Source organism: Salmonella sp. 741265073_HBA (assembly GCF_046569105.1).
In the GTDB taxonomy this organism is placed as follows: Bacteria; Pseudomonadota; Gammaproteobacteria; order Enterobacterales; family Enterobacteriaceae; genus Salmonella; species Salmonella enterica.
This window is the reverse complement of record NZ_JBKFRY010000011.1, coordinates 56512-112609: the sequence shown is the minus strand read 5'-3', so window position 1 is coordinate 112609 and position 56098 is coordinate 56512. Positions and strand designations below refer to the sequence as shown.

The window sequence follows — 56098 nt, the reverse complement described above, 5'->3', positions numbered from 1 at the left end:
ATTGGTTGATTTTGTCGCTAATAGAGATGAAGAGGTATGTTCAGGATAAGGGGAAAAGCGATTGCAGGGCAGTGACGTATCCGGGAGGTTATTCGCCTTATGGGCCGTTGCTGACGCAACGTTATCCTTCTGATGCCAGCGGTGATTACCGCTATCTTATCTGCATCTTCATCGCTGAAAGTACGGAGAATATGGTGCATCCGGGAGGATTCGAACCTCCGACCGCTCGGTTCGTAGCCGAGTACTCTATCCAGCTGAGCTACGGATGCATTGGAAAACTTGCTTTACTGCCGATATTGACACCGCGGTGAAAGCCGTATCAAGTAAGAGATGGTGCATCCGGGAGGATTACTCGCCTTACGGCTCGCCCTTTGGGCCGTTGCTGACGCAACGTTATCCTTCCTGGTGCCAGCGGTGATTACCGCTATCTTATCCGTATCTTCATCACTGAAAGTACGGAGAATATGGTGCATCCGGGAGGATTCGAACCTCCGACCGCTCGGTTCGTAGCCGAGTACTCTATCCAGCTGAGCTACGGATGCATCGGAAAACTTGCTTTACTGCCGATATTGATACCGCGGTGAAAGCCGTATCAAGTAAGAGATGGTGCATCCGGGAGGATTCGAACCTCCGACCGCTCGGTTCGTAGCCGAGTACTCTATCCAGCTGAGCTACGGATGCATCGGAAAACTTGCTTTACTGCCGATATTGATACCGCGGTGAAAGCCGTATCAAGTAAGAGATGGTGCATCCGGGAGGATTCGAACCTCCGACCGCTCGGTTCGTAGCCGAGTACTCTATCCAGCTGAGCTACGGATGCAAATGGCGGTGAGGCGGGGATTCGAACCCCGGATGCAGCTTTTGACCGCATACTCCCTTAGCAGGGGAGCGCCTTCAGCCTCTCGGCCACCTCACCACACGCCTCTTACGAGTGCTTCGAAGAACTTGTTCTGCTCATCGTCGCTGCGTGGCGCACATATTACTTTCTGGGACTTATAAGTCAAACAATTTTTCCAGAGCTTTTATCGTTTGCACACTTCACGCTCAATTAGTCTGTAAAAAAGCCAAAAAGAGTGTTTTATCAACAGATAATTTGATGACACGCTGGCCGCCAAAAGCGCACCATATCAACAGTGAGGTTGAAAAAAGTCATGAAGGGACAACGCGGGCGAGCGAGAAGAGAGGCTGCGTCTCACCCAAAAAGTGAGACGCGAAAACCTTAGTAACTGGACTGCTGGGATTTTTCAGCCTGGATACGCTGGTAGATCTCTTCACGATGGACAGAAACTTCTTTCGGGGCGTTCACGCCAATACGCACCTGGTTGCCCTTCACCCCTAAAACTGTCACGGTGACCTCATCGCCAATCATGAGGGTCTCACCAACTCGACGAGTCAGAATCAGCATTCTTTGCTCCTTGAAAGATTAAAAGAGTCGGGTCTCTCTGTATCCCGGCATTATCCATCATATAACGCCAAAAAGTAAGCGATGACAAACACCTTAGGTGTAAGCAGTCATGGCATTACATTCTGTTAAACCTAAGTTTAGCCGATATACAAAACTTCAACCTGACTTTATCGTTGTCGATAGCGTTGACGTAAACGCCGCAGCACGGGCTGCGGCGCCAACGAACGCTTATAATTATTGCAATTTTGCGCTGACCCAGCCTTGTACACTGGCTAACGCTGCAGGCAGAGCTGCCGCATCCGTACCACCGGCTTGCGCCATGTCCGGACGACCGCCACCCTTACCGCCCACCTGCTGAGCGACCATACCAATCAATTCCCCTGCTTTAACCCGGTCGGTCACATCCTTCGACACGCCAGCAATCAGAGAAACCTTACCTTCAACAACCGTTGCCAGTACGATAACGGTAGACCCCAGTTGATTTTTCAGATCATCAACCATGGTTCGCAGCATTTTCGGCTCAATACCAGCAAGCTCGCTGACCAGGAGCTTCACGCCGTTGAGATCGACCGCTTTACTGGAAAGATTTGCACTCTCCTGCGCTGCGGCCTGGTCCTTCAACTGCTGCAACTCTTTTTCCAGCTGACGTGTACGTTCCAGCACGGCACGCACTTTGTCGCCCAGATTCTGGCTGTCGCCCTTCAGCAGATGCGCAATATCGTTTAAGCGATCGCTTTGCGCATGAACGGTGGCCATAGCGCCTTCACCGGTTACCGCCTCAATACGACGAATGCCCGCTGCGGTGCCGGACTCAGAGATAATACGGAATAGACCGATATCACCGGTACGACTGGCGTGAGTACCGCCGCACAGTTCGGTAGAGAAATCGCCCATGCTCAGAACGCGTACACGTTCGTCATATTTCTCGCCAAACAGCGCCATGGCGCCTTTCGCCTTCGCCGCGTCGAGATCCATGATGTTCGTTTCAATCGGCAGGTTGCGGCGAATTTGCGCATTCACCAAATCTTCAACCTGACGAATCTCCGACGGCTTCATCGCTTCATTGTGCGAGAAGTCGAAGCGCAGCACTTTATCGCTAACCAGCGAACCTTTCTGCGCAACGTGTGTCCCAAGCACCTGGCGCAACGCCGCGTGCATCAGGTGCGTGGCGGAGTGGTTCAGACGGATACGTGCGCGGCGCGCTTCATCTACGTCAGCCTGTACCGCATCGCCCACTTTCAGAGCGCCCGCAGACAATTTGCCGAGGTGACCAATCGCCTGACCATATTTTTGCGTGTCGTCCACAGCGAAAGTAAATCCAGCGCCTTTCAGCTCGCCTTTATCGCCAACCTGACCGCCTGATTCCGCATAGAATGGGGTCTGATCCAGCACGACAACCGCTTCCTGTCCCGCGTTAATCGCTTCAACCGCTTTACCATCGACAAACAGCGCAGTCACTTTGCCGTTCAGTTCCAGATGGTCATAACCTTTAAATTCAGAAGCGCTATCAACGCGGATCATCGCGTTGTAGTCCGCGCCAAAACCGCTAGCTTCGCGCGCACGACGGCGTTGCTCTTCCATAGCGGCTTCAAAACCGGCTTCGTCGACTTTTATGTTGCGCTCACGGCAGACGTCCGCCGTTAGATCGACCGGGAAACCATAAGTATCATACAGACGGAAAGCAGTTTCGCCGTCCAGGGTGTCGCCCTGCAATTTCGCCAGTTCTTCATCCAGCAGCGCCAGACCGCGCTCCAGCGTACGGGCGAACTGCTCTTCTTCCGTTTTCAGAACCTGCTCGACCTGCGCCTGCTGACGTTTCAACTCTTCGCCTGCGGAGCCCATTACCTCAATCAGCGGCCCAACCAGCTTGTAGAAGAAGGTCTCTTTCGCGCCCAGCATGTTGCCGTGACGAACCGCGCGACGAATAATGCGACGCAGCACATAGCCACGGTTTTCATTCGACGGCAGCACGCCATCGGCAACCAGGAATGCGCAGGAACGGATGTGGTCGGCGATAACGCGCAGCGATTTATTACCCAGATCGGTGGCGCCGGTGACTTTCGCTACCGCTTCAATCAACGTGCGGAACAGGTCGATATCATAGTTAGAGTTAACGTGTTGCAGTACCGCGGCAATACGCTCCAGCCCCATACCGGTATCTACAGACGGTTTCGGCAATGGTTCCATAGTCCCGTCAGCCTGACGGTTGAACTGCATAAAGACGATGTTCCAGATCTCAATATAGCGATCGCCGTCTTCTTCCGGGCTTCCCGGAGGGCCGCCCCAGATGTGGTCGCCATGATCGTAGAAGATTTCGGTGCACGGACCGCAGGGACCGGTATCACCCATCTGCCAGAAATTATCCGATGCGTATGGCGCGCCTTTATTGTCGCCGATACGGATGATACGCTCGCGCGGGATGCCGACTTCTTTTTCCCAGATCTCATAGGCTTCGTCGTCGGTTTCATAAACGGTGACCCATAAACGCTCTTTTGGCAGAGCAAACCAGTTTTCACCGGTCAGTAATTCCCATGCGAACTGAATGGCGTCGTGTTTGAAGTAATCGCCGAAGCTGAAGTTGCCCAGCATTTCGAAGAAAGTATGGTGACGTGCAGTGTATCCGACGTTTTCCAGATCGTTGTGTTTACCCCCCGCGCGTACGCAACGCTGGGAAGTGGTTGCACGGGAATAATTACGTTTATCGAGCCCAAGGAAAACATCCTTGAACTGGTTCATCCCGGCATTGGTAAACAACAGAGTGGGGTCATTGTTAGGCACCAGGGAACTGCTGGCAACTACCTGATGCCCTTTACTATGGAAAAAGTCGAGAAACGCCTGACGGATCTCAGCGGTGCTCTTGCTCATAATTATCCTGAAATCAAGCTACACTTCATCCTTCAGGCCGCCTCTGCGTTGGCTGCGAGTTTCCCGGTCACGCGTTCCCGAGGCTCACTTGCCGCTTTGATGCGGCTTGAATGATTTTGTGTATTTAAGGAATATTCGTCGCAGACGCTGTTCGCCGTTAAGCAACCCGCGTCCAGACGGAAAAAGTGGGAATAAGATAAGTTTTCTTTACCGGGAAGTAAAATCCCGTATGCGCTCAATCTGCAAAATTTCGCCATATTTGCTGGATATCGTCCATCAGATACCCGCGATAGAGCAAAAAGCGCTGTACCTTAACCTTTTCTGAAAAGTTTGAAGGGAGCGGCTCACCATATTTGCGAACGGCCTGTTCACGTGCCATTTCACTCCAGTCAATTTCACATTCTCGCATCGCTTTTTCAGTCGATTCACGGGAAATGCCTTTCTGATTCAACTCCTGGCGAATACGCGCCGGGCCATAGCCTTTACGGCTACGACTGGCGATAAAGCGCATCACGAAGCGCTCGTCATCAAGATAGTGATGTTCGTGGCACCAGGCGATCACGCGTTCATAATCGTCTGCCGTCGCATCAATCTCTTCCGGCCCATTTTTGCCCATCACCGGCGCGGAGAGTTTACGCCGTAATTCCTGCTCGCTGTGATCGCGGACAGCAAGAATACGTACCGCACGATCAAGGAGACGAGCATAAGCGGGACGGCGCGATGTGGGTTCACTCATAAAAAACCTTAACAGGGAGAAATGCCAAAAGGGCCGCATAAATGCAGCCCTTGATGGTAATTTAACGTTTTGCTGAATGGCGGCTTCGTTTTGTCCGACCCACCATCACCTGATGATTAAAAATCTTCGTTGGTTTCTGCAACGCCTTCGCTATCGTCAACGGCGAAATCGGGCGTGGCATTCTGATTACTCAACAGTAATTCACGAACCCTTTTCTCGATCTCTTTCGCTGTCGCCGGGTTCTCTTTCAGCCAGGTAGTCGCGTTCGCTTTACCCTGGCCAATCTTCTCGCCGTTGTAGCTGTACCATGCGCCCGCTTTCTCGATCAGCTTCTCTTTCACGCCCAGGTCAACCAGTTCGCCATAGAAGTTGATGCCTTCGCCGTAGAGGATCTGGAACTCGGCCTGCTTAAACGGCGCGGCGATTTTGTTTTTCACCACTTTTACCCGCGTTTCGCTACCCACGACATTATCGCCCTCTTTCACCGCGCCAATACGACGGATATCAAGACGAACAGAGGCGTAGAATTTCAGCGCGTTACCGCCGGTGGTGGTTTCCGGGTTACCGAACATCACGCCAATCTTCATACGGATCTGGTTGATGAAAATCAACAGCGTGTTGGACTGTTTCAGGTTCCCCGCCAGCTTACGCATCGCCTGGCTCATCATACGCGCCGCGAGGCCCATGTGAGAGTCGCCGATTTCGCCTTCGATTTCCGCTTTCGGCGTTAGCGCCGCTACGGAATCGACCACAATGACGTCCACCGCGCCTGAACGCGCCAGCGCGTCACAGATTTCCAGCGCCTGCTCGCCGGTATCCGGCTGAGAGCAGAGCAGGTTATCGATATCGACGCCCAGCTTGCGTGCGTAAACAGGGTCAAGCGCGTGTTCCGCATCGATAAACGCACAGGTTTTACCTTCACGCTGCGCAGCGGCAATCACCTGCAGCGTCAGGGTCGTTTTACCGGAAGATTCCGGCCCGTAAATTTCGACGATACGCCCCATCGGCAGACCGCCCGCACCGAGTGCGATATCCAGTGAAAGCGAACCGGTGGAGATAGTTTCCACATCCATAGAACGGTCTTCACCCAGACGCATGATGGAGCCTTTACCAAATTGCTTTTCAATTTGGCCCAGTGCTGCCGCCAACGCTTTCTGTTTGTTTTCGTCGATAGCCATTATTACTCCTGTCATGCAACTTGGTATTGAACCGGATAGTGAATTCGTACTGTTGAAGCAATTATACTGTATGCTCATACAGTATCAAGTGTTTTGTAGAAATTGTTGCCACAGGGTTTGTAGCGCGTACGTCGTCGCCTGTCGACGCACCGATTCACGGTCGCCGCTGAAGCATTCCCGACGCGTAATCCCTTCTCCACTGACGCTGGCGAAAGCAAACCACACCGTACCAACCGGCTTTTCTTCACTGCCGCCATCCGGCCCGGCAATTCCGCTAATAGCGACAGCAAAATCGGCGCGAGCGGCCTTCAACGCCCCGATCGCCATTTCGACCACTACGGGTTCGCTGACCGCGCCATGCTGCGCCAGAGTCTCTTCACGCACGCCAATCATCTGCGCTTTGGCTTCATTACTATAGGTGACAAAGCCGCGTTCAAACCAGGCGGAGCTTCCGGCGATGTCGGTAATGGCTTTCGCCAGCCAGCCGCCGGTACAGGACTCTGCTGTCGTTACGGTCGCCCTGCGCGCTTTTAACGCCAGCCCAACCTGCTCGCTAAGCCGCATCAGTTCACTGTCAGTCATCATGACCTCTGTCAGTTAGAAATCCTGCCGCACAAGATAGCACTTTCTCACCAGAGATGGGGACGAGCAGTCGATTTTACGAGTCGGATTCCGAAAAAATGCCAGCAGGTTATTTATGCAGAATGAAAGAGGTAGCACATGACTAAATAGCAGTACCATGTTGCTAAATTTACACGCACAGAGAGAAAGCAAGGATGTCACTCAAAAAAACGGAAAGTACACAGCACAAACTGAAACAAACCTGTCAACTCCGGCTGTGGTTAATTGTGGGTGGAGTATGTTCATTAGGAATGGGAGTACTGAATATATTGTCGTCAGGCTATTTTGAAACGTATGATGGCGGTCAAATTATCTTAGGCCTGGGATGTCTGGGATATAGTCTGGCACTATCAAAGAAGATATCCCACTTGCAGGCAGAGAATCAGCCCAAAAAGCCATAATAATAGCGGAGGGGGTGCTCCCCTCCCTAAGCGTAAATTAGCGCACCCGCGCCAGCGCTACCGCCTGGCCCAGTTGCCAAACCGCCATCGCATAATGCGTGCTGTGGTTATATCGGGTAATGGTGTAGAAGTTCGGCAGGCCGTACCAGTACTGGTAGCCCGTACCGATATCCAGACGCAGCAGGCTGGCTTCCTGATGATTGCCCAACGATTGCTGCGGCGTTAAGCCTGCGGCGGCAAGCTGAGAGAGGCTATATTTTGTTTTGAAACCATTCGCCAGCCCAGGCGCCTGACCATTCGCCGGCACCGCAACCGTATCGCCTTTCACCCAACCATGCGCCTTGAAGTAGTTCGCCACGCTGCCGATGGCATCAACCGGGTCCCAAAGGTTGATGTGATTGTCGCCATTGAAATCGACCGCATATTCTTTATAGGAAGACGGCATAAACTGGCCGTAGCCCATCGCGCCCGCAAAGGAACCTTTCAGATTGAGCGGATCGTCTTGCTCATCGCGCGCCATGAGCAGGAAGGTTTCCAGCTCGCCGGAGAAATATTCCGCCCGACGCGGATAGTTAAATGACAGCGTCGCCAGCGCGTCCAGAATCCGCGTTTTCCCCATGATACGTCCCCAGCGGGTTTCCACGCCGATAATCCCCACGATGATTTCCGGCGGTACGCCGTATACCTGCCAGGCGCGGTTCAGCGCGTCTTCATACTGATTCCAGAACACGACGCCGTTTTGCACGTTATCCGGCGTAATAAATTGTTTGCGGTAGCGCAGCCAGGCGCCATTTGGTCCGGCGGGCGGCTGAGTGGTCGGCGCTTGTCTGTCCATCAGACGCAGAACGTAATCCAGTCTTTTAGACTGCGAGAGGATCTCCTGCAGTTGCTGACGGTCAAAACCGTGTTTACTGACCATTTTATCAATGAACTGCTGCGCATTAGGGTTGTTGGCGAAGTCGCCGCCCATTTGCATGACGTTATGCTGCGGCTCAAGCAGGAAGCCGCCGGAAGGCGTGCCCGTCGTCGCTTGAGTCTCGGAAGATTTTGGCTTGCTGCTACAGGCAGCAAGCAATACGCAAAGTGGAAGTAACGCTACATAACGACGCTTGAACATGAGACATCCATTAAACAAATTCATCCAGGGAGAAGTATGGTAAAGCATCCCTCGCCGCACAAGGAAGCGGCACAAGAGAATAAATCACCTTTCTCCTCTTTTCAGTTTGTATCTGCTCCCCCACCCCACAAACTTTCAACTTAAAATATTTTTCTTTTATTTTGCGATCACAATAACACTTTTGAATCTTTCAACATGATTAAAATGAACAGGAAATTAGCAAGAAAACTAAAAACCCTACAGGAGAGAACAATGATCGAAACCATTACACATGGTGCGGAGTGGTTCATCGGGTTATTCCAGAAAGGCGGAGAGGTGTTTACCGGTATGGTGACAGGTATTCTTCCGCTACTGATAAGCCTGCTGGTTATCATGAATGCGCTCATCAATTTTATCGGCCAGCAGCGTATTGAGCGTTTTGCCCAACGTTGCGCCGGAAATCCGCTATCTCGTTACCTGCTTTTACCGTGTATCGGGACATTTGTTTTTTGTAATCCGATGACCCTGAGTCTGGGACGCTTTATGCCGGAGAAGTACAAGCCGAGCTATTACGCGGCGGCCTCCTATAGCTGTCACTCCATGAACGGTCTGTTTCCGCATATCAATCCCGGCGAACTGTTTGTTTATCTGGGTATTGCCAGCGGACTCACCACGTTAGGGCTTCCTCTCGGCCCGCTCGCGGTGAGCTATCTGCTGGTAGGTCTGGTGACGAACTTCTTCCGCGGTTGGGTAACCGATCTCACCACCGCTATTTTTGAGAAAAAAATGGGGATTCAACTTGAGCAGAAAGTTCATCTGACAGGAGCGGTATCATGACACGGGTTCGTATTGAGAAAGGCGCCGGCGGCTGGGGCGGCCCGCTTGAACTGGACGTTACGCCAGGCAAAAAGATCGTCTATATCACAGCCGGTACGCGCCCGGCGATCGTCGACAAACTGGCGCAACTAACAGGCTGGCAAGCGGTGGACGGCTTTAAAGAAGGCGAACCGCCGGAAGCGGAGATCGGCGCGGCCATTATCGACTGTGGCGGTACGCTGCGCTGCGGTATCTATCCGAAACGCCGGATTCCAACCATTAATATTCACTCGACGGGTAAGTCCGGACCATTGGCGCAGTATATTGTTGAGGATATTTATGTCTCCGGCGTAAAGGAAGAAAACATTACTCTTGTCGGCGAAACGCCTGCCAGTCCCCAGCCTGCCAAAACGACATTAGGACGTGACTACGACACCAGCAAAAAAATCACCGAGCAGAGCGACGGGCTGCTGGCAAAAGTTGGTATGGGAATGGGCTCCGCCGTGGCGGTACTGTTCCAGTCCGGTCGCGACACCATTGATACGGTTCTGAAAACAATCCTGCCGTTTATGGCATTCGTTTCGGCGCTGATCGGCATCATTATGGCCTCAGGTCTTGGCGACTGGATCGCCCACGGCCTGGCGCCATTAGCCAGCCATCCACTGGGGCTGGTGACGCTGGCATTGATCTGCTCTTTCCCGCTGCTGTCGCCCTTTCTCGGCCCTGGCGCGGTTATCGCTCAGGTCATTGGCGTCCTGATTGGCGTTCAGATAGGCCTCGGCAATATCCCCCCGCATCTGGCGCTTCCTGCCCTGTTCGCGATTAACGCGCAGGCGGCCTGCGACTTTATCCCGGTCGGCCTGTCGCTGGCGGAAGCGAAGCAAGACACCGTTCGCGTCGGCGTACCTTCCGTGCTGGTCGGACGCTTCCTGACTGGCGCGCCCACGGTACTTATCGCCTGGTTTGTTTCCGGCTTTATCTATCAATAAGAGGTTCAGACATGAGCGTGATTTATCAAACCACTATCACCCGTATCGGCCAGAGCGCGATGGAGGCGCTCGGCGAACAGATGCTGATTACGTTTCGGGAAGGCGCGCCGGCGGATATCGAAGAATTTTGCTTCATCCATTGTCATGGCGAACTGACCGGCGCGCTGCAGCCTGGCGCGCGGTGTGAATTGGGCCAACATTGCTATCCGGTCACGGCGGTCGGCAGCGTAGCCGAGCAAAACCTGCGTGAACTGGGGCATATCACTTTGCGCTTCGATGGTCTGCGCGAAGCAGAATTTCCCGGCACCGTACACGTTGCGGGGCCTGTACCGGACGATATCGCGCCGGGCTGTATTTTGACGTTTGTCGCTTAAGGAGAAAAAACATGAATCAAGTTGCCGTTGTCATTGGCGGAGGCCAGACCCTGGGGGCATTCCTTTGCCGTGGGCTTGCAGAAGAAGGATACCGCGTGGCGGTCGTTGATATTCAAAGCGATAAAGCCGCGAATGTCGCCCAGGAAATTAACGCCGATTTTGGCGAAGGTATGGCGTACGGTTTTGGCGCTGACGCTACCAGCGAGCAGAGCGTGCTGGCGCTGTCCCGCGGCGTAGACGAGATTTTCGGGCGCGTCGATCTGCTGGTTTACAGCGCGGGTATCGCCAAAGCGGCGTTTATCAGCGATTTCCAGTTGGGCGATTTTGACCGCTCGCTACAGGTGAATCTGGTGGGCTATTTCCTCTGCGCCCGGGAGTTTTCCCGCCTGATGATCCGCGACGGCATTCAGGGGCGCATTATTCAGATTAACTCTAAATCCGGCAAAGTGGGCAGTAAACACAACTCCGGCTACAGCGCGGCGAAATTCGGCGGCGTGGGGTTAACCCAGTCTCTGGCGCTGGATCTGGCGGAATACGGCATTACCGTACACTCGTTGATGCTCGGCAACCTGTTGAAATCGCCAATGTTCCAGTCACTGCTGCCGCAATACGCTACTAAACTGGGCATTAAGCCCGACGAGGTGGAGCAGTATTACATTGATAAGGTACCACTCAAACGCGGGTGTGATTATCAGGATGTGCTGAACATGCTGTTATTTTATGCCAGCCCGAAAGCGTCTTATTGCACCGGGCAGTCGATCAACGTAACCGGCGGTCAAGTGATGTTCTGACCGTGAATTGCCGGATGGCGCCGTAGGCCGGATAAGACGGTTACGCCGCCATCAGGCAAAACAACAGGAGCACATTATGGTTTCCACTCTGATTACCGTCGCCGTTATCGCCTGGTGTGCGCAACTGGCGCTGGGCGGCTGGCAGATTTCCCGCTTTAATCGGGCCTTCGATAAACTTAGCCAGCAGGGACGGGTCGGCGTCGGGCGCTCCGGCGGGCGTTTTAAGCCCCGGGTGGTGGTTGCCGTGGCGCTGGACGAACAGCAGCGGGTGGCGGACACTTTATTGATGAAAGGCCTTACGGTATTCGCCAGACCGGTTAAAATTGCCGCAATGCAAGGAAAACATTTGCATGAATTACAGCCTGATGTGATCTTTCCCCATGATTCGCTCGCGCAGAATGCACTATCATTGGCGCTTAAACTGAAACATGGGTAATTTCGTTGTGAATGCGTATAGCTTGCGAAATTATCATTTTGCAACCAATACCCTAAATAATTCGAGTTGCAGGAAGGCGGCGACGCAGTGAATCCCAGGAGCGTACATCAGTACGTGACCGGGGTAAGCGAGGAAAGCCAACGCACATGCAGCGTGAAGTATGACGGGTAAATACATAAGTCAGGGTAATCACGCCTATGAAACCTCGTCAGCGTCAGGCCGCGATTCTGGAGCACCTGCAAAAACAGGGAAAATGCTCGGTTGAAGAACTGGCCCAGTACTTTGACACGACAGGCACCACTATCCGTAAAGATCTGGTCATTCTGGAAAATGCCGGAACCGTCATCCGCACCTATGGCGGCGTGGTGTTGAATAAAGAAGAGTCCGATCCGCCTATTGATCACAAAACGCTTATCAACACCCACAAAAAAGCGCTGATAGCCGCAGCCGCTGTGAAATATATCCATGATGGCGATTCCATTATTCTGGACGCCGGAAGTACCGTGTTACAGATGGTGCCGTTGCTTTCGCGTTTTAGCAACATCACGGTGATGACCAACAGCCTCCATATTGTTAACGCGCTATCGGAACTGGACAACGAACAAACTATCCTGATGCCCGGCGGCACCTTCCGTAAAAAATCGGCGTCGTTTCACGGTCAACTGGCGGAAAACGCCTTTGAGCAATTCAGTTTTGATAAACTTTTCATGGGAACTGACGGTATTGACCTGAACGTCGGTGTGACCACGTTCAATGAGGTTTACACCGTCAGTAACGCAATGTGTAATGCAGCACGCGAGGTGATTCTGATGGCGGACTCCTCAAAATTTGGTCGTAAAAGCCCCAATGTGGTGTGCAGTCTGGAAACCGTCGACAAACTGATCACGGACGCGGGGATCGATCCGGCATTTCGTCAGGCGCTGGAAGCAAAAGGGATTGAAGTAATCATAACCGGAGAAAGCAATGAGTGATGCACTACTAAACGCGGGCCGTCAGACCTTAATGCTGGAGCTACAGGAAGCCAGCCGTCTGCCGGAGCGTCTGGGCGATGATTTTGTCCGCGCCGCCAATATCATTATTCACTGTGAAGGCAAAGTGATCGTTTCCGGCATTGGTAAGTCAGGCCATATTGGTAAAAAAATCGCCGCGACGCTTGCCAGTACCGGTACTCCCGCTTTTTTTGTTCATCCGGCGGAAGCACTGCATGGCGATCTGGGGATGATTGAAAGCCGCGACGTGATGTTATTTATCTCCTATTCCGGCGGCGCAAAAGAACTCGACCTCATCATCCCGCGTCTGGAAGATAAATCCGTCGCGCTGCTGGCGATGACCGGTAAACCTCACTCTCCGCTGGGGCGAGCGGCAAAAGCCGTTCTGGATATTTCCGTCGAGCGTGAAGCCTGTCCGATGCATCTGGCGCCGACGTCCAGTACCGTCAATACGCTAATGATGGGCGATGCGCTGGCGATGGCGGTCATGCAGGCGCGCGGTTTTAACGAAGAAGATTTCGCCCGTTCGCATCCGGCTGGCGCACTGGGCGCGCGTTTGCTCAATAATGTGCATCACCTGATGCGCCAGGGCGATGCAATACCGCAGGTGATGCTTGCCACCAGCGTGATGGATGCCATGCTGGAACTTAGCCGTACCGGGCTGGGGCTGGTGGCGGTTTGCGATGAGCAACATGTTGTGAAAGGCGTCTTTACCGACGGCGACCTGCGTCGCTGGCTGGTGGGCGGCGGCGCGCTCACCACGCCGGTAAGCGAAGCCATGACGCCCAACGGTATTACGCTCCAGGCGCAAAGCCGCGCCATTGACGCCAAAGAGATCCTGATGAAACGCAAAATTACCGCCGCGCCAGTGGTCGATGAAAACGGCAAACTCACCGGCGCCATTAACCTGCAGGATTTCTACCAGGCAGGGATTATCTAATCCTTCAGTCCCAGACGCTTCGCCAGCCGATGCAGGTTGGCGACGTCGGTTTCCAGCGCCCGCGCGCTGGCCGCCCAGTTATGATTATTTTGCGCCAGCGCCTGGCGAATCATCTCTCGCTGGAAGTTCTCCGTCGATTCGCGCAAATTGCGGCAGGTTGGCAGCGCCAGAAAGCTTTCCGCAGGCGGCGCGGGTAAAACGTCCTCTGACAAGGCAAAATGCTGCGCCTCCAGTATCACCTCATCCCCTGCCCGAGTCGCTCTCGCCAGCACAACCGCACGGTGAATGGCATGTTCCAGCTCCCGGACGTTGCCCGGCCAGCCATAGTTGAGCAAATGGCGGCGCGCGTCGGGACTCAGCACCACGCGGGACAGCCCCAGCCGCAGTCGGCACTGCTCGCAAAAATAGCCCGCCAGCAGCACCACATCATCGCCACGCTCGCGCAGCGGCGGCACAAAGAGCGGAAAAACGCTCAGGCGATGGAACAGATCGGCGCGAAAACGCCCCGCCAGCACCTCTTCACGCAGGTCACGGTTGGTCGCCGCCAACACCCGCACATCCACGCGCAGGCTACGATCGTCGCCGACGCGCTGAATATCGCCATACTGCAACACGCGAAGTAGCTTGGCCTGTAGCGCCAGCGACAGTTCGCCAATCTCATCCAGAAACAGCGTACCGTTATCTGCCATTTCGAACTTACCGCTACGATTACTGATAGCCCCGGTAAAAGCCCCTTTTACATGACCAAACAACTCGCTCTCCGCCACGCTTTCCGGCAGCGCGGCGCAGTTGAGATAGACCAGCGGATTGACCGCTCTGGGGGAGCCCTGGTGAATAGCTTTCGCCACCAGCTCTTTACCGGTCCCCGTTTCACCGCCGATCAGCACGTTAAGATCGGAGCCCGCCACAATCTCGATCTCTTTTTTCAACTGCGTCATCGCCGGCGACAGGCCGATCATGTGCGTCTCTTTTATCGGTTCAAACACGCCTGACGACCCCGGCAGCATGTTCTGGCTTTCCAGTTGTTCAATTAACAGCGCATTACTCAATGCCCCGGCGGCCAGCGCGGCGACAAGCCGTAGCTCTTCATCGCTAAATACCTCGAACTGCTCCGGCGTCATAGCATCAAGGGTCAGCGCACCGATGAGGTTCTGTCCGGCAAACAGCGGCAGACCAACACAGGCGTGGACTTTCAGACTTTCCTGTCCGGGAATTAACCCGTCATACGGATCGGGTAAATCGCTATCAGCCGGAAAACGCACCACGTCCCCCGCGCGGGCGATGGCTTCCAGGCGCGGATGCCCTTCCAGGGTAAAACGTCTGCCGAGAACGTCCTGCGCCAGGCCATCAATCGCCAGTGGAATAAATTGTCGTGATTCATAGCGCAGCAGCGCCGAGGCGTCGCACGCCAGCACCTGACGCAGCGTAGTAATCAGCCGCTGAAAACGATCCTGATGCCCAATGCCGCGTTGTAACTCAATGGCGATGCCCGCCAATACCTCCACGGAAAAACTCATGGTTACCTCATTGTCATTTTGACAATCTATAGTGTCATATTGACAGCATCATTTATAGTCTTTTTGACTATACCAAAAATACAAAATTATTATAATTTCACATAAATCAATAAGATGTAAAGTTGGCACACTACCTGCAATAAGCAAAACAACTTTTTGCAAACGTTGAATGAATTGAGGTGGTTATGTCTATCCTGGTTAAAAATAATATTCATTGGGTTGGCCAGCGCGACTGGGAAGTACGTGATTTTCACGGCACTGAATACAAAACTCTGCGTGGCAGCAGCTATAACAGCTATCTCATTCGTGAAGAAAAGAATGTGCTGATCGATACCGTCGATCATAAGTTTAGCCGTGAGTTTGTGCAAAATCTGCGCAGTGAAATCGACCTCGCGGATATCGACTACATCATCATTAACCATGCCGAAGAAGACCATGCAGGCGCGCTGACCGAACTGATGGCGCAGATCCCGGACACGCCTATCTACTGTACCGCCAACGCCATTGACTCTATCAACGGCCATCACCATCACCCGGAATGGAATTTTAAGGTGGTGAAAACCGGCGATACGCTGGATATCGGCAACGGCAAGCAGTTGATCTTCGTGGAAACGCCGATGCTGCACTGGCCGGACAGCATGATGACCTATATGACCGGCGACGCGGTGTTATTCAGCAACGACGCCTTTGGTCAGCACTACTGCGACGAGCGCCTGTTCAATGATGAAGTGGACCAAACTGAACTGTTTGAACAATGCCAGCGCTACTACGCCAATATCCTGACGCCGTTCAGCCGTCTGGTAACGCCAAAAATTACCGAAATCCTCGGCTTCAACCTGCCGGTGGATATGATTGCCACCTCACACGGCGTGGTATGGCGCGACAACCCAACGCAAATCGTGGAACTGTATCTGAAATGGGCGGCAGATTATCAGGAAGATCGTATCACTATTTTCTACGATACCATGTCGAACAATACTCGCATGATGGCGGATGCCATCGCGCAGGGTATCAACGAAGTGGACCCCAACGTGGCGGTCAAAATCTTTAACGTCGCCCGCAGCGATAAAAATGAAATATTGACCAACGTCTTCCGTTCGAAAGGCGTTCTGGTCGGCACTTCTACCATGAACAACGTGATGATGCCGAAAATCGCTGGTCTGGTGGAAGAGATGACCGGCCTGCGCTTTCGCAACAAGCGCGCCAGCGCCTTCGGTTCTCATGGCTGGAGCGGCGGCGCGGTGGATCGACTGTCCACGCGCTTACAGGATGCCGGTTTTGAAATGTCCCTGAGCCTGAAAGCGAAATGGCGTCCGGATCTGGATGCGCTGGAGTTGTGCCGTCAGCACGGTCGCGACATCGCGCGTCAGTGGGCGCTTGCTCCGCTGCCGGAAACCATACAGAAAACCGCGCCAGTCGAAGAAACCACAACCTGCGCCGCCGCAGACCTCGGCCCCAAAATGCAATGCAGCGTATGCCAGTGGATTTACGACCCTGCGCTGGGCGAGCCGTTGCAGGATGTCGCGCCGGGTACGCCGTGGAACGACGTGCCGGATAACTTCCTGTGCCCGGAATGTTCATTAGGTAAAGACGTGTTCGACGTACTGGCGACGGAGGCAAAATGAGTCGGGGGATCATCATTATTGGGTCGGGCTTCGCCGCCCGCCAGCTCGTCAAAAATATCCGTAAACAAGATGCGCATGTGCCGTTAACCCTGATTGCGGCGGACAGTATGGATGAGTACAACAAGCCCGATCTCAGCCACGTTATCAGCCAGTCGCAGCGCGCCGATGATCTCACCCGCCAGTTAGCGGGGGAATTTGCTGAACAGTTTAATCTGCGACTGTTCCCGCATACCTGGGTTGCTGACATTGATGCCGATGCCCATGTGGTGAAAAGTCAGGATAAGCAGTGGCAGTACGACAAGCTGGTACTGGCGACCGGGGCGACAGCCTTTGTACCGCCGATTACAGGACGTGAGTTAATGCTTACTTTGAATAGCCAGCAGGAGTACCGCGCCTGTGAGACACAACTGCGCGACGCGCAGCGAGTGCTGATTGTCGGCGGCGGTCTCATTGGCAGTGAATTAGCAATGGATTTCTGCCGCGCCGGGAAAACGGTAACGTTGATGGATAACGCCGCCAGCCTTCTCGCCTCACTGATGCCACCAGAAGTGAGCAGTCGCTTACAGCATCACCTGACCGATATGGGGGTGCATCTGCTGCTGAAATCGCAGTTGCAAAAACTGGAGAAAACCGAAGCCGGTATCCGCGCTACGCTGGTAAGCCAGCATAGTATTGAGGTCGATGCGGTGATTGCCGCCACCGGCTTACGCCCGGAAACCGCTCTGGCGCGCCGCGCCGGGGTAGCCGTCAACCGCGGCGTCTGCGTGGATAGCTATCTACAGACCAGTCACCCGGATATTTATGCGATCGGCGACTGCGCGGAGATCAACGGTCAGGTGCTGCCCTTCCTGCAACCGATCCAGTTAAGTGCGATGTACCTGGCGAAAAATCTGCTCGGCGGCAACGCGCCGCTGAAGCTACCGGCGATGCTGGTCAAAGTCAAAACGCCGGAACTGCCGCTGCATCTGGCGGGAGAAACTCAGCGCCGCGATTTGAGCTGGCAGATTACCGCAGAATCTGACGGTATGATTGCCAAAGGCATGAGTGGAGAAGGCCAACTACGCGCCTTTGTGGCGAGTGAAGACCGCATGAAAGAGGCCTTTGCACTGCTGAAAACGTTGTCCGTATAAGCCTGTGATGCCGGATGGCGCCGCTTCGCGTCTTATCCGGCCTACGAGTGAGCATCTGTTTACAGGCCGAATAAGGCGCAGCCGCCATCTGGCACCCTACACTTCCCTTAATGCTCGCGCTGCGGCAATCACGCCCTGTCCAAACGACAGCCCGCCGTCGCCCGCTGGTAACCGCTGCGGAAATAACAATTTAAAATCAGAAAGATAAAAGGCAAGACGCGCGCGCAGTAAGCGGTTGTGTATCACCCCGCCGCTGAAGACCAGAGTGGTTATCCCCCGCGCCGTAGCCTGCTGGCGCATTAGCGTGGCAAACCCGCACGCCAGCGCATCATGAAAAGCCCAGGCGCGTTGCGCGGGCGTGGCCTGCCAGTTCAACCATTGCCGCCAGAAAACAGCGACGTCCAGTTGAGCGCCGTTAAGCGGCATCGTTACCGGATGCTCAACGTTAGCGCATTGAGAGGCCAGCGCCTCCAGCGCGCAGGCGGCCTCGCCCTCATAGCTAAGCGATGCTGGCGCGCAGCGAAGCGCGGCAGCCACCGCGTCAAACAACCTCCCGCAGGAAGAGGCCAACGGGGCATTGACGCCGCGCTCAATGGCGCGCGCCAGGACACTCCAGTTTTGCTGTTGCAGCCCCGCTGTCTCCGGGTAATCCTGCCAGTCCGGCACAAAGCGCAGGCACTGCGCCAACAGATTACGCCACGGCTGTTTGGCAGCCAGATCGCCTCCCGGCAGCGCCACGGCGGGTAAACCACCTAAATGTTCGCATTCGCGATAATTGACCCGCAAACATTCTCCGCCCCATAGCGCGCCATTCTTACCCATGCCGATACCGTCTACCGTCAGGGCAATCACCTCTCCACCGTCCAGCGGCCAACCATGCTCGGCCAGGCAAGCCGCCGCATGGGCATGATGGTGTAACACCGTCTCTGTCGGTAGACGCATCTCACTGGCCCACTGACTGGAAACATAGCCCGGATGCGCATCACAGACGATACGCTCTGGGGTAAAATCGTAGATTGACTGGATCAGACGCAATGCCTCGCGCCACTGCGCCTGGATACCGTCATCGCTGAGATCGCCCAAATGCTGGCTGACAACCGCCTGTTCGCCGCGTACCAGACAGAACGTGTTTTTCAGATCCGCGCCCAGACAAAGTATCGGCGGCACATCGCGAAATCCGGGCGGCAACGCAATCGCGTCCGGCACGTATCCCCGCGAACGACGCAGCATTTCGCCGCTGTCGCGCACAACAGAGTCGTCCATGCGCTGTACAATGTCGCGATTGTGCAACAGAAAACCATCGGCAATATCGTGTAAATCGTCCAGCGCCTGTTCGTTGGTGATGGCGGGCGGTCTGCCGCTCAGGTTGCCGGATGTCATCACCAGCGGGTAATTGAGCGCCTGCAACAAGAGATGTTGCAATGGGTTGGCTGGCAGCATCACGCCCACTTCCGTAAGCCCTGGCGCGATGCCCTCACTCAGCGAAGGTACATACTGCTTATCCACCAGTACAATCGGGGCCGCTGGCGTGGTCAGCAGCGAACGCGCCGCGCTCGGCAGCGTTTGCGCCGTGGGCAACATCACCGCCAATGGTTTCGCCGGGCGATGTTTACGCGCCCGCAGCATCGCCACTGCGTTATCGTTGCGCGCATCGCAGGCCAGATGAAAACCACCCAGCCCTTTAACGGCAATAATGCCTCCGGCGTTCAGTTGGGCGACCGCCGCCTGCAAAGCCTCCTCTTTTTCCGCTCGTTCATGTTGGCTCCGCCACTCAAGATGCGGCCCGCATGACGGACAGGCAACAGGCTGGGCATGAAAACGGCGATCGTACGGATCGCGGTATTCGCTGTCGCATTCCGGACACAAGGGAAACGCCGCCATCACCGTAAATGGCCGGTCATAGGGCATAGCGCGAATAATGGTGAAGCGTGGTCCGCAGTGGGTGCAATTGATGAAAGGATAACGGTAGCGCCGCTCGCCCGGGGTATTCATCTCGGCAAGACATGCGGGGCAGGTCGCCGCATCCGGCACGATTTGCGTGTTCATCGCACCGCCTGCGCTCTGACGAATAGCGAAATCCGTCGGTGCGCGCTCCCATATCAACGACGCGTGTTCAACGCTGTCAATGCGTGCCAGCGGCGGGCAATCCTGATAGAGCGCGGCAATAAATTGCGACGGCTCTTCCAGCAGCCGAACGACGACGCCGTCGCCGTCATTACACACGTCGCCGTGTAATCGCAACTGCTGCGCCAGCTGCCAGACAAAAGGACGAAAACCGACGCCCTGTACTTTGCCCCGAATGCGTAGCTGTACGCCGGAAGGTGTGTCTATCGCCATCTTATTTTCCCGCCATCATCGAACCCGGATGCCTGATGGCGCGACGCTTATCAGGCCTACAACCGCACGGACCGTAGACCGGAGAAGGCATTGATGCCGCCATCCGGCAATGCTTTGTGGCGTATTCTACGCGCAATCGCAGAAATCAGAAAAGCAGCGATGCCGTTGAATCCAGCGCCGCACGACGGCGTTTTTCCGCGCTCAGCTGTTCAAGCTTATTGCGGTCAACGCAGATGAGGGCGTGCGTTGGGCAAGCGGCCATACAGGCCGGACCGGCTTCACGATGGTGACACAGATCGCACTTGTTGGCTTCGGCTTTTTCGGCACGCACGTTCAGCCCCGCGCCGCTATTGCGAACCACCGGACGTACCACCACTTCCATGGCGCCATAAGGACATGCCACTACGCAAGTTTTACAGCCAATGCAGCGTTCCTGCATCACATGAACAAAACCTTTGTCACGGCTGATGGCGCCATTCGGGCAAACGTTGGCGCACGGCGCGTCTTCACACTGGCGACACAGCGTTGCCGTGGAAACATTCACGCCTTTGATGACATGGATACGAGGTAAAAAGGTTTCAGGGGTCAGCGATGCGCAATCCTGATTTTCCTGATGGGATACGACGCAAGCCACTTCACAGGTACGGCAACCAATGCACTTACTCGCGTCTGCAATGATGAAACGGTTCATCAAATTCTCCAGCAATAACAGATGATGTGCCGATATATACACGAATCGTGCCAATTTTTATTTCATTGTTATTTAAGAATATTATTTCTATTTTCGTGAGCATTTACGTGTCATCGTCACAAGTGTCGATGACACGTAATGTCGCCAGTGGTGGTCAAAATTTGCAGTGATAGCCAGCCAACTCTGCACCGCAACTGGCATCAATCCTGATTAACGCCTGGCAATACGTTACCGCGTATTAAACAGCGCTGCGTAAGGGAAAGATCGTCCGTTTGCGGATTCCTTCCGGCAATAGGTTTGATAATTAATTTACGGCCAGGATAGTGATTAAAACGGGTCAGCGCCGGATAACTCAACCGGCCAAACCAGCCGTGTACGCGCTGCCAGCGGGCGTCCTTCACCTGATATAAATTGGTTATCCAGTAGCCTGAGTCAAACTGCATATCCAACAGTTGCGTGCGCCCATTGCCCTGTAAATCAAGCAAATCATCGACGCCAGTATCGGTGGCGGTATAAAACCCCCACGGTTCAAAGACGCAGGGGCGGCCATTATTGAGAAAGGTGAAAATGATGTATTGCGCGCTCGGCGCCAGGCCCAACCCAGGATTGCCCAACCAGATAACCAGATCCTGAATGCCGTTACGATCGAGGTCAGCGCGATAAAATTGCGCATTACCCGCCAAATTAATCAGCATTCCCACCGGGACAACCCACGAATTACCGGCGCTGTCTTTTCCGCTAATCCGCCGTTCGTTATCTTTTTTCGGCTCCGGCAGTAGCGTCACACCACTGACTCCAACCTGGCGAAAATGCCAGGTCTGGTCGGGCGATACAGAATAAGGCAGGGTCAACAGCGGCTTCAGCGCACGCTTTTGCGCATATTCACCGTCGCTCATCGGCAGGTAACCGACAAAATCGGTGGCCAGCGCGCGCACGGCGAGGCAGAGAAATAGCAGTCCGCTCCATACGATAATCTTCACGTCCTTCTTACAACCGTTGCCGGGTAACTCAAATTCTCCCTAAATATGTGCGCATTTTACGCCTCCGGCGCTTCCAGCGCGGCAAATCCGCCGTTTCCCTGCCAGCCGTCCAGGCGCTGATAGACGATATTTACCGCGTCCTTAATCGGTTGAGTCATTGGATAATAAAACCCGACGATATCCGGCTGGATACCAACAAAAATCACCTCGCCGACATCCTCTTTCAGCTGATCGATAAGGTAGTTGAGCGGCATATTGTGGGTGGTCATCATAAACATTTCGGCGATATCATCCGGATCGATAATGCGGATCTCGCCCGGATTAAGTCCCATGTCGGTGGCGTCGACAATCAACAGACGCTGCGGGCGCAGTTCGCGAATCGCCACAATGTCGTTTTCCGGCGCGCTGCCGCCGTCGATGACAACCCAGTTGCCCTTCGGCTGCGCTGCGCACATTTCCGCCAGTAACGGGCCTGCGCCGTCGTCGCCCATCATGCTGTTGCCGACACAGAGTAAAACGTCAGTCACTAAGCCTCCTCACCATCAGGTAGATGGCGCTTTCCTGATGAATGTCATGCAGCATACTGAGCATCAGTTTGCTCCATTCTTGCTGCTGCGGGGTCTGCGCGGCGCGTGCATCATCAAACGCGCGCGCCAGCATTTGCACATGGTTGAAATCGATGACGATCTCGCCATACTTCGGCACGCCTTCCATTTTACGCCGGGCATCGCTACCGGCTTCCAGGGTGGCGATCCACGCCAGATACTCATCCCATGGGCAGGTGAGCGCGGCCTCCAGACAATCGATGACCCCCAGGTGGTGACCAATCGCCAGGCTGTAATAGACAACCTGCTGCGCCTCGGCAGGCGTCGCATCGTTCTCATCAATAAACTTACGGCTCAGTTGACTGAACACCACCTGTTCGCTCATCGGATACGCGCCTCTTCAACAACATGATTGAGATGGGTGACAATTTCGGTTAAACGCGGATCGTTTTCCGCTTCCAGCCAGCGCGCCACTTGCTGCTCGCCCTGCCCCAACTGTGTCAGGTAATCATCGGCGATCTGACGACCATAGCGATACCCCGCCAGCCGGCGCGCCGCGCGATCCACCTTCACGCGCAGCGGCTGCACCATATCCGGATGCAGGATCTCTGCGGGCTGATCGTCCAGCTCACCCGGCGCGCGGGCGTGGATTTTCTGCTCCAGCAGGCCAAGCGCCATCGCAAAGCCATACAGCGTCGCCGCAGGCGTTGGCGGGCAGCCTGGAATATACACATCCACCGGGACGATTTTGTCGGTACCGCCCCACACGCAGTAGAGATCGTGGAAGATGCCGCCGCTGTTGCCGCAGGCCCCGTAAGAGATACAAATTTTCGGGTCCGGCGCCGACAGCCAGGCGCGCAGCGCCGGAGAGCGCATGGCGCGGGTCACCGCGCCGGTAAACAGCAGAATATCGGCATGACGCGGCGACGGTACCACTTTGATGCCAAAACGCTCGGCATCAAACAGCGGCGACAGCGTCGCAAAGATTTCGATTTCACAACCGTTACAGCCGCCGCAGTCCACGCGGTAAACGTATGCCGAACGCTTAATATTTTTCAGTAGAGACGCCTTCATGCTGGCGATGGATTCATCCACCGTCATCGGTACCGGAATGCCGTTGGCGTCACGCGGGCCTAATAAATTGCTCATTAGCTGACCTCTTTCATATGGCGAGTCAGTTCAATACGGTCGGACGGCACCAGGCATTTCTGACGCTTACAGTCCGGGCAGGTCTCAAAGCTTTCGCGGTGGTTTTCCGCGCGGCTGTCGCCGTTGTGCGCAAGCAGCGCAATGGCGTAGTCAATCTCTTTCTGTACCGCGAAAGGACGATTGCACACGCGGCAGTTGCACAGCGCAAAGCGGGACTGTTGCAGGAAATCTTCTTTCTTCCACACCGCCAGTTCGTATTCTTGCGACAGTTTAATCGCCGCCGTCGGGCACACCTCTTCGCAGCGACCGCAGAAGATACAACGGCCAAGATTGAACTGCCACGCCAGCTCATTGGTCGCAAGATCGGTTTCCACCGTCAGCGCGTTCGACGGGCAGGCATTAACGCAGGCGGCGCAGCCGATGCACTGCTGCGGATTATGTTCCGGCTTGCCGCGGAAGTTTTTATCAACCGCAATCGGCTCCAGCGGATAAGACGAGGTCGCCGTGCCGGTTTTGATAACTTTTTTGATAAAGGTAAACATGGCGATTCCTTATTTCAGCGGCGAGTTTTTACGCTCAATGCTGTAGCGCTCAAGTTCTTTGTACGGCACGACTTTGCTCTTCTTCTTACGCACATCGACCACGGTCATCCGGTCGGTACAGGAGTAGCACGGGTCGAGACTGCCGATAATCAGCGGCGCATCGGAGACGGTGTTGCCGCGCAGCATATAGCGCAGCGTCGGCCAGTTGGCGTAGGTCGCCGCACGGCAGCGCCAGCGGTACAGCTTCTGGTTGTCGCCGGTCATGCTCCAGTGGATATCGTCACCACGCGGCGCTTCAGCGAAGCCGAGCGCAAAACGGTGCGGAATATAGGTAAAGCCTTCCACCATCAGCGGGCCGCCCGGTAGATTATCCAGACCGAAATCGATCATGTTCAGCGCGGTATAAACTTCGTTGATACGGACTTTCAGACGAGAAATCACATCGCAGCCCTGCTCGCTATGTACTTCCATCGGCAGCAGACCGTAGCCGACAAACGGGTGGTCGGCGCGGGTGTCGCGGGCGTGACCGCTGGCACGCACCATCGGGCCGACATTGCTGAAGTCGCGGGCAATTTCCGGGTCCAGACGACCGATACCCACGGTACGCTGTTCCATATTCGGCGTGCTCAGCAGCATGTCCACCAGCTCCTGCACGTCACGACGCATCTGCTGCGCCAGTTGACGGGTCTGGATCATGTCCTCTTTGAGCAGATCGCGGCGAATCCCGCCGATCAGGTTCAGGCCGTAGGTTTTACGCGCCCCGGTCAGTATCTCTGCCATTTTCATGGAGGTTTCACGCACGCGGAAGAACTGCATAAAGCCGGAGTCAAAGCCGGTAAAGTGGCAGGCCAGGCCGAGGTTGAGCAGATGCGAGTGCAGGCGCTCCACTTCCAGCAGAATAGCGCGGATCATCTGCGCACGTTCCGGCACCTGAATGCCCATCGCGTTTTCCACGGAAGTGGTGTAGGCGGTGCTGTGGGCGAAGCCGCAGATACCACACACGCGATCCGACAGGAAGGTGACTTCGTTATAACCCATGCGGGTTTCCGCCAGTTTTTCCATACCACGGTGGACGTAGAACAGGCGGTAGTCGGCGTCGATAATGTTTTCGCCATCGACGAACAGACGGAAGTGGCCCGGTTCATCGGAAGTGACATGCAGCGGGCCAATCGGCACCACATTATTTTTCTTGTCACCCAGCTCGTTAATGAACTCGTAGGTTTCCGCATCGGTGGTCGGCGCCGGGCGCTGACGATAATCCATGCTGTCTTTACGCAGCGGATAGAGTTCGTCCGGCCAGTCGTCCGGCAGCACCAGACGGCGTTCATCCGGCAAACCGACTGGGATTAAACCGTACATGTCGCGTACTTCGCGCTCACCCCACACGGCAGCCGGCACGCGCGGCGTAACGGATGGGAATTCCAGCTTATTGGCATCTACTTCAACGCGAACGGTAATCCAGCACTTCGTGCCCTGCTCCATCGACAGCACGTAATAAACGGCATAGTGGCCGCACAGCTGACGTTCGTCATTACCGAACAGCACCGACAGCCACCCACCCTGCTGGTAGTAAAGAAACTCCACCACTTCCGGCAGATAGTTCACTTTTACCGTAATAGTCAGCTGATCTTTGGTCTGCCAGGCTTCGTCCAGCACGACGCCCGGAAACGCCTGGTGCAGCGCCGCAAGGTATTGTTGACCTAATTTTTCTTCAGACATGCTCAAACTCTCTTAAATCACGCCGCCAGCAAGGAGACGAAGGCTAAAAACGCAAACCCAAAACCGGCCCAGGTCACGCGTGAAGTGGCGCAAAAACGCAGTCGCGCCATGCTGTTTTCAAACAGGGCGATCACCAGTACGCCGACAATCAGCTTGACGATGGCAATCACCAGCGCCAGCAACAGTCCGCCTGCGCTGAAGGTTTCCATCTGTCCCCACGGCAGAAACACGCCGACGAACATTTGCAGCACCACCAGTTGCTTAAGGCTGATGCCCCATTTCAGCACCGCAAAGCCGCTACCGCTGTATTCGGTCAACGGCCCTTCCTGCAACTCCTGCTCCGCTTCCGCCAGGTCGAACGGCAGCTTGCCCATTTCGATAAAGGTGGCGAAGGCGCAGGCGCACAGCGCCAGAATCAGCGGAATACTGCGCGCGACAGGCCAGTGATAAATGGTATCGGCGATATTGCTGATATGAGTTGAACCCGCCACCTGCGCGGCGACCCACAGACCCAGCAGCAGAATCGGCTCCACCAGCACGCCGAGCATCGCTTCACGGCTGGCGCCGATCGCGGTGAACGGGCTGCCGGTATCCAGGCCTGCAATAGAGAAGAAGAAGCGCGCAATCGCGAACAGGTAAATCAGGGTGATTAAATCACCCAGTTGCGGCAACGGAGATCCAACGGTGACGACCGGCAGCGCGGTGGCGATAGTCAGCATCACGCCGACCATCACAAACGGCGTCAGGCGAAAAACCCAGCCAGAATCAGCGGGCGCAATACTCTGACGACCGAGCAGTTTGATAATGTCGCGGTACTCCTGCAACACGCCCGGCCCTCGGCGATTGTGTAGACGGGCGCGCGCCACGCGAGTAATACCGGACAGCAATGGCGCAACGGCAAATAGCACCAGCGCCTGAATTAACGGATAAAACACACTCATTTTCAGGCTCCTCGTGAAACCACAATCACCACCAGCACCGCCAGCTCAATCAGCGCCAGACGACGGAACAGCACCGCGGCCGCCGCGTTCTGCCAGCCCGGCACCAGCGATACCGGGTTAAGCCATTTACGCAGTTTAAGTACCGGGGCAAAGGCCTCTTTCACCGGCATGGCGAAACCGTGCGCGGTAATCACCATCGACTGCTCATGGTCGTAGCCGCACACCCAGGCCGCGCCGCGAGAACGCGACGGCAGACGGTTGCCTTTGAACATCGCCATAATGATGAACGGCAGTAGCGGACAGGCGACCAACAGCAGCGTGATCATCGGCTGCGATACGGTGGTGTGCGCGGTTTCCAGCGGCAACGGTACCGCAGTGGAAATCATCGGCAGTAGCCACGGCGCGGCAACCCCGCCCAGTACGCAGCAAATCGCCAATGCCACCACGCTGACGCCCATCAGGATCGGCGCGCAGCTGGCATTTTCAGCTTCCTTCGTGCGCGGCGCGCCAAGGAACGTCACGCCGTAAACTTTCGCCATACACATCACCGCCAGCGCGCCGGTAATCGCCAGGCCAACCGCCAGCAGCGGTCCTAACAGACGACCAACAAACGCGCCGCTGTTGCCCAGTTTGAAGAAGGACTGGTAAATCACCCACTCGCCGGCAAAGCCGTTCAGCGGCGGCAGCGCCGCCATCGCCATCAGACCGACCAGCATGGCGATAGAAATAACCGGCATCCGTTTACCAATACCGCCCAGTTTTTCGATATCGCGATGACCGGTACGGAACCAGATGCTGCCCGCGCCCAGAAACAGCACGCTTTTGAACAGGCTATGGTTCAGCAGGTGATAGAGCCCGCCGGTCAGACCCAGCGCGATCAGTACCGGCTGATTGAGAGCAATCCCGGTAACGCCTGCGCCCAGACCGAGCAAAATGATGCCGATATTTTCCAGCGTGTGATAGGCCAGCAGGCGCTGAATGTTATGCTCCATCAGCGCGTACAGACCGCCGACAAAGGCGGTGATCATCCCAAGCACCAACAGCGCCACGCCCCACCACAGCGGCGCATTGCCGCCAAGCAGAGATAGCGTGAGAATGCCCAGCAGCCCGATTTTCATCACCACGGTCGAGAACAGCGCGGCGGCGGGAGCGCTGGCGTTGGCGTGCGCCTGCGGCACCCAACCGTGTAGCGGGATAATCCCGGCCAGCAGACCAAAGCCGATAACGCCGAGCAGCCAGATATCGGAGCCCAGCGGCAGTTGCTGAGCGCGTTGATCAAGCAGCCCCAGATCCAGCGTGCCGTAGCGCTGCCACACCAGCCAGCAGGCGATTGCCAGCAGCAGCGTACCGAGACGGCCCAGCGCAAACCACAGTTTGCCCTCTTTGCTACCGCCGGTGAGGAACACGGCGCAGAGCGCCATGATTTCCGCCATCACCACCATCGTCCCCAGGTTACTGGCGACCACGGCGCAGACGGCTGCCGCCATCAGCAGGTTGATCAACAGTCCGTTGGCTTTTACCTGTGGATGGCGATGCCAGTCGATATTGAACAGGCTGACGAACAGGCCGCACAGCCCCAGCGTAATCAGCCAGATAGCATTCAGCGGCGTAATTTGCAGCATGTGACCGGTAAACGGCATCACGCCGCTCACCGTAACGGCGCTGGTCAGCGCGGTGAACCCCGCGCCTGCCGTACACAGGCTGCCGACCGCGCCGCCGATACCGGCAATCCAGCCGCTCAGCGCTTTATGAAACGAAAACAGAAAAGCCAGAACGGCGGCGGCGGCAAACCACGCGACGCCGCTAGTAATCAGTGAAAGTGAACTCATTATGCATCCCCACTCTGAGCCTGCTGAAACAAGGTGAGATCGCCAAAATCGGTATTAAACGTCAGCTCACGTTTACGTTTGCTGGCGCGGGCGATATCCGTGTTATCCACCAGGTGTAGCGCTTTAGTCGGGCACATCCGCACACAGGCCGGGCCTTGCTCGTCAAAGCTGCACAGGTCGCATTTCACCGCGATAGCGCGTACGCCCGGCACCCAGTCGAGCAACGTACTGACGCGCGCAGGCGCTGGCGGCGCGGGCGGCGCTTTCGGCGTATTGGCGTTCGCCGGAATATGCAGCGGACGGCTGCCGGAAAACTCAATAGCGCCAAACGGACAGGCAATACCGCACAGTTTGCAGCTCACGCACAGGCTTTCATTAAGCTGGACAGCGCCGTCAACGCGATTAATCGCGTTAACCGGGCATACCGTGGCGCATGGCGCATCTTCACAGTGGTGACAAAGCTGCGGCGCAGATTCTTTTTCATTCAGCATCACTTTCAGGCGCGGCATTGACTGCAGGCCATGCTGGCGATGCGTCTCTGAACAGGCGGCCTCACAGGTGTGGCAGCCGATACAGAGAGTGGAGTCAGCAATTACAAAACGATTCACCAGGCATTCCTCAGGTGATTGTCATTTTTGACGAAAACATGCCGTTGAAATGTCATTTTCGACACTTATCGACACGCCCATCCCCAAAACATTCATGACGTGGCGCAACGCCACATCGCGAATCAAAGCGGGCAACGCCTCAGGCTTATACCGCCGGGCTGTGACCCTTTACCAATTGACGCAAATTAACCGGCGAGTTGGTTTCTACAGCGGTATAGAGGCTGTCGTAAACGCTGGCGATTTTTTCCAGATAGTGCTCCAGCACCTGCTCGCGATCGCGGTTGTTAACCCGTTCATCAACCTTGCCGTCGATATCGAGCTGCGCCTGTGCAATCAATTGCTTATCTTCGCCATCTTTGGTTTCAACGTAGTACTCAATGGTGTGGCTGTTAAAACCATCCGCCAACGCGACGTAAATACGAAAGTGCTCAAACAGGACAAAGCAAAGATCCCTTTCCGGCGCGCAGCTCATTGCGTGATGCAGGCGCGCTTTCGAGAGGGTGATCCCCTGAACCAGCGAGTTGCAGTAAATATGCCACTGGTCCTGTAGGCGACGATGCCGTTGCGCGATGTAATCGGCCTTTTCGCTTATTTCCCAAATAGTCATGTCAGGTTACCCGTTTAACAGAGATGCCTGCGTTAAGCATTTTCCATGCCAATTTTTAACTTATTGTTTTTAATGGCAGAAGCACACAGTAACTGCCGTTTCGACGCGGTGACGACATGTCATTTCGTCATCGTCGACATTAAACTGCCAGGGGATAAAAATATTGGCATAAATATTGCTTTACAGGGGCAACCACTACGGGAGGCGATATGCACGAAATCACCCTCTGCCAACGGGCACTGGAATTGATTGAACAACAGGCTTCAGCATACGGTGCAAAACGTGTGACAGCCGTCTGGATCAAAATTGGCGCATTTTCTTGCGTGGAAACCAGCGCTCTTTCCTTTTGTTTTGATCTGGTATGCCGCGGCACGATAGCAGAAGGTTGTAAACTGCACCTCGAAGAACAGGAAGCCGAATGCTGGTGTGAGCATTGTCAACAATATGTCACGTTGTTAACCCACCGTGTACGTCGTTGTCCGCAATGTCATAGCGATACGCTGCGAATTGTGGCCGATGACGGCTTACAAATTCGGCGCATAGAGATTGATGAAACTGAAGATTAATGCCGGATAGACGCTCGCGTCGCCATCCGGCAGAAAGCCTGTAACAAGAAAAAGATCAGGAGTAAGCGATGTGTACGACTTGCGGTTGCGCTGAAGGCAACCTTTATATAGAAGGCGATGAACATAATCCGCACTCAGCGTTTCGTAGCGCGCCCTTTGCCCCAGCGGCTCGCCCGGCGCTGAATATTACCGGCATTAAAAAGCCTGACTTTGCCCCAAGTCAGACCGCAGAAGGCGATCTGCATTACGGCCACGGCGAAGCCGGAACCCACGCGCCTGGTATGAGTCAGCGGCGGATGCTGGAGGTTGAAATCGACGTGCTGGACAAAAATAATCGTCTGGCTGAGCGCAACCGCGCCCGTTTCGCCGCCCGCCAGCAACTGGTGCTCAACCTGGTGTCCAGCCCCGGGTCCGGTAAAACCACCCTGCTGACCGAAACGCTGATGAAATTGAAAGACCGTGTACCGTGCGCGGTGATTGAAGGCGACCAGCAGACAGTGAACGACGCCGCCCGCATCCGTGCTACCGGCACGCCCGCCATTCAGGTCAACACCGGTAAAGGCTGCCATCTTGACGCGCAAATGATCGCCGACGCCGCGCCGCGCCTGCCGCTGGATGACCGCGGTATTCTGTTTATCGAAAACGTCGGTAATCTTGTCTGCCCGGCCAGCTTCGATCTGGGCGAAAAGCATAAAGTCGCAGTGCTTTCCGTAACCGAAGGTGAAGATAAACCGCTGAAATATCCCCATATGTTTGCCGCTGCGTCGCTCATGCTGCTCAATAAAGTCGATCTGCTGCCCTACCTCAATTTTGACGTTGAGAAGTGCATCGCCAGCGCGCGTGAAGTGAACCCGGAGATTGAAATTATCCTGATTTCCGCCACCAGCGGCGAAGGCATGGATCAGTGGCTGGCCTGGCTGGAGGCGCAGCGATGTGCATAGGCGTGCCGGGTCAAATCCGCGCCATTGACGGCAATCAGGCAAAAGTTGACGTCTGCGGTATTCAGCGCGACGTCGATCTCACATTAGTCGGCAGTTGTGATGAAAACGGTCAGCCGCGTCTGGGTCAGTGGGTGCTGGTTCATGTCGGATTCGCCATGAGCGTCATTAACGAAGCGGAAGCGCGCGACACGCTCGACGCGCTACAAAATATGTTTGATGTTGAGCCGGACGTCGGCGCACTGCTGTATGGTGAGGAGAGATAATGCGTTTTGTTGACGAGTACCGTGCGCCGGAACAGGTGATGCAGCTCATTGAACACCTGCGTGAACGCGCCGCCCTTCTTCCTTACACTGCCGAACGTCCGTTGCGCATTATGGAAGTCTGCGGGGGTCATACCCACGCAATTTTTAAATTTGGTCTCGATCAGTTACTGCCCGAAAACGTGGAGTTTATTCACGGCCCCGGTTGTCCGGTCTGCGTGCTGCCGATGGGACGCATCGACAGTTGCGTGGAAATCGCCAGCCATCCGGAGGTGATTTTCTGCACCTTTGGCGATGCCATGCGCGTGCCGGGGAAACAGGGTTCTCTGTTGCAGGCTAAAGCGCGCGGCGCGGATGTCCGTATTGTTTATTCTCCGATGGACGCGCTGAAGCTGGCGCAGGATAACCCGACCCGCAAAGTGGTATTTTTCGGGCTGGGCTTTGAAACCACCATGCCGACCACCGCCATCACGCTACAGCAGGCAAAACAGCGTGACGTGCGAAACTTCTACTTTTTCTGCCAGCACATTACGCTGATCCCGACGCTGCGTAGCCTACTGGAGCAGCCGGACAACGGCATTGACGCCTTTCTTGCGCCAGGCCACGTCAGCATGGTCATCGGCACCGAGGCGTACCAGTTTATCGCCGCCGATTTTAATCGCCCGCTGGTGGTGGCTGGATTCGAACCGCTTGATCTACTGCAAGGCGTGGTCATGCTGGTTGAGCAGAAAATAGCGGCCCTAAGCCAGGTTGAAAACCAATACCGTCGCGTGGTGCCGGATGCCGGAAACATGCTGGCGCAGCAGGCCATCGCCGATGTGTTCTGCGTTAATGGCGACAGCGAGTGGCGCGGTCTGGGCGTAATTGAATCCTCCGGCGTCCACCTGACGCCAGAGTATCAGCGCTTTGACGCCGAAGCGCATTTCCGCCCAGCGCCGCAGCAGGTCTATGACGATCCGCGCGCCCGCTGCGGCGAAGTGCTGACCGGCAGATGCAAGCCGCATCAGTGCCCGCTATTTGGTAAAACATGTAATCCAGAGACCGCGTTCGGCGCGCTGATGGTCTCTTCCGAAGGCGCATGCGCCGCCTGGTATCAGTATCGTCAGCAGGAGTGTGAAGTTTGAACAATATACAACTCGCCCACGGCAGCGGCGGCCAGGCTATGCAACAGTTGATTAATAGCCTGTTTATGGAGGCCTTTGCCAACCCGTGGCTGGCGGAACAAGAAGATCAGGCGCGTCTGGAGCTGGCGCAACTGACGGCGGAGGGCGACCGTCTGGCGTTTTCTACCGATAGCTATGTGATCGATCCGCTCTTTTTCCCCGGCGGCAATATCGGCAAACTGGCGATTTGCGGTACGGCGAACGACGTAGCGGTGAGCGGCGCGATCCCCCGCTATCTCTCCTGCGGCTTTATCCTTGAAGAAGGGCTGCCGATGGAGACGTTAAAAAGCGTGGTCAATAGCATGGCGGCGACCGCGCGGGAAGCGGGTATCGCCATTGTAACCGGCGACACCAAAGTTGTGCAGCGCGGCGCGGCGGACAAATTATTTATCAACACTGCCGGCATGGGGGCGATTCCCGCCGATATTCGCTGGGGCGCGCAAACGCTGAGCGTTGGCGATGTGCTGTTAGTCAGCGGTACGCTTGGCGATCACGGCGCCACTATCCTCAACCTGCGTGAGCAACTGGGACTGGATGGCGAGCTGGCGAGCGACTGCGCAGTATTAACGCCGCTTATTCAGACGCTGCGTCATATTGACGGAGTGAAGGCATTGCGTGACGCCACGCGCGGCGGCGTGAATGCGGTCGCCCATGAGTTTGCGGCGTCCTGCGGTTACGGTATTGAATTGTCCGAATCCGCACTGCCGCTCAAACCTGCCGTGCGCGGCGTCTGCGAGCTGTTGGGGCTGGATGCCCTGAACTTTGCCAACGAAGGAAAACTGGTGATTGCCGTTGAACGGCAGGCCGCAGATCGGGCGTTGGCGGCATTACGCGCGCATCCGCTGGGACGTGATGCGGCGCTGATTGGCGAAGTCGTGGAACGCAAAGGCGTTCGCTTAGCCGGACTCTATGGCGTGAAGCGAACCCTTGATTTGCCACACGCCGAACCATTACCTCGTATATGCTAGCAGCCTGTTGGCAGCATACTGTAGGCCGGATAAGACGCATTTGCGTCGACATCCGGCATTAACGCTGCATTAACGCCTGATGGCGCTTTGCTTATCAGGCCTACGGAGTGTGTGACCAGCGAGTTTGCGGTCAGCCATCCGGCAATAACTTACGACTTATACCTATAATTCATTTACCGTTTTCGCACCGTTTTGCGGTATTTTCCTGGAAAAGCAACATGTCGTATACACCCATGAGCGATCTTGGACAGCAAGGCTTGTTCGATATCACTCGTACCTTATTGCAGCAGCCCGATTTGGCGTCGCTCAGTGAAGCGCTTTCGCAACTGGTAAAGCGTTCAGCGCTCGCCGACAGCGCCGGCATTGTGCTATGGCAGGCGCAGTCGCAACGCGCACAATATTATGCGACGCGAGAAAATGGCCGTCCTGTTGAATATGAAGATGAAACCGTACTGGCGCACGGCCCGGTACGTCGCATCCTTTCTCGCCCCGATGCATTGCACTGTAATTTCCATGAGTTTACCGAAACCTGGCCGCAGCTTGCCGCGAGCGGCCTCTACCCTGAATTTGGTCATTACTGTCTGCTTCCTTTAGCCGCGGAGGGCCGTATTTTCGGCGGCTGCGAATTCATCCGTCAGGAAGATCGTCCCTGGAGTGAAAAGGAATATGACCGTCTGCATACGTTTACCCAAATTGTCGGCGTGGTCGCCGAGCAAATTCAAAACCGGGTAAACAATAATGTCGATTATGATCTGTTGTGCCGCGAACGCGATAACTTCCGTATTCTGGTTGCGATTACTAACGCCGTCCTGTCGCGTCTGGATATTGATGAACTGGTAAGCGAAGTCGCAAAAGAGATCCACCACTATTTCAATATCGACGCAATCAGCATCGTGTTGCGCAGCCATCGCAAAAATAAGCTGAATATCTACTCCACCCACTACCTTGATGAGCATCATCCGGCGCACGAACAGAGCGAAGTCGACGAAGCCGGCACGCTCACGGAGCGCGTCTTTAAAAGTAAAGAGATGCTGCTTATCAACCTCAACGAACGCGATCCGCTTGCCCCCTACGAACGCATGCTGTTCGATACCTGGGGCAATCAGATCCAGACGCTTTGCCTGCTGCCGTTGATGTCCGGCAAGACGATGCTTGGCGTGCTCAAACTGGCCCAGTGCGAAGAAAAAGTGTTTACCACCGCCAACCTCAAGCTGCTGCGTCAGATTGCCGAACGGGTAGCCATTGCCGTGGATAATGCGCTGGCCTATCAGGAAATCCACCGCCTGAAGGAACGCCTGGTCGACGAAAATCTGGCGCTCACGGAGCAGCTTAATAACGTCGACAGCGAGTTTGGCGAGATCATCGGGCGCAGCGAAGCGATGTACAACGTGCTAAAGCAGGTTGAGATGGTGGCGCAGAGCGACAGTACCGTGCTGATTCTGGGTGAAACGGGAACCGGTAAAGAGTTGATTGCCCGCGCCATTCACAACCTGAGCGGACGTAGCGGGCGCAGGATGGTAAAGATGAACTGCGCCGCGATGCCGGCGGGGCTGCTGGAAAGCGATTTGTTTGGTCATGAGCGCGGCGCGTTTACCGGCGCCAGCGCGCAGCGGATTGGCCGTTTCGAGCTGGCGGATAAAAGCTCGCTGTTTCTGGATGAAGTGGGCGACATGCCGCTGGAGCTACAGCCTAAGCTGCTGCGCGTCCTTCAGGAGCAAGAGTTTGAACGTCTCGGCAGCAATAAACTGATCCAGACCGACGTGCGGCTGATCGCCGCGACTAACCGCGATCTGAAAAAAATGGTCGCCGATCGCGAATTCCGTAACGATCTCTACTATCGGCTGAATGTTTTTCCGATCCAGCTTCCTCCGTTACGCGAACGTCCGGAAGATATTCCACTACTGGTCAAAGCGTTCACCTTCAAAATCGCCCGCCGAATGGGGCGTAATATCGACAGCATTCCCGCCGAAACGCTGCGCACGCTCAGCAGCATGGAATGGCCGGGGAACGTTCGTGAGCTGGAGAATGTCGTCGAGCGCGCCGTGCTGCTGACGCGCGGCAATGTGCTACAACTGTCGCTGCCGGATATTACCGCCGTAACGCCCGATACCTCGCCTGTTGCGACTGAAAGCGCCAAAGAAGGCGAAGATGAATATCAGCTTATTATACGTGTGCTGAAAGAGACCAATGGCGTAGTGGCTGGACCAAAAGGCGCGGCGCAGCGTCTGGGGCTTAAACGAACCACCCTGCTGTCGCGTATGAAGCGATTGGGTATTGATAAAGACGCGTTAGCGTAACGGGTTGCCGGATCTGATCCGGCCTGGAGATGATGCGCGCCGTAGGCCTGGCGCTTCCCCTTCACTTCTTGCGCTGATATTTTTCCGGCAATTCCGGAACGGGGCGCTTATCGTCGATAAGGTGCCGCACGGTCAGGACAGGGTGTCGCCAAAGCATTCGCGGACCTGCCCAACGCATAATCTGCTTCATCTCCTCGCGTTTAGCCGGCTGATAGCAGTGCACCGGGCACTGCTTACAGGCGGGTTTTTCCTCGCCAAATACACATTTATCAAGACGTTTTTGCGCGTAGGCGAACAGCGCGTCGTAATGCCCCTGCCCCGCTGACGCCTGTGGACACTGGCTTTCATACAGCGCGATCATTTTTTTGATCGTCAGTTTTTCACGAGCGATACGTTTACCAGGCATCGTGCTCTCTCCGAACATTAAGATGTATTTATTTTACACTTTATCCCTCTTTAGCACTATCACTGCATATCGTCGCCATTACGCAAATAAGAATTATTTTCATTTATTCATGCCTTGTGCTATATAACATAGCAAAGGCTATATTCGATGATTAATTAACCACATTGTTGCGAGGGATACTATGACGAATCTACATCGTCTGAAAACACTCCTGATTGCCGGTATTGTTGCGATACTCGCGCTATCGCCAGCCTATGCAAAAGAGAAATTTAAAGTCATCACCACGTTTACCGTTATTGCCGACATGGCGAAAAACGTGGCGGGCGACGCAGCGGAAGTCAGCTCAATTACCAAGCCCGGCGCTGAAATCCATGAGTATCAGCCAACGCCCGGCGATATTAAACGAGCGCAGGGGGCACAGCTTATCCTCGCGAATGGTCTGAACCTGGAGCGATGGTTCGCCCGCTTTTATCAGCACCTTTCCGGCGTGCCGGAAGTCGTCGTCTCCACCGGTGTCAAACCGATGGGCATTACCGAAGGCCCGTATAACGGTAAACCGAACCCGCACGCCTGGATGTCGGCAGAAAACGCGCTGATTTATGTCGATAACATTCGCGACGCCCTGGTGAAGTACGATCCGGATAATGCGCAGATCTATAAGCAAAACGCCGAACGCTATAAAGCGAAAATTCGCCAGATGGCCGATCCGTTGCGTGCCGAACTGGAAAAAATTCCCGCCGATCAGCGCTGGCTGGTCACCAGTGAAGGCGCGTTCTCTTACCTGGCGCGCGATAACGACATGAAAGAGCTTTATCTCTGGCCAATTAACGCCGATCAACAGGGGACGCCAAAACAGGTGCGTAAAGTGATTGATACCATTAAAAAGCACCATATTCCCGCCATCTTTAGCGAGAGTACGGTTTCCGATAAACCGGCCCGCCAGGTCGCGCGTGAATCCGGCGCGCATTATGGCGGCGTGCTGTATGTCGATTCTCTGAGCGCCGCTGACGGCCCTGTGCCAACCTATCTGGATCTGCTGCGCGTCACGACCGAAACCATCGTCAACGGCATTAACGACGGACTGAGGAGTCAACAATGAGTCAATCTGCGATTACCGTTGATCAGGTCACGGTGACGTATCGCAACGGTCATACCGCCCTACGGGACGCCACTTTTCAGGTGCCTGGCGGTTCAATCGCCGCGCTGGTAGGCGTAAATGGTTCCGGTAAGTCTACGTTATTTAAAGCGTTAATGGGCTTTGTGCATCTTGCGCAGGGCGATATCACTATCCTGCAACAGTCAGTCAACAAGGCGCTGAAAAAAAACCTCATTGCTTATGTTCCACAATCGGAAGAAGTGGACTGGTCATTTCCGGTGCTGGTAGAAGATGTGGTGATGATGGGACGCTACGGCCATATGGGCTGGCTACGCCGTCCCACTGCGCATGATCACGCCTGTGTTGACGCCGCGCTGGCGCGGGTGGATATGCAGGAATATCGTCACCGGCAGATTGGCGAGCTGTCCGGCGGGCAGAAAAAACGTGTGTTTCTTGCCAGGGCCATCGCTCAGGATGGACAGGTAATCCTGCTGGATGAACCTTTTACCGGCGTGGATGTAAAAACCGAAGCGCGAATCATCGATCTACTGCGGGAACTGCGCGATGAAGGCCGCACGATGCTGGTCTCAACGCATAATCTCGGCTCCGTCACCGAGTTTTGCGACTATACGGTAATGATTAAAGGAACCGTACTGGCCAGCGGCCCTACCGAAACCACATTTACCGCCGCGAATCTGGAACAGGCGTTTAGCGGCGTTCTACGTCATATCGCGCTAAGCGGAGGCGAAGAGCACATCATTACCGATGACGAGCGCCCCTTTATTTCCCGGCGCGTGGCCAGCGGAGGAAAATCGTCATGAACTGGCTTGTTGAGCCGTTTGGCTACCAGTATATGCTCAACGCGATGTGGGTCTCCGCGATGGTGGGCGGTCTGTGCGCGTTTCTCTCCTGTTATTTGATGCTCAAAGGCTGGTCGCTCATTGGCGATGCGCTATCTCACTCTATTGTGCCTGGCGTTGCTGGCGCCTGGATGTTAGGGCTGCCCTTCTCGCTCGGCGCGTTTCTTTCCGGCGGACTGGCGGCAGGCAGTATGCTCTTTCTTAACCAACGCTCACGCCTGAAAGAAGACGCGATTATCGGGCTTATCTTCTCCTCTTTTTTTGGCGTCGGCCTTTTTATGGTGTCGCTCAATCCGATGTCGGTGAATATCCAGACGATTATTCTCGGCAACGTGCTGGCGATCGCGCCAGCGGATATTGCGCAACTGGCGATTATCGGCGCGGTCTCGCTGACTATTCTGCTGTTAAAGTGGAAAGATCTGATGGTCGTCTTTTTCGATGAGACCCATGCGCGTTCTATCGGGCTTAATCCGGGTCGACTAAAGCTGTTGTTTTTCACTCTATTGTCCGTCTCTACCGTGGCGGCCCTGCAAACCGTTGGGGCGTTCCTGGTGATCTGTCTCGTCGTCACGCCGGGCGCGACGGCCTGGTTACTCACCGACCGTTTTCCACGTCTGCTCATGATTGCCGTCGTGATTGGTAGCCTGACCAGTTTTCTGGGCGCATGGCTTAGCTACTGGCTGGATGGCGCCACGGGTGGAATTATTGTCGTCATGCAAACCTTACTGTTCATCACAGCCTTTATTTTCGCCCCGAAACACGGTCTGTTAGCCAACCGTCGACGCGCCCGCCTGCAGAAGGAGCCGACATGTTCTTAACAACGTTACTGGAACCCTTTCAATTTGATTTTATGGTGAACGCCCTTATGGTTTCGGTCATTGTGGCGATTCCCTGCGCCTTACTGTCCGTGTTTTTAGTGTTAAAAGGCTGGGCGTTAATGGGCGATGCAATGAGTCATGCGGTATTCCCCGGGGTCGTGCTGGCATATATTGTGGGGATCCCCCTGGCGATTGGCGCTTTCATTGCCGGATTATTTTGCGCTATCGCGACCGGTTATCTGGACGATAACAGCCGCATCAAACGTGATACGGTGATGGGCATCGTCTTTTCCGGGATGTTTGGCGCAGGTCTGGTGCTCTATGTTTCTATTCAATCGGAAGTGCATCTGGATCACATCCTGTTTGGGGATATGCTGGGCATATCGCTGGGGGATATCGTACAAACGTCGGTTATTGCACTGGGTATTGCGTTAATCATAGGGCTGAAATGGAAAGATCTCCTGCTACACGCTTTTGACCCGCACCAGGCGAAAGCCAGCGGGCTGAATACCACGCTACTGCATTATGGCCTGCTATGTATGATTGCGCTGACTATCGTCGCCACGCTGAAATCGGTGGGCATTATTCTGTCAATCTCACTGCTTATCGCCCCCGGCGCAATTGCCATTTTGCTGACGCGACGCTTTGCGCGCGCGCTGGGATTAGCGGTGAGTCTGTCAGTTATTACCGCTTTTGCGGGCGTCTATCTGTCTTTTTATCTTGATAGCGCGCCAGCGCCGACCATCGTGGTATTATTTGCCATCGTGTTTATTGCGGCATTTATTTACGCAACATGGCGCGACAGGCGTAATGAAATCGTACCAGAGGCGCAAGGTTAACACTTTATTGCCTGCTATTCAGGAAACATACGGTCATAATATAGAGTAGTTTTATGGCGCTGGAAGGATTTCCTCTGGCAGGCGACCTCATAATTTCATTACGGTTTAAGCAAAGACTTATATTCAGCTATCCTTTTTTTATGAGCGGATATAGAGAGTTTTTTATCGTTTAGCATAACGGCATTGTTATCGAATCGCTCATAAAGCGTTTCATTCTTTTTGTTTACTATACTGCTTCCCGCCGCCGGATTGGCCTGCACATATTCATTTAATCGTTGTACGCCTTGAGTATGTTTGTAAAAACTCACCGGCAGATAACGGTCTGCTTTATCAGACGGGAGAAAAGGTTCTTCACCACACAGACATTCACAAATATTATCTTCATGAATTTTTACTAAGTTCATAAATTCAAGCTGAAGTTTTTTGGCGAGCGCCAGGCTAAAAATACCACATTCAGAAGAGCTTCGTTGAATGTCCAGCTCGACCATAGCAAAATAACAATCAGGCAGTTGTTCACGTTCAAGAGCTGCTTTGGTCCTCAACGCCAGTAAAGCAGGTCCAAAAGCGCTACACGCTGCTGGTTCGAACAAAATCACCGATGTCTTTCCGTCCATAACTCTAAAATCGACGACTGAAATATGGATACCTGAACTTCCCATATTTACGAGAAATCGGGCAGATTCAACGCCTTCCATTCTGGTCTCCTTTATAGAGGAAACAAGCTCATGGACTGACATAACAAATTTAAGATTTAACTCTGGATACTTCTTATTGGCCTGTGCAACAAGAAAAGGCATCATTTCGAGATCGGTTTCCTCGTAACTGATATGAATCCAGCTGCCATCTATAATTTCACTTTCCAGACGCTCAACAATACAGGTCAATGCTTCGGTGTTTAGCTCCCCGCTGACGTCAGGCTGAGGCGATAAACTCGCCCCCATATTACGAGCCGTAGGACTTAGCATACTTTTCCCTCCACATGATAGCTCCTGCACCGAAAATATCATCTTTAACTTTTCAGATTCAATATATTGCCCGCAAAAATATGCCTCAATGATTGAGCCAGGCAACCAATCACCTCCAGATGATTATATATAAGAATTACTACTCAAAAAATCTTTTTTATAATAAAAGCTCAACACATGGTCATAAATGATAAAAAATATTTTAATTCATTCCTACCGCAATCGGTAACGCGCAATTATCGTCAAGTACACCAGGGTTATGTGCAAAAGCAGTGCGCTGTAAATGCGCGTCTAGTTTCAGTCCCCGGAACAGCGATAGCGGTGAAGAGTCCATCCCCAAACGATACATAACCTTCTTACGATAAATACTGACGGTTTTTGTTCCCAGACCAAATTTTTTCGCCAGTTCAATTGCTGGATGTCCGGAGGATAATAATATCAGCAGCGCATATTTCGCCTGAGTGACGCCGGGAGGTAGATTCCACCAGGCGTATTGATTGATATTAAACAATACCTCTTCCGGCGTCTCGCCGACATTAAAAGCATACGTAGCAGCCACGGTTTTCTTTTGTGGCCTGTGGCAGAAACGCAGCCAGGCTTCCGGAAGACGGAGCTTCTCTCGATCCGAGCGGATAGCGCAGGATAGTTCGTCTTTTAAAACATAATCCATAACGCCAAAATATTGCAGCACACAGCGATCGATATAATACAAGCGATCTGCCACTACCAAAACTTTACGGTTCTGCAACCGCGCCTGCAACGCATGAAAAAGATAAACATGCTCATGCGGGTTCAAAGCTAAAATCAGCCCGGCGTCCGGCATATCGGATAGAGAATGCAAAAGTGCGGTTAATGAGTTACACGTTTTAACGCACTTTTCCGGATATTTTTGCTTAAAAATAGACTGAAGGGCATAACAATTAGTCCAGTTAATACCGTATATAATTACATTTCTCATTTATTTATCCTTTTTTGAAAACTGACTACAGCTTCGGTAATAATTTTTCTTCCTGGGCGACTACTGCGCAAGTAGATAACGCCTTCTTACTACAAAGGTAATAAGACCAGATACGTTATTACATGCGCAATGTCGTTACCGAAATGAATTCCTTTTACAAATCTGATAATGATTAAATTTGCTGTTTTACTTTACTGTAATCTCTTAGAGTACAACGATTGCCCGACGCCTGGTGGCCATGTATGTCTGACAATGAACGCTTTCGATTCCCTTTCATTAACTATATATCACTGGTGTAGCGATACTGAAATATACACTACGATTAAAAAAATATTTGGTATCTGTAACGCAAACAGATAGTAACGTTTAAAATAATTTCACAAATCAATGGTTCATCGTACGCATAAAGCTAAGCGGTGTAATCTTAAAATGCCGTTTAAAAATAGCGATAAAATAAGAAGGCGTATCATAGCCACACATCGTCGCGACTTGTGAAATATTTCCAGCCCCCATACGTAATAATTTTATAGCCTGATTCATACGAGCATCCAGGTATATTTTGCTAAAACTCACCTCTTCAGCGGCCAGTTTTCGCTTCAGACTTGATACGCTCATAAACAGCTTTCCTGCCACCTCAGCCTGTGACCATTTGCGGGTGAGATCGCTGATAATAATGTTATAAACTTTCTCTTTTGTCGTAATTTTTATTGCTCGCTCAAGGAAATCAAACCCACCGGGCTTACGTACAAATGCCGATATAAGATACATCAATGAGAAATATGAATAATCATGATCATCAATACTCACATTACTACAAACCCGTGGACATGCCACACCATGCAAAATAGAGTCAAAAGTATCACTCATCCCTGGCAACAAGTCCGCATGAAAAAAATACTTTGGTTTCGTTTTTAATGATAGCTCTCGATCATTGTAGTTTCTTGTACTGTAAAAAACTTTGTAGAATTTTTGCATTAAGTCATAGGAAACTTCCAGTGAAGAAAAATCAATATGCCCTTCTATTTCGCTCATACTAAGCGTGATTGTTTGATCTTTTTCCAATAAAAATAAACACGGCGCAGATTGTTCGATGAACTCCCCAAATTCGTTTTCAATTCGCAAACTGCCTTTATTAAGTTTAAACAATAAGCAGTTTGCGACATAATAGTCTCTTACGTCAGCTAATCCATTTATTAATGGAAATTTGTTCGGCTGTTGAAGGTGATTATTGCTAATGGCCTCAACTGATTTATTCATTGAAGGCAATACCATATTTTATCCTGTGTGCTATAAGGAACTCAAAATCGTTATATTCTTATAAACAAATAATTAAAACTCACAGTGATGATTTAAATCCGATTTTTTTATTATTATAGCCAATAATTACATTCCAACGCGCGTTCATTTTGTCACAAAAAGATACTCTTACAAACTTTATGCACAATTTTGTAATGGAAGCTTACAATATTAATATAATCCTTTCAGAATAAAACGCCTGGCAGAGACCTTAATAATCCATATACATCAATAAGATAGATACACTGGCATGGTGCATTACTTGCTGATATATACACCATACCTTATCACAAATCGCCAGCAATGGGGGTTCACCAGTCAATTGCCTCTTTGTTTTCCCCGCCCGATAAAATAATCTCCTGCATCCAGGAGGTCATTTGTGACTGTGCATTCATTGTACCAACTAATACCCCGTTTAAAGCCTCATATAAATGGGTGCCCGGTTCAACTTTTGCTAACATGTTTTGTAGCATAGCCGTTTGCTGCTCAAAAGAAACAAAAGCCGAATCACCACTTTTAGGATCTTTGAAGGCATTCATCTCTTGATAAATGCTATCTTTAAGCGTTTCAGAAGAGGCTGACTCAGGGAGCGCCAAAAGTCGTTGGTAGAATGCATCATAAAGATCAACGTCGCCGCCATTGCTTAAAGGCGCGCTATCCACATTATTCAGCATAGCGGCCCTGGCACTCAACGAAACCACACCCGTCGCTTCAGTGTCCGCTGTCGGGACCAAATAAGAAGTCGGAATCGTACCCGGTATCACCTTATAACCTCCATTTTACAATGCTTGCGTTTTTGTCTTCCATTCATCAATAAGTGCGTTAATGGCGTTATCAGAAATCGTCCGGCAGTCTTGTGGAAGTTCATCAAGATGATGCTTAATGACGCCTACTGCCGTTTCAACAAATTGTTCAGGTGAAAATTCTGCGATCTGATCGCCGCAACTCATGATAAAGCGCTGTTCCTGATGATATTTAAGATTAAAAGTGCCAGGCCAGTTCTCCATAAGCAACACCATCAGTTTTTGGTGATCTTTTTTCGCATTAACTGGTAGTGTTAAAAAAAGTTGCCCCTCAGGCTTATCGAAATCCCTCAGCCACTCATCCAGGACGGTTAAAAGCGTTTCGGGATGGTCGACTGCAGCTGAAAATAACTCGCGGGCATAAATCTGTATTTTTTCCATCCACTTCCAGGCCATTGTCTGATTATCAGTAAGATAAGCGGCGACCTGCTGTAACGCGTCTATCATTCCCTGCTCGTAACCTTCCTGATAGGCGTACATCCGCAAGGTCTTTGCCTCTTCTTCCGCCTCTCGCAAAATACGCTTAGCCCGTTGATGCGCCTGCTGTTCTAATCTTTCAATAGAGAAATAACGTTCCAGCGTTTTACGCTTTATCAGTATCCCCTCAACAGGCGAAAGCGGGGACGGAATTGGGATATTTTTGAGCATATTGTAAGGCCAGTAGCAAAATTGACATTTCTACAGCATCCTGCTTCGATGCCTCCTCAATAAATGGAGGAAAAAGCAAAGGAAAACGCTGTGCTAAAGATTCAGGTAAAAATTCATTCAGGGCATTTAACTGTGCATACCCGACGCTAAGTAAAAACCGGTGATTCGGCGCCTTATTGCAGACAGATAAACTTGTTCCCTGATGCATTGCCAAAAATGCTTGCGCCCAATCCGGCAGGCCAAGCAAGGCTCCCTGCCTTGCCAGATCGGCTCTCAGTTTATGGCAACCGAGTAAATACGCTACTTGCGGCAGTCGGCGCCACTGACGCAGCCACAGCTGCGTCAGTGAGTTTTGAATACACTCCTTTTCTCCGTTCTTAAGCCGCCATGCCGCCAGTATTAACTCATTTGCCGCCGCCCTGGCGGCGGGTCTGACAATCATTTCCGGCGCTATCTGCAACCGCTGAGGATGGATATACGATAACGGATCAAAAATGATTCTTTGCCAGATAATGGGTAATGGCTGCCTATTCATTTGACGATTTCGCCTTATCATCAGCCGTTATGCCTTTCTTATTGCGGGCATAATGGTTTTTGTAATACCAGACGCCAAAGCCTGCTGACATCACGGATAACAAAATAATCAACACAATCCAACTGGTTGCAAAAGAATTACGTTTTACTGGTGTGCCGGGAGCCTGTAATTGGGCATCAGAACGTTCTGACAACACAACAGAAATGTTGTCATAATCCACATCGGCAAAACTATTCTTTAAGAAACGCTTGATATCGCTGATCTGATGCGCAAGCGGCGAACCTCGTTCATATACGGCTAATGCCGACAGATGAACAGGTTTTGGCGGACGGCCATTTTCACCAGCATCAATATCATAACTAATATGGACCCTGGCGGAGAGCACGCCCTCCATCGTCTGTAATGACTGTTCCAGTCGCTGTTCAATAGCCGAATATAACCTGGCCTTTTCAGCTCGCGGAGAGGATACCAGCGAATCCGCCGGGAACATCTGCGCTATTTCCACCCGTGGCCGGGGAGGAAGCTGATAAGTTTTAATCCAGTACACCGCAGCGGTAAAATCAGGCTCAGCAACGGTAATGCTATAGCCCAATTTTCCGCTATCAATTTTATTCGCCTCTATATTGTGCATTTGCAGAACGGCAATGACCTCATTAGCCTGTTCCTGGTCCAGTCCTTTTAAAAGATCCTTATCCTTACAGCCGGCAAGGGTCATTACCAGCAGAAAGGTATATAGATATCGACGAATCATGAGCGTAATAGCGTTTCAACAGCCCCGACTCCTTTACGAGTAAGGGTACTTACCATAGAAACATACAGGTTATAATCTGAAATCATCTCTTGCGAAATAGCCAGCTCTTTAGGATCCGTCACCAGATTAGGGTCCTCAATCCTGTTGGTAATCGTCTGTTTATCCACAGCCGTGGCAATCGCCGAACCAGAAAAAGCCTGGAGTAGCCGGTCATCCAGCGAGACAATGTCCGTCTCCATAGACCTGATATTGACCGCCTGCCCTATAACGGCATTCTCTGGGACAATAGTTGCAATCGACATAATCCACCTTATAACTGATTAACGGAAGTTCTGAATAATGGCAGCATCAATATCCTTAAAGACTTTTACCGTGTTCGATTGCGCGTTACGGTACAAGTTATATTCCGAGAGCTTACTCTGATACGCCGCCAGTAGCGCCGGATCGGAGGGTTTTGCTGCTAATTTATCCAGCGCCTCTGTTACCTGCGTTTGTAGATCATCAACGCCCTTATCAAATTTTGCTGAAACTTCATCCAGATAGCCTGACCAAGATGTTGGCATAATGACTTCCTTATTTGCGTTAAATTAAAGTGGGCTTGGGAAATACCAATGGCCTGGACTCATTTTGATATAACCTTCCGCCCCGTACTGAAATGAGCGCCCCTTGAGCCAGTCATCTTTTAATTCGATCGCAAACTGCACATAGCGTCCTCCCCATGTGCGGTAATAGCTATCGACAAATTGACGGGCTCTGAGTATTTCTACATCATCGAGCGCCCCCTGAATAACAAACGTTACGCCCCCCTTATGATTCCTGCGGGAATAAGGTAACGCCTGCTGTTTTAGCCCCGCTTCCGCCTGGCCTGCTGCGGTAACATCGTCCATCAACGTGATGTTGACCGAATCCGCGTAGGGCATTAGCGCTCTCAGCTTTTGACTTAACACCTCGAGCTCTTTCTTGCTCATCGTGTTTCGCTGGCGGCTTAGCCAGAAAACGGGTTTACGCGGCTCATCGAAATGAAGCCGATAATAAGCCAGCTGCGGATAATAGGTATCCAGCCAGGTAGAGATACGCTTATTTTCTTCGTTTTCGTTAATCACTCGCGCATTTTTATCATAATCGCCCCTCGCTAAAACCTGACGAGCCCACAGCGTATCTCTTTCATTTTGCGCAGCGACATAGAGCATTTTGTCCCGTCCTGGCAACACCTGAAAGCGCTCCTTCTCCTGCCCCAATAACGAATCGAGCTCTGCGGCCTGCCGCTGCGGCGAGTTAAGTATCCACAACGTCCCTACCGTCCCAATCCCTAATATAAAAAACCCGGCCAGTGCGGCTACAATTCCGTTTTTAAAACGCGGCTCGTTCTTTTTTGCAGACGTTTCTAACTTCTCAGGCTGCTCGGGCACCCACGGCTCGCTTTCCGGGCGAATCAGGATAAGCAATTCACCGACCTGTATTGGTGTATTTAATTGCACCGAACGAGATTCAGAATTTCCTTCTTTCAGCTCATGGAGTATAATTTCGGTCGCATCCGTATCCACCTGGATTTCAAAATTTACTCCGCCATGGTCCAGCGGGATAAAAAAGCTATCGGCAGGTATATCAGGGAGTTGGCCTGAAGCAGTGAGCGCATCACTCTGACCTACCACAAAGAGTGTTCGGCCTGTCAGCAATGGAAACTCACAGCCGTTCAGTGAGCTGTTAAGTAATCGAACTATGTATGGCCCTGGGCTTGTTATCGTCTTCTCTTTTGATGTTTCCATATATACTGTTAGCGATGTCTGTCGTTCTCGATAGCAGCAGAGTACCGCACAGGACACAGGGATTCCTGATGAAAATAGAATGAAAAGTGAGAAATAAAATCAATTTATTCTGTATAATGCGTCTCAACACATATTAAAAGAACCATCGTCCCCATTGGGGCTTAAACTACTGTAGATAAATTACCCAAATTTGGGTTCTTTTGGTGTAACAATCAGACCATTGCTAACACACGCTAATAAAGAGCATTTACAACTCAGATTTTTTCAGTAGGATACCAGTAAGGAACATTAAAATAACATCAACAAAGGGATAATATGGAAAATGTAACCTTTGTAAGTAATAGTCATCAGCGTCCTGCCGCAGATAACTTACAGAAATTAAAATCACTTTTGACAAATACCCAGCAGCAAATTAAAAGTCAGGCTCAGCAGGTCAGCATCAAAAATCTTTATGTAAGCAGTTTCACTTTAGTTTGCTTTCGGAGCGGTAAACTGACGATTAGCAATAATCACGATACGATTTACTGTGACGAACCAGGGATGTTGGTGCTCAAAAAAGAGCAGGTAGTTAGCGTGACGCTTGAAGAAGTCAATGGCCATATGGATTTCGATATACTCGAGATACCGACGCAACGACTTGGCGCTCTCTATGCACTTATCCCAAACGAGCAGCAAACCAAAATGGCGGCACCCACAGAGAAAGCGCAGAAAATCTTCTATACGCCTGACTTTCCTGCCAGAAGAGAGGTATTTGAACATCTGAAAACGGCGTTCTCCTGTACGAAGGATACAAGCAAAGGTTGCAGTAACTGTAACAACAAAAGTTGTATTGAAAATGAAGAGTTAATTCCTTATTTTCTGCTGTTCCTGCTTACTGCTTTTCTCCGACTCCCGGAGAGTTATGAGATCATCCTTAGCTCAGCTCAGATAACGTTAAAGGAGCGCGTTTACAACATTATATCTTCGTCACCCAGTAGACAGTGGAAGCTTACGGATGTTGCCGATCATATATTTATGAGTACGTCAACGCTCAAACGGAAACTTGCAGAAGAAGGTACCAGCTTTAGCGACATCTACTTATCGGCAAGAATGAATCAGGCAGCAAAACTTTTACGCATAGGCAACCATAATGTTAATGCTGTAGCATTAAAATGTGGTTATGACAGCACGTCCTATTTCATTCAATGTTTCAAAAAATATTTTAAAACTACGCCATCGACATTCATAAAAATGGCGAACCATTAACATTTTTTGTATCTGTCACTCAAGTAAAGATTTTTATTAAAATTGTAATAATTTAAAATTCAGACTGCGCATTAACACGCTATATCAGGATGGGAGGCTATTCAATATCATTGTTCTGTCAGGAAGACAGCTTATACTGATATCTCTGGTAATTTAAAGTAAGGCTGATTATATAACACGATTTTTGTGAACTTGTCATCGCTATGATGACTGGTAAATCGATATTGCCTTATTCACAGCGTAACAATCCATCCAGATGACACTATCTCCTTCCGGCTTTAACCCTGTGGATTAAGGCCGGCATTTTATTCATATTTATACATCATCCGTTCCCTCTGGGAACTATTTGCCTGAACGGTCTACACCGAAACAGTCACGCTTGTTAGCTTCTGCCTGGCATACCTCTTCTCTTCCTCCTGATATCGATATAATGCCTGGGGGCCAGCCTGAGGATGATACTGCTCATAACCCCCTGCCTTTTTGACGCTATAGCTGAAGGGTGTAAAGAAAAGACGATATCATTATTTTGCAAAAAAATATAAAAATAAGCGCACCATTAAAAACAGTCTTTCATTTATATTTTGGAACCTAAGACAAATTACACTCTTAAACTTTCAACGAATGGTCATTTAGTGGAAATCTTCGAGAAAAATGGTTCTGATGGTGTAATTATCAGACCATTAACCATGAAGATATAATAAGCAGCATTTACACCCCCAAAAAATGCAGTAAGATAGCTACAAAACTAATATCTATTGCAATGAGGCCAAGTTAAATATGTAAATATTTAGATGCCCGGCGCTGACTCTCTGCACCAGGATATACGACAGCGTCCATTCGATAATCACGGTTAGTTATAACAATATTATTACCAACATGTCAGTTATTTAAAGCACAGGCATAAGCTAAATAATCAAATGTTAAAAACATATAAACCCGAGCCCGTAGAATATGACATTAAGCTCATAATAAAAGCTCAACCTGACCGTTAGTACTAACAGCAGAATTACTGAAACAGTAGATTCTATCCTAACGACTTGTATTAGCTATTATAACTTTTCACCCTGTAAGAGAATACACTATTATCATGCCACATTTTAATCCTGTTCCTGTATCGAATAAAAAATTCGTCTTTGATGATTTCATACTCAACATGGACGGCTCCCTGCTACGCTCAGAAAAGAAAGTCAATATTCCGCCAAAAGAATATGCCGTTCTGGTCATCCTGCTCGAAGCCGCCGGCGAGATTGTGAGTAAAAACACCTTACTGGACCAGGTATGGGGCGACGCGGAAGTTAACGAAGAATCTCTTACCCGCTGTATTTATGCCTTACGACGTATTCTGTCGGAAGATAAAGAGCATCGTTACATTGAAACACTGTACGGACAGGGCTATCGGTTTAATCGTCCGGTCGTAGTGGTGTCTCCGCCAGCGCCGCAACCTACGACTCATACATTGGCGATACTTCCTTTTCAGATGCAGGATCAGGTTCAATCCGAGAGTCTGCATTACTCTATCGTGAAGGGATTATCGCAGTATGCGCCCTTTGGCCTGAGCGTGCTACCGGTGACCATTACGAAGAACTGTCGCAGTGTTAAAGATATTCTTGAGCTCATGGATCAATTACGCCCCGATTATTATATCTCCGGGCAGATGATACCCGATGGCAATGATAATATTGTACAGATCGAGATAGTTCGGGTTAAAGGTTATCACCTGCTGCACCAGGAAAGCATTAAGTTGATAGAACACCAACCCGCTTCTCTCTTGCAAAACAAAATTGCTAATCTTTTGCTCAGATGTATTCCCGGGCTTCGCTGGGACACAAAGCAGATTAGCGAGCTAAATTCGATTGACAGTACGATGGTTTACTTACGCGGTAAGCATGAGTTAAATCAATATACCCCCTATAGCTTACAGCAAGCGCTTAAATTGCTGACTCAATGCGTTAACATGTCGCCAAACAGCATTGCGCCTTACTGTGCGCTGGCAGAATGCTACCTCAGCATGGCGCAAATGGGGATTTTTGATAAACAAAACGCCATGATCAAAGCTAAAGAACATGCGATTAAGGCAACAGAGCTGGACCACAATAATCCACAAGCTTTAGGATTACTGGGGCTAATTAATACGATTCATTCAGAATACATCGTCGGGAGTTTGCTATTCAAACAAGCTAACTTACTTTCGCCCATTTCTGCAGATATTAAATATTATTATGGCTGGAATCTCTTCATGGCTGGTCAGTTGGAGGAGGCCTTACAAACGATTAACGAGTGTTTAAAATTGGACCCAACGCGCGCAGCCGCAGGGATCACTAAGCTATGGATTACCTATTATCATACCGGTATTGATGATGCTATACGTTTAGGCGATGAATTACGCTCACAACACCTGCAGGATAATCCAATATTATTAAGTATGCAGGTTATGTTCCTTTCGCTTAAAGGTAAACATGAACTGGCACGAAAATTAACTAAAGAAATATCCACGCAGGAAATAACAGGGCTTATTGCTGTTAATCTTCTTTATGCTGAATACTGTCAGAATAGTGAGCGTGCCTTACCGACGATAAGAGAATTTCTGGAAAGTGAACAGCGTATTGATAATAATCCGGGATTATTACCGTTAGTGCTGGTAGCCCACGGCGAAGCTATTGCCGAGAAAATGTGGAATAAATTTAAAAACGAAGACAATATTTGGTTCAAAAGATGGAAACAGGATCCCCGCTTGATTAAATTACGGTAAAATCTGAGAGAGGAGATATGCATTATTTTTTTATCATCGTAATCTGGTTGCTTAGCATAAATACGGCATGGGCTGATTGCTGGCTTCAGGCTGAAAAAATGTTCAATATTGAATCCGAACTACTTTACGCTATCGCCCAGCAGGAATCAGCCATGAAACCTGGCGCCATTGGTCATAACCGAGATGGTTCAACCGATCTTGGCCTGATGCAAATTAACAGCTTCCATATGAAAAGGCTGAAAAAAATGGGGATTAGTGAAAAACAGTTGTTACAGGACCCCTGCATTTCTGTCATTGTGGGCGCATCCATTTTATCAGATATGATGAAAATCTACGGTTATAGCTGGGAGGCCGTTGGCGCTTATAATGCCGGGACGTCACCGAAACGATCGGATATAAGGAAACGTTATGCTAAAAAAATTTGGGAGAATTACAGAAAATTAAAAGGGATGTCAGCAGAAGAGAAAAACAAAAGACTTTCTATCGCGGTAAACAAATAATTATACAGAAATAGCTTACTTTCAGATAGTTTTAAAAGTAAGCTATATTTTTATCAGCTTGCCGTCGTCATAAGCAACTGGGCTTGCATTGCTTTTAGTTGTACAAACTGTGAGGCGTCTTCCAGCATTCTATTGTTCCGTGAATCCCGGAAATCTGCACGTACCTGCTCCAGATTACTATGAGGATTATCCTTAAGTACAAGAGCCGCCGCCATCGTTCCGGTTCTCCCCACTCCACCCAGACAATGAATCATCGGTAAATGCTTATCTGATGAACTACGCCCCGGCGCGCCATTTTGGTTACTATTTTTCACCCTATCCGCCAGGTATTCTAACTGATCAGTAGACGGTAACGGCTGGTGATCTGGCCAATTTTTCACATGCAATACCGGGATTGTATACTGCTTTTCCCCGCAGGACAGGTGCATATTGTATTGGTCTATCGCTCCTCCCTGACTGGCTGAGCTCACTTTTTGGCTGTTGGTATGCACCTCGCCAAAGGTGTAGCTCCCTCTGAAATAGGCTGGTAATTGTTTTGCCTGCATCTGATCTTCCGACGTTAACACCACCAGGCACGAGCATTCTTTTTCAAGAAGCATTTTCATATGCGCTTCCAGCGCGTCCGGCGTATTTTTTGGGTACGAACCGGCTAATGCCACAGGCTTACCGTCAAAAGTTAACGTATTCACTGGCACAGGCATTCCATCGCTCAGTTTCACCTGGGTTTGCTGATTAATTGGAATGCTGCTGACCGCAAACCGTGCCAGGCCCAGTGTCGGTCCGCTCATCGTCTGTGGCATTGACGCGCCGGCTTCTATTTTCTCAAGTTCAGCTGTAACGTTTTTCAGTTCTTTAGCAATAACGTGAATTTTTTTTACAGCCTGGGTTAATTCATGAGTAGAGGCTTTATCAATCCACCTCTCAACCTCTCCTCCACAGGTTCCCCATTGTGAGAACCGGGCTACACCGACCTGAATATTTGTTAACGTTGTAACATAATCATTAAGTTGTTTAGCCTCTGGAATTTTATTTAAATTCTGTAAATTGGTCATTAATGAACGCAGCGGGCCGTTACCTGAAGCCATCTCCTGGAAGTTTTCTCGCAGGCTATTTCCATCCATTTGTTCCAGTTGCGGTAATGTTCTTTTAAGTCCCTTTAGCGCGATATCAAGTAAAGGTTGCTTACTTTCTGCTCCAACATCGTTATTTTTTTCTGCCACTTTTGTATCGCCGCCTTTTATGACTAAAGCGGCATTCCTGACACCAACATTATCCTTGCTCTTAATAAGGTTTATAAACCCTTCGTCAGCAGCTTTTACACACTCCGTGATCTGCACTGCTAAACGTTGGGTAAGGGGTTTGTTCATATTTATACGGGACATTAACAGTGCGTCATTAACCGCTGTTTCCCCATATTTTTCCGTTAGTGCATGGAGAAATGTCTGTAAAATCTTTTGGTCCTGTACTCTGATATTTTCCGTATGTTTTTGCACCACTTCAGTGTTTTTAAATAACGGCATTTTTCCAAGCCAGGTTAATACTTTTGACGAAAATTTTTCAGGCGCAACATATGCCTTATCAGTATTTTCCTTAGCAATATAAAGTCGGGCATCATTCGACACACCAACTTTTGAAAACGAAGACAACGTTAAATTATTCAATTTTCTCTCCTCATACTTTAGCATATTCCTGCAGTATGTTTTTGAGCGCTTCCTGCTGATTCACAAATGACTCAAGCTGCGATATAATATGGTAAGTATTTGTCAGATCGGTAATTGCATGTATAAGCAACAACGTCTCTGCGGCATCAATATACGCTAACGTACCTTCATTATTCGCAGCCAGTTCACCATTAATCACCATAATCTGCCGCCAGATAGAATCGCCACAAACAGGCGATAACGGTATAATCATACCGTTCAATAACCAGATATCATCTTTAGCTTCAATAGACGTAAAAATATCGCTATCGAGTAGTAATAAGCACTGATTGTTGTCGTCAAAAGTGAGCGGTAAACCCAATTTCTCACCAATATTAGCGATAATATCCTGGTGTGCTTGCAATTTACTTTCCTCTTGAATTATCTCTTTTATAAGATTGCTTCTTCAAATTTAATCTGGTTACACAATGTCTTGATACTTTTTCGCGCCCATCGCCGGGCGCAATATTTCTCTCCTTTAATCCAGTAGAATAGCCATTCACTACGCATCGGAACACATATCAGCAGCTCCTTCGGATCATTTTCAACATGACGTAACTTGCCTTTAATAACAAAGCGCGAACTGTCAGCAATATCATCATATATTGCAGCCATACCTGAACCGGGTACTACATGTGTGATGATTTTCATAACAATTAATCTTATTCAATTGTTGTCAAGCGAGAGAAAAATACTACACCCTGGACTCAAGACTTTTTTTAACAACACGGCATATATCCGCAAAGGTCGTCATATCAGGAAGATCGTTTTCATTGCAACTAATGTCAAACTCCTCACTAAGACCAAATACAATATCAATTAAATCCAATGAGTCAGCGTAAAGATCCTCAACCAGATGGGTCTGACCATTGATACTATCAACATCAACGGCAATACAGGAGGTGATCACTTTTTTGACTCTTGCTTCAATATCCATATTCATCGCATCTTTCCCGGTTAATTAACGCTGCATGTGCAAGCCATCAACGGTAGTAATAACCCGATCCACGCCAGGTTTATTCAGGTATGACTCGTAAGCCGGGCCAGCTCGCCAGCTACCGTCTCCGATAAGGCCGTCCAGCACATTACTTAACACATAGTCAGTTTCCCCTTTTAGCCTGGTCAGCCCCGCCTCTCTGGCAAACTGCAGTGCAATCTCAGCCAGTTTTTCTTTTTGTGGATGATGAGTAATGACCTCTTTAAGCGTATCCATTTTCGCTTTCAATTCTGGGTGCTTGTCAATATCGCTACATTGCGCTTTCAACGCTGCACTCTTTATCGTGTCATTGGGTAATATTTCCGCACGCAAGCCGTCAAACGCTCTGCGTACAGGGAACGGTGTGGAGGTATCCGGCTCCAGGGCTTTACGTATCACACCCAAAAACGCCTCACGGGCGTTGAAATGTATTGAATGCATATTCGTAACGCTCGGTACTGTTGAGAGGAAACTATTTTGCTTAAACTTCAAACCAGAAAATGGGCCAGTCTTATCTGTCTGGCTATTATCATTATCGGTCGTACCGGCTTTATTACCTGTAATTACCGTCGAGTCTGATTGTAAGGTATCGATGTTAACATTCTCGACGCCAGCCAGTTGACTGGCAAGCGGCTTCACATTCACAATCTCTGCCGTCTGGCTTTGCTGTTTATTATCATCAACGCCGTGCACCGTGGCCTGTACCGGCTTGCCGATAATGCTCTTGCTGGTTACGCCATCGACTTCATCAAAAGAGGGGGTTTCACCCGTAGTGCCCTTTTCTGACGTGACCACCTTTCCATTTTTACTTTCGGATGAAGAGTTGGTCACAGCCTCTGCCGTCGCATGAGCCGTGACGTCAATTTTACCCGCGATGCCATGGTCAATTGCCCCTGTGCTGGCGCTGTGTGCCGTCTCCGTTTGATGCGTAGTCGAATCCACACGCGAATGACTATGACTTACGTTACTGCTGTTAGTCGAATGGTGTGACTCGCCATGGCGTTGGCTGTTATCAATAAATGTTCGGCTATTATCAATCGTCTTCCGGCTATGATCATGGTTGCTATTATCGATATGGCGCTGGCTATTATCGACATGGCTTCGGCTATTGTTAATATGCTTACTGTTATCCACG

Annotated in this window: 58 protein-coding genes and 5 tRNA genes (1 of these 63 cut by a window edge); 23 read left to right on the top strand and 40 right to left on the bottom strand. The window is 51.6% G+C overall.

Going from position 1 to position 56098, the window contains the following annotated elements:
* Positions 1-192 precede the first annotated feature (192 nt).
* The 10 genes from ACLD3P_RS15690 to pncC form a co-directional block, all read right to left on the bottom strand.
* A tRNA-Arg gene (locus tag ACLD3P_RS15690) sits at positions 193-269 on the bottom strand.
* A 196-nt stretch (positions 270-465) separates the two neighbouring features.
* Positions 466-542: transfer RNA gene (locus ACLD3P_RS15685), tRNA-Arg, on the bottom strand.
* Between the two features lie 62 nt (positions 543-604).
* A tRNA-Arg gene (locus tag ACLD3P_RS15680) sits at positions 605-681 on the bottom strand.
* Positions 682-743: 62 nt separating this feature from the next.
* Positions 744-820 (bottom strand) — tRNA-Arg (locus ACLD3P_RS15675).
* Between the two features lie 3 nt (positions 821-823).
* A tRNA-Ser gene (locus tag ACLD3P_RS15670) sits at positions 824-916 on the bottom strand.
* 303 nt (positions 917-1219) lie between these two features.
* Complete coding sequence (csrA, locus tag ACLD3P_RS15665) at positions 1220-1405, bottom strand: carbon storage regulator CsrA (protein WP_000906486.1); 186 nt, start codon at positions 1403-1405, stop codon at positions 1220-1222.
* A 234-nt stretch (positions 1406-1639) separates the two neighbouring features.
* Complete coding sequence (alaS, locus tag ACLD3P_RS15660; protein ID WP_000047228.1) at positions 1640-4270, bottom strand: alanine--tRNA ligase; 2631 nt, start codon at positions 4268-4270, stop codon at positions 1640-1642.
* 235 nt (positions 4271-4505) lie between these two features.
* Positions 4506-5006: a recombination regulator RecX gene (recX, locus tag ACLD3P_RS15655; protein ID WP_001294863.1), complete on the bottom strand. Its 501-nt coding sequence runs from the start codon at positions 5004-5006 to the stop codon at positions 4506-4508.
* A gap of 116 nt (positions 5007-5122) precedes the next feature.
* Complete coding sequence (gene recA / locus ACLD3P_RS15650; RefSeq protein WP_000963150.1) at positions 5123-6184, bottom strand: recombinase RecA; 1062 nt, start codon at positions 6182-6184, stop codon at positions 5123-5125.
* A gap of 84 nt (positions 6185-6268) precedes the next feature.
* The gene (gene pncC / locus ACLD3P_RS15645) at positions 6269-6766 is read right to left on the bottom strand and encodes a nicotinamide-nucleotide amidase (RefSeq protein WP_023136961.1); all 498 of its coding nucleotides are present in this window, start codon (positions 6764-6766) and stop codon (positions 6269-6271) included.
* A gap of 194 nt (positions 6767-6960) precedes the next feature.
* Between pncC and ACLD3P_RS15640 the strand changes: the two genes are divergently transcribed.
* Positions 6961-7206: a hypothetical protein gene (locus ACLD3P_RS15640; RefSeq protein ID WP_076935575.1), complete on the top strand. Its 246-nt coding sequence runs from the start codon at positions 6961-6963 to the stop codon at positions 7204-7206.
* A gap of 37 nt (positions 7207-7243) precedes the next feature.
* Here the strand turns inward: ACLD3P_RS15640 and mltB are convergent, their stop codons facing one another.
* Positions 7244-8323, bottom strand: a complete 1080-nt coding sequence (gene mltB / locus ACLD3P_RS15635; protein WP_076935576.1) for a lytic murein transglycosylase B — start codon at positions 8321-8323, stop codon at positions 7244-7246.
* Positions 8324-8575: 252 nt separating this feature from the next.
* Here mltB and srlA point away from each other — a divergent pair, with 252 nt between their 5' ends.
* From srlA to gutQ, 7 genes are all read left to right on the top strand, one after another.
* Complete coding sequence (gene srlA, locus ACLD3P_RS15630) at positions 8576-9139, top strand: PTS glucitol/sorbitol transporter subunit IIC (protein ID WP_000573333.1); 564 nt, start codon at positions 8576-8578, stop codon at positions 9137-9139.
* Entirely contained in the window at positions 9136-10107 is a 972-nt protein-coding gene (locus ACLD3P_RS15625) for a PTS glucitol/sorbitol transporter subunit IIB (protein ID WP_000199039.1), read from the top strand. Before srlA ends, ACLD3P_RS15625 begins: the two co-directional genes overlap by 4 nt.
* An 11-nt stretch (positions 10108-10118) precedes the next feature.
* The gene (gene srlB, locus ACLD3P_RS15620; RefSeq protein ID WP_000111555.1) at positions 10119-10481 is read left to right on the top strand and encodes a PTS glucitol/sorbitol transporter subunit IIA; all 363 of its coding nucleotides are present in this window, start codon (positions 10119-10121) and stop codon (positions 10479-10481) included.
* Between the two features lie 11 nt (positions 10482-10492).
* Entirely contained in the window at positions 10493-11272 is a 780-nt protein-coding gene (srlD, locus tag ACLD3P_RS15615) for a sorbitol-6-phosphate dehydrogenase (protein WP_001077372.1), read from the top strand.
* A 76-nt stretch (positions 11273-11348) separates the two neighbouring features.
* Complete coding sequence (gene gutM, locus ACLD3P_RS15610) at positions 11349-11708, top strand: transcriptional regulator GutM (RefSeq protein WP_220569676.1); 360 nt, start codon at positions 11349-11351, stop codon at positions 11706-11708.
* A 197-nt stretch (positions 11709-11905) separates the two neighbouring features.
* Positions 11906-12679: a glucitol operon DNA-binding transcriptional repressor SrlR gene (srlR, locus tag ACLD3P_RS15605; protein ID WP_000804536.1), complete on the top strand. Its 774-nt coding sequence runs from the start codon at positions 11906-11908 to the stop codon at positions 12677-12679.
* Positions 12672-13637 (top strand): arabinose-5-phosphate isomerase GutQ, encoded by a 966-nt coding sequence (gene gutQ, locus ACLD3P_RS15600; RefSeq protein WP_001278204.1) that lies wholly within the window; start codon positions 12672-12674, stop codon positions 13635-13637. Before srlR ends, gutQ begins: the two co-directional genes overlap by 8 nt.
* Here the strand turns inward: gutQ and norR are convergent.
* Positions 13634-15154, bottom strand: coding sequence for a nitric oxide reductase transcriptional regulator NorR (norR, locus tag ACLD3P_RS15595; RefSeq protein ID WP_000010808.1), 1521 nt, complete (start codon positions 15152-15154; stop codon positions 13634-13636). The two genes, gutQ and norR, sit on opposite strands and share 4 nt — an antisense overlap.
* Before the next feature lie 185 nt (positions 15155-15339).
* On the opposite strand from norR, the gene norV reads away from it, so the two are divergent.
* The gene (norV, locus tag ACLD3P_RS15590; RefSeq protein ID WP_134944609.1) at positions 15340-16779 is read left to right on the top strand and encodes an anaerobic nitric oxide reductase flavorubredoxin; all 1440 of its coding nucleotides are present in this window, start codon (positions 15340-15342) and stop codon (positions 16777-16779) included.
* Entirely contained in the window at positions 16776-17909 is a 1134-nt protein-coding gene (gene norW, locus ACLD3P_RS15585; RefSeq protein WP_131046486.1) for an NADH:flavorubredoxin reductase NorW, read from the top strand. The genes norV and norW overlap by 4 nt, the downstream gene beginning before the upstream one ends.
* 96 nt (positions 17910-18005) lie before the next feature.
* Here norW and hypF read toward each other — a convergent pair whose 3' ends face one another.
* The 12 genes from hypF to hycA all read right to left on the bottom strand — a co-directional run bounded on the left by hypF (position 18006) and on the right by hycA (position 29857).
* Positions 18006-20246, bottom strand: coding sequence for a carbamoyltransferase HypF (gene hypF / locus ACLD3P_RS15580; RefSeq protein WP_131046487.1), 2241 nt, complete (start codon positions 20244-20246; stop codon positions 18006-18008).
* A 145-nt stretch (positions 20247-20391) separates the two neighbouring features.
* Entirely contained in the window at positions 20392-20937 is a 546-nt protein-coding gene (gene hydN / locus ACLD3P_RS15575) for an electron transport protein HydN (RefSeq protein WP_001078791.1), read from the bottom strand.
* Between the two features lie 200 nt (positions 20938-21137).
* Complete coding sequence (locus ACLD3P_RS15570; RefSeq protein ID WP_131046488.1) at positions 21138-21917, bottom strand: hypothetical protein; 780 nt, start codon at positions 21915-21917, stop codon at positions 21138-21140.
* A 56-nt stretch (positions 21918-21973) separates the two neighbouring features.
* A complete protein-coding gene (gene hycI / locus ACLD3P_RS15565; RefSeq protein ID WP_082319055.1) occupies positions 21974-22444 on the bottom strand; it encodes a hydrogenase maturation peptidase HycI in 471 nt (156 codons plus the stop codon).
* Entirely contained in the window at positions 22437-22847 is a 411-nt protein-coding gene (locus ACLD3P_RS15560) for a formate hydrogenlyase maturation HycH family protein (RefSeq protein WP_131046489.1), read from the bottom strand. The genes hycI and ACLD3P_RS15560 overlap by 8 nt, the downstream gene beginning before the upstream one ends.
* Positions 22844-23611, bottom strand: coding sequence for a formate hydrogenlyase subunit HycG (hycG, locus tag ACLD3P_RS15555; protein WP_131046490.1), 768 nt, complete (start codon positions 23609-23611; stop codon positions 22844-22846). Before hycG ends, ACLD3P_RS15560 begins: the two co-directional genes overlap by 4 nt.
* Positions 23611-24153, bottom strand: coding sequence for a formate hydrogenlyase subunit HycF (gene hycF, locus ACLD3P_RS15550; RefSeq protein ID WP_000493767.1), 543 nt, complete (start codon positions 24151-24153; stop codon positions 23611-23613). Before hycF ends, hycG begins: the two co-directional genes overlap by 1 nt.
* A gap of 9 nt (positions 24154-24162) precedes the next feature.
* Positions 24163-25872 (bottom strand): formate hydrogenlyase subunit HycE, encoded by a 1710-nt coding sequence (hycE, locus tag ACLD3P_RS15545; RefSeq protein ID WP_001288154.1) that lies wholly within the window; start codon positions 25870-25872, stop codon positions 24163-24165.
* A gap of 17 nt (positions 25873-25889) precedes the next feature.
* Positions 25890-26813: a respiratory chain complex I subunit 1 family protein gene (locus ACLD3P_RS15540; RefSeq protein WP_000110562.1), complete on the bottom strand. Its 924-nt coding sequence runs from the start codon at positions 26811-26813 to the stop codon at positions 25890-25892.
* A 2-nt stretch (positions 26814-26815) separates the two neighbouring features.
* A complete protein-coding gene (gene hycC / locus ACLD3P_RS15535; protein ID WP_000097041.1) occupies positions 26816-28642 on the bottom strand; it encodes a formate hydrogenlyase subunit 3 in 1827 nt (608 codons plus the stop codon).
* Entirely contained in the window at positions 28642-29250 is a 609-nt protein-coding gene (hycB, locus tag ACLD3P_RS15530) for a formate hydrogenlyase subunit HycB (protein ID WP_001079163.1), read from the bottom strand. The genes hycC and hycB overlap by 1 nt, the downstream gene beginning before the upstream one ends.
* A gap of 145 nt (positions 29251-29395) precedes the next feature.
* The gene (gene hycA / locus ACLD3P_RS15525; protein WP_000158074.1) at positions 29396-29857 is read right to left on the bottom strand and encodes a formate hydrogenlyase regulator HycA; all 462 of its coding nucleotides are present in this window, start codon (positions 29855-29857) and stop codon (positions 29396-29398) included.
* A 209-nt stretch (positions 29858-30066) separates the two neighbouring features.
* Here hycA and hypA point away from each other — a divergent pair, with 209 nt between their 5' ends.
* From hypA to flhA, 6 genes are all read left to right on the top strand, one after another.
* Positions 30067-30423 (top strand): hydrogenase maturation nickel metallochaperone HypA, encoded by a 357-nt coding sequence (gene hypA, locus ACLD3P_RS15520; protein WP_000544461.1) that lies wholly within the window; start codon positions 30067-30069, stop codon positions 30421-30423.
* A gap of 68 nt (positions 30424-30491) precedes the next feature.
* Entirely contained in the window at positions 30492-31364 is an 873-nt protein-coding gene (gene hypB / locus ACLD3P_RS15515) for a hydrogenase nickel incorporation protein HypB (RefSeq protein WP_000337632.1), read from the top strand.
* On the top strand, positions 31355-31627 hold the full coding sequence (gene hypC / locus ACLD3P_RS15510; protein ID WP_000334871.1) for a hydrogenase 3 maturation protein HypC: 273 nt from the start codon (positions 31355-31357) through the stop codon (positions 31625-31627). Before hypB ends, hypC begins: the two co-directional genes overlap by 10 nt.
* A complete protein-coding gene (hypD, locus tag ACLD3P_RS15505; RefSeq protein WP_001212962.1) occupies positions 31627-32748 on the top strand; it encodes a hydrogenase formation protein HypD in 1122 nt (373 codons plus the stop codon). Before hypC ends, hypD begins: the two co-directional genes overlap by 1 nt.
* On the top strand, positions 32745-33755 hold the full coding sequence (hypE, locus tag ACLD3P_RS15500) for a hydrogenase expression/formation protein HypE (RefSeq protein ID WP_001059962.1): 1011 nt from the start codon (positions 32745-32747) through the stop codon (positions 33753-33755). The genes hypD and hypE overlap by 4 nt, the downstream gene beginning before the upstream one ends.
* 218 nt (positions 33756-33973) lie before the next feature.
* Entirely contained in the window at positions 33974-36052 is a 2079-nt protein-coding gene (gene flhA / locus ACLD3P_RS15495) for a formate hydrogenlyase transcriptional activator FlhA (RefSeq protein ID WP_000122692.1), read from the top strand.
* Between the two features lie 61 nt (positions 36053-36113).
* Here the strand turns inward: flhA and ACLD3P_RS15490 are convergent, their stop codons facing one another.
* Positions 36114-36458: a nitrous oxide-stimulated promoter family protein gene (locus tag ACLD3P_RS15490; RefSeq protein ID WP_131046491.1), complete on the bottom strand. Its 345-nt coding sequence runs from the start codon at positions 36456-36458 to the stop codon at positions 36114-36116.
* 181 nt (positions 36459-36639) lie between these two features.
* Between ACLD3P_RS15490 and sitA the strand changes: the two genes are divergently transcribed.
* Genes sitA through sitD form a run of 4 tightly spaced genes read left to right on the top strand, consistent with a single transcriptional unit; the run spans position 36640 to position 40071 of the window.
* Entirely contained in the window at positions 36640-37557 is a 918-nt protein-coding gene (sitA, locus tag ACLD3P_RS15485; RefSeq protein WP_000182930.1) for an iron/manganese ABC transporter substrate-binding protein SitA, read from the top strand.
* Positions 37554-38375, top strand: coding sequence for an iron/manganese ABC transporter ATP-binding protein SitB (gene sitB / locus ACLD3P_RS15480; RefSeq protein WP_000083153.1), 822 nt, complete (start codon positions 37554-37556; stop codon positions 38373-38375). The genes sitA and sitB overlap by 4 nt, the downstream gene beginning before the upstream one ends.
* On the top strand, positions 38372-39232 hold the full coding sequence (gene sitC, locus ACLD3P_RS15475; RefSeq protein ID WP_001104336.1) for an iron/manganese ABC transporter permease subunit SitC: 861 nt from the start codon (positions 38372-38374) through the stop codon (positions 39230-39232). The genes sitB and sitC overlap by 4 nt, the downstream gene beginning before the upstream one ends.
* Positions 39223-40071: an iron/manganese ABC transporter permease subunit SitD gene (sitD, locus tag ACLD3P_RS15470; protein ID WP_069142299.1), complete on the top strand. Its 849-nt coding sequence runs from the start codon at positions 39223-39225 to the stop codon at positions 40069-40071. Before sitC ends, sitD begins: the two co-directional genes overlap by 10 nt.
* 98 nt (positions 40072-40169) lie before the next feature.
* Here sitD and avrA read toward each other — a convergent pair whose 3' ends face one another.
* The 10 genes from avrA to prgH form a co-directional block, all read right to left on the bottom strand.
* A complete protein-coding gene (avrA, locus tag ACLD3P_RS15465) occupies positions 40170-41078 on the bottom strand; it encodes a type III secretion system YopJ family effector AvrA (RefSeq protein ID WP_131046582.1) in 909 nt (302 codons plus the stop codon).
* 160 nt (positions 41079-41238) lie between these two features.
* Positions 41239-41994: a transcriptional regulator SprB gene (gene sprB, locus ACLD3P_RS15460; RefSeq protein WP_131046493.1), complete on the bottom strand. Its 756-nt coding sequence runs from the start codon at positions 41992-41994 to the stop codon at positions 41239-41241.
* A gap of 384 nt (positions 41995-42378) precedes the next feature.
* Positions 42379-43266 (bottom strand): invasion transcriptional regulator HilC, encoded by an 888-nt coding sequence (gene hilC, locus ACLD3P_RS15455; protein WP_000243998.1) that lies wholly within the window; start codon positions 43264-43266, stop codon positions 42379-42381.
* Positions 43267-43601: 335 nt separating this feature from the next.
* Entirely contained in the window at positions 43602-44054 is a 453-nt protein-coding gene (locus ACLD3P_RS15450; protein WP_000612177.1) for a type III secretion system effector protein OrgC, read from the bottom strand.
* Between the two features lie 15 nt (positions 44055-44069).
* Complete coding sequence (gene orgB / locus ACLD3P_RS15445; RefSeq protein ID WP_000916655.1) at positions 44070-44741, bottom strand: type III secretion system linker protein OrgB; 672 nt, start codon at positions 44739-44741, stop codon at positions 44070-44072.
* A complete protein-coding gene (orgA, locus tag ACLD3P_RS15440) occupies positions 44698-45297 on the bottom strand; it encodes an oxygen-regulated invasion protein OrgA (protein ID WP_001591231.1) in 600 nt (199 codons plus the stop codon). The genes orgB and orgA overlap by 44 nt, the downstream gene beginning before the upstream one ends.
* Positions 45269-46027 carry a type III secretion system inner membrane ring lipoprotein PrgK gene (gene prgK / locus ACLD3P_RS15435; protein ID WP_000621238.1) on the bottom strand — a complete coding sequence of 253 codons (759 nt, stop codon included), beginning with the start codon at positions 46025-46027 and terminating at the stop codon, positions 45269-45271. The genes orgA and prgK overlap by 29 nt, the downstream gene beginning before the upstream one ends.
* On the bottom strand, positions 46024-46329 hold the full coding sequence (gene prgJ / locus ACLD3P_RS15430; RefSeq protein ID WP_000020431.1) for a type III secretion system inner rod protein PrgJ: 306 nt from the start codon (positions 46327-46329) through the stop codon (positions 46024-46026). The genes prgK and prgJ overlap by 4 nt, the downstream gene beginning before the upstream one ends.
* An 18-nt stretch (positions 46330-46347) precedes the next feature.
* A complete protein-coding gene (locus ACLD3P_RS15425; RefSeq protein ID WP_001143298.1) occupies positions 46348-46590 on the bottom strand; it encodes a type III secretion system needle complex protein in 243 nt (80 codons plus the stop codon).
* Positions 46591-46614: 24 nt separating this feature from the next.
* The gene (prgH, locus tag ACLD3P_RS15420; protein WP_000450196.1) at positions 46615-47793 is read right to left on the bottom strand and encodes a type III secretion system inner membrane ring protein PrgH; all 1179 of its coding nucleotides are present in this window, start codon (positions 47791-47793) and stop codon (positions 46615-46617) included.
* Between the two features lie 315 nt (positions 47794-48108).
* Between prgH and hilD the strand changes: the two genes are divergently transcribed.
* From hilD to iagB, 3 genes are all read left to right on the top strand, one after another.
* A complete protein-coding gene (gene hilD / locus ACLD3P_RS15415) occupies positions 48109-49038 on the top strand; it encodes a transcriptional regulator HilD (protein ID WP_131046494.1) in 930 nt (309 codons plus the stop codon).
* Positions 49039-50125: 1087 nt separating this feature from the next.
* Positions 50126-51787, top strand: a complete 1662-nt coding sequence (hilA, locus tag ACLD3P_RS15410) for a transcriptional regulator HilA (protein ID WP_001120085.1) — start codon at positions 50126-50128, stop codon at positions 51785-51787.
* A gap of 17 nt (positions 51788-51804) precedes the next feature.
* Complete coding sequence (gene iagB / locus ACLD3P_RS15405; protein WP_000558930.1) at positions 51805-52287, top strand: SPI-1 type III secretion system invasion protein IagB; 483 nt, start codon at positions 51805-51807, stop codon at positions 52285-52287.
* Positions 52288-52340: 53 nt separating this feature from the next.
* On the opposite strand, the gene sptP is transcribed toward iagB, so the two are convergent.
* The 5 genes in view from sptP to sipA are tightly spaced (at most 43 nt apart) and all read right to left on the bottom strand, a layout consistent with a single transcriptional unit that may run on beyond the window.
* Entirely contained in the window at positions 52341-53972 is a 1632-nt protein-coding gene (gene sptP / locus ACLD3P_RS15400; RefSeq protein WP_131046495.1) for an SPI-1 type III secretion system effector GTPase-activating protein SptP, read from the bottom strand.
* Entirely contained in the window at positions 53959-54351 is a 393-nt protein-coding gene (gene sicP / locus ACLD3P_RS15395; RefSeq protein WP_001147852.1) for a chaperone SicP, read from the bottom strand. Before sicP ends, sptP begins: the two co-directional genes overlap by 14 nt.
* A gap of 26 nt (positions 54352-54377) precedes the next feature.
* The gene (locus tag ACLD3P_RS15390; protein ID WP_000692254.1) at positions 54378-54638 is read right to left on the bottom strand and encodes a hypothetical protein; all 261 of its coding nucleotides are present in this window, start codon (positions 54636-54638) and stop codon (positions 54378-54380) included.
* A 43-nt stretch (positions 54639-54681) separates the two neighbouring features.
* Positions 54682-54930 carry an acyl carrier protein gene (locus ACLD3P_RS15385; protein ID WP_001055579.1) on the bottom strand — a complete coding sequence of 83 codons (249 nt, stop codon included), beginning with the start codon at positions 54928-54930 and terminating at the stop codon, positions 54682-54684.
* 18 nt (positions 54931-54948) lie between these two features.
* Positions 54949-56098, bottom strand: the 3' portion of a protein-coding gene (gene sipA, locus ACLD3P_RS15380; RefSeq protein WP_131046496.1) for an SPI-1 type III secretion system effector SipA. Its footprint extends 908 nt past the window's final position; only the last 1150 of its 2058 coding nucleotides appear in the window; its start codon lies off the right edge, out of view; its stop codon occupies positions 54949-54951.

What these genes read in the sequence shown, in the direction of transcription:
- csrA (WP_000906486.1), bottom strand. Translation starts at nt 1,405, where the DNA reads ATGCTGATTCTGACTCGTCGAGTTGGTGAGACCCTCATGATTGGCGAT.
- alaS (WP_000047228.1), bottom strand. Translation starts at nt 4,270, where the DNA reads ATGAGCAAGAGCACCGCTGAGATCCGTCAGGCGTTTCTCGACTTTTTC.
- recX (WP_001294863.1), bottom strand. Translation starts at nt 5,006, where the DNA reads ATGAGTGAACCCACATCGCGCCGTCCCGCTTATGCTCGTCTCCTTGAT.
- recA (WP_000963150.1), bottom strand. Translation starts at nt 6,184, where the DNA reads ATGGCTATCGACGAAAACAAACAGAAAGCGTTGGCGGCAGCACTGGGC.
- pncC (WP_023136961.1), bottom strand. Translation starts at nt 6,766, where the DNA reads ATGACTGACAGTGAACTGATGCGGCTTAGCGAGCAGGTTGGGCTGGCG.
- ACLD3P_RS15640 (WP_076935575.1), top strand. Translation starts at nt 6,961, where the DNA reads ATGTCACTCAAAAAAACGGAAAGTACACAGCACAAACTGAAACAAACC.
- mltB (WP_076935576.1), bottom strand. Translation starts at nt 8,323, where the DNA reads ATGTTCAAGCGTCGTTATGTAGCGTTACTTCCACTTTGCGTATTGCTT.
- srlA (WP_000573333.1), top strand. Translation starts at nt 8,576, where the DNA reads ATGATCGAAACCATTACACATGGTGCGGAGTGGTTCATCGGGTTATTC.
- ACLD3P_RS15625 (WP_000199039.1), top strand. Translation starts at nt 9,136, where the DNA reads ATGACACGGGTTCGTATTGAGAAAGGCGCCGGCGGCTGGGGCGGCCCG.
- srlB (WP_000111555.1), top strand. Translation starts at nt 10,119, where the DNA reads ATGAGCGTGATTTATCAAACCACTATCACCCGTATCGGCCAGAGCGCG.
- srlD (WP_001077372.1), top strand. Translation starts at nt 10,493, where the DNA reads ATGAATCAAGTTGCCGTTGTCATTGGCGGAGGCCAGACCCTGGGGGCA.
- gutM (WP_220569676.1), top strand. Translation starts at nt 11,349, where the DNA reads ATGGTTTCCACTCTGATTACCGTCGCCGTTATCGCCTGGTGTGCGCAA.
- srlR (WP_000804536.1), top strand. Translation starts at nt 11,906, where the DNA reads ATGAAACCTCGTCAGCGTCAGGCCGCGATTCTGGAGCACCTGCAAAAA.
- gutQ (WP_001278204.1), top strand. Translation starts at nt 12,672, where the DNA reads ATGAGTGATGCACTACTAAACGCGGGCCGTCAGACCTTAATGCTGGAG.
- norR (WP_000010808.1), bottom strand. Translation starts at nt 15,154, where the DNA reads ATGAGTTTTTCCGTGGAGGTATTGGCGGGCATCGCCATTGAGTTACAA.
- norV (WP_134944609.1), top strand. Translation starts at nt 15,340, where the DNA reads ATGTCTATCCTGGTTAAAAATAATATTCATTGGGTTGGCCAGCGCGAC.
- norW (WP_131046486.1), top strand. Translation starts at nt 16,776, where the DNA reads ATGAGTCGGGGGATCATCATTATTGGGTCGGGCTTCGCCGCCCGCCAG.
- hypF (WP_131046487.1), bottom strand. Translation starts at nt 20,246, where the DNA reads ATGGCGATAGACACACCTTCCGGCGTACAGCTACGCATTCGGGGCAAA.
- hydN (WP_001078791.1), bottom strand. Translation starts at nt 20,937, where the DNA reads ATGAACCGTTTCATCATTGCAGACGCGAGTAAGTGCATTGGTTGCCGT.
- ACLD3P_RS15560 (WP_131046489.1), bottom strand. Translation starts at nt 22,847, where the DNA reads ATGAGCGAACAGGTGGTGTTCAGTCAACTGAGCCGTAAGTTTATTGAT.
- hycG (WP_131046490.1), bottom strand. Translation starts at nt 23,611, where the DNA reads ATGAGCAATTTATTAGGCCCGCGTGACGCCAACGGCATTCCGGTACCG.
- hycF (WP_000493767.1), bottom strand. Translation starts at nt 24,153, where the DNA reads ATGTTTACCTTTATCAAAAAAGTTATCAAAACCGGCACGGCGACCTCG.
- hycE (WP_001288154.1), bottom strand. Translation starts at nt 25,872, where the DNA reads ATGTCTGAAGAAAAATTAGGTCAACAATACCTTGCGGCGCTGCACCAG.
- ACLD3P_RS15540 (WP_000110562.1), bottom strand. Translation starts at nt 26,813, where the DNA reads ATGAGTGTGTTTTATCCGTTAATTCAGGCGCTGGTGCTATTTGCCGTT.
- hycC (WP_000097041.1), bottom strand. Translation starts at nt 28,642, where the DNA reads ATGAGTTCACTTTCACTGATTACTAGCGGCGTCGCGTGGTTTGCCGCC.
- hycA (WP_000158074.1), bottom strand. Translation starts at nt 29,857, where the DNA reads ATGACTATTTGGGAAATAAGCGAAAAGGCCGATTACATCGCGCAACGG.
- hypA (WP_000544461.1), top strand. Translation starts at nt 30,067, where the DNA reads ATGCACGAAATCACCCTCTGCCAACGGGCACTGGAATTGATTGAACAA.
- hypB (WP_000337632.1), top strand. Translation starts at nt 30,492, where the DNA reads ATGTGTACGACTTGCGGTTGCGCTGAAGGCAACCTTTATATAGAAGGC.
- hypC (WP_000334871.1), top strand. Translation starts at nt 31,355, where the DNA reads ATGTGCATAGGCGTGCCGGGTCAAATCCGCGCCATTGACGGCAATCAG.
- hypD (WP_001212962.1), top strand. Translation starts at nt 31,627, where the DNA reads ATGCGTTTTGTTGACGAGTACCGTGCGCCGGAACAGGTGATGCAGCTC.
- flhA (WP_000122692.1), top strand. Translation starts at nt 33,974, where the DNA reads ATGTCGTATACACCCATGAGCGATCTTGGACAGCAAGGCTTGTTCGAT.
- ACLD3P_RS15490 (WP_131046491.1), bottom strand. Translation starts at nt 36,458, where the DNA reads ATGCCTGGTAAACGTATCGCTCGTGAAAAACTGACGATCAAAAAAATG.
- sitA (WP_000182930.1), top strand. Translation starts at nt 36,640, where the DNA reads ATGACGAATCTACATCGTCTGAAAACACTCCTGATTGCCGGTATTGTT.
- sitB (WP_000083153.1), top strand. Translation starts at nt 37,554, where the DNA reads ATGAGTCAATCTGCGATTACCGTTGATCAGGTCACGGTGACGTATCGC.
- sitC (WP_001104336.1), top strand. Translation starts at nt 38,372, where the DNA reads ATGAACTGGCTTGTTGAGCCGTTTGGCTACCAGTATATGCTCAACGCG.
- sitD (WP_069142299.1), top strand. Translation starts at nt 39,223, where the DNA reads ATGTTCTTAACAACGTTACTGGAACCCTTTCAATTTGATTTTATGGTG.
- avrA (WP_131046582.1), bottom strand. Translation starts at nt 41,078, where the DNA reads ATGATATTTTCGGTGCAGGAGCTATCATGTGGAGGGAAAAGTATGCTA.
- sprB (WP_131046493.1), bottom strand. Translation starts at nt 41,994, where the DNA reads ATGAGAAATGTAATTATATACGGTATTAACTGGACTAATTGTTATGCC.
- hilC (WP_000243998.1), bottom strand. Translation starts at nt 43,266, where the DNA reads ATGGTATTGCCTTCAATGAATAAATCAGTTGAGGCCATTAGCAATAAT.
- orgB (WP_000916655.1), bottom strand. Translation starts at nt 44,741, where the DNA reads ATGCTCAAAAATATCCCAATTCCGTCCCCGCTTTCGCCTGTTGAGGGG.
- orgA (WP_001591231.1), bottom strand. Translation starts at nt 45,297, where the DNA reads ATGATAAGGCGAAATCGTCAAATGAATAGGCAGCCATTACCCATTATC.
- prgK (WP_000621238.1), bottom strand. Translation starts at nt 46,027, where the DNA reads ATGATTCGTCGATATCTATATACCTTTCTGCTGGTAATGACCCTTGCC.
- prgJ (WP_000020431.1), bottom strand. Translation starts at nt 46,329, where the DNA reads ATGTCGATTGCAACTATTGTCCCAGAGAATGCCGTTATAGGGCAGGCG.
- ACLD3P_RS15425 (WP_001143298.1), bottom strand. Translation starts at nt 46,590, where the DNA reads ATGCCAACATCTTGGTCAGGCTATCTGGATGAAGTTTCAGCAAAATTT.
- prgH (WP_000450196.1), bottom strand. Translation starts at nt 47,793, where the DNA reads ATGGAAACATCAAAAGAGAAGACGATAACAAGCCCAGGGCCATACATA.
- hilD (WP_131046494.1), top strand. Translation starts at nt 48,109, where the DNA reads ATGGAAAATGTAACCTTTGTAAGTAATAGTCATCAGCGTCCTGCCGCA.
- hilA (WP_001120085.1), top strand. Translation starts at nt 50,126, where the DNA reads ATGCCACATTTTAATCCTGTTCCTGTATCGAATAAAAAATTCGTCTTT.
- iagB (WP_000558930.1), top strand. Translation starts at nt 51,805, where the DNA reads ATGCATTATTTTTTTATCATCGTAATCTGGTTGCTTAGCATAAATACG.
- sptP (WP_131046495.1), bottom strand. Translation starts at nt 53,972, where the DNA reads ATGCTAAAGTATGAGGAGAGAAAATTGAATAATTTAACGTTGTCTTCG.
- ACLD3P_RS15390 (WP_000692254.1), bottom strand. Translation starts at nt 54,638, where the DNA reads ATGAAAATCATCACACATGTAGTACCCGGTTCAGGTATGGCTGCAATA.
- ACLD3P_RS15385 (WP_001055579.1), bottom strand. Translation starts at nt 54,930, where the DNA reads ATGAATATGGATATTGAAGCAAGAGTCAAAAAAGTGATCACCTCCTGT.